This is a genomic window from Streptomyces sp. R818, assembly GCF_056172735.1.
Genome location: NZ_JAOCNE010000001.1, coordinates 115,343 through 173,013, shown reverse-complemented (window position 1 = coordinate 173,013; position 57,671 = coordinate 115,343). Strand labels below are relative to the sequence as shown.

Annotated in this window: 52 protein-coding genes (2 of these 52 running past the window's edge); 37 read left to right on the top strand and 15 right to left on the bottom strand. The window is 70.2% G+C overall.

Going from position 1 to position 57,671, the window contains the following annotated elements; translation table 11 throughout:
• Both smc and N5I75_RS00715 read left to right on the top strand, forming a co-directional pair.
• Positions 1–1,247 carry the end of a chromosome segregation protein SMC gene (smc, locus tag N5I75_RS00720; protein WP_476673177.1) on the top strand. The gene continues 2,302 nt to the left of window position 1, outside the view, so the window shows 1,247 of its 3,549 coding nt (coding positions 2,303–3,549); its start codon lies beyond the left edge, outside the window; the stop codon is at positions 1,245–1,247.
• A gap of 215 nt (positions 1,248–1,462) precedes the next feature.
• The gene (locus tag N5I75_RS00715) at positions 1,463–2,887 is read left to right on the top strand and encodes a sugar porter family MFS transporter (protein WP_476673175.1); all 1,425 of its coding nucleotides are present in this window, start codon (positions 1,463–1,465) and stop codon (positions 2,885–2,887) included.
• Positions 2,888–3,007: 120 nt separating this feature from the next.
• Here the strand turns inward: N5I75_RS00715 and N5I75_RS00710 are convergent, their stop codons facing one another.
• Both N5I75_RS00710 and N5I75_RS00705 read right to left on the bottom strand, forming a co-directional pair.
• Positions 3,008–3,979, bottom strand: coding sequence for an LLM class flavin-dependent oxidoreductase (locus N5I75_RS00710; RefSeq protein ID WP_476673174.1), 972 nt, complete (start codon positions 3,977–3,979; stop codon positions 3,008–3,010).
• Between the two features lie 56 nt (positions 3,980–4,035).
• On the bottom strand, positions 4,036–5,481 hold the full coding sequence (locus N5I75_RS00705) for a cytosine permease (protein ID WP_476673172.1): 1,446 nt from the start codon (positions 5,479–5,481) through the stop codon (positions 4,036–4,038).
• A gap of 234 nt (positions 5,482–5,715) precedes the next feature.
• On the opposite strand from N5I75_RS00705, the gene ftsY reads away from it, so the two are divergent.
• Positions 5,716–6,918: a signal recognition particle-docking protein FtsY gene (ftsY, locus tag N5I75_RS00700; RefSeq protein ID WP_476673170.1), complete on the top strand. Its 1,203-nt coding sequence runs from the start codon at positions 5,716–5,718 to the stop codon at positions 6,916–6,918.
• Positions 6,919–6,998: 80 nt separating this feature from the next.
• Here ftsY and N5I75_RS00695 read toward each other — a convergent pair whose 3' ends face one another.
• Complete coding sequence (locus tag N5I75_RS00695; RefSeq protein ID WP_476673168.1) at positions 6,999–7,667, bottom strand: bifunctional DNA primase/polymerase; 669 nt, start codon at positions 7,665–7,667, stop codon at positions 6,999–7,001.
• A gap of 480 nt (positions 7,668–8,147) precedes the next feature.
• On the opposite strand from N5I75_RS00695, the gene nsdA reads away from it, so the two are divergent.
• The 5 genes from nsdA to ffh all read left to right on the top strand — a co-directional run bounded on the left by nsdA (position 8,148) and on the right by ffh (position 16,288).
• Complete coding sequence (nsdA, locus tag N5I75_RS00690) at positions 8,148–9,629, top strand: transcriptional repressor NsdA (protein WP_476673166.1); 1,482 nt, start codon at positions 8,148–8,150, stop codon at positions 9,627–9,629.
• A gap of 275 nt (positions 9,630–9,904) precedes the next feature.
• The gene (locus N5I75_RS00685; protein ID WP_476673164.1) at positions 9,905–11,260 is read left to right on the top strand and encodes an ammonium transporter; all 1,356 of its coding nucleotides are present in this window, start codon (positions 9,905–9,907) and stop codon (positions 11,258–11,260) included.
• Positions 11,257–11,595, top strand: coding sequence for a P-II family nitrogen regulator (locus N5I75_RS00680; RefSeq protein WP_361065033.1), 339 nt, complete (start codon positions 11,257–11,259; stop codon positions 11,593–11,595). Before N5I75_RS00685 ends, N5I75_RS00680 begins: the two co-directional genes overlap by 4 nt.
• 58 nt (positions 11,596–11,653) lie before the next feature.
• Positions 11,654–14,164 carry a [protein-PII] uridylyltransferase gene (locus tag N5I75_RS00675; RefSeq protein WP_476673162.1) on the top strand — a complete coding sequence of 837 codons (2,511 nt, stop codon included), beginning with the start codon at positions 11,654–11,656 and terminating at the stop codon, positions 14,162–14,164.
• Between the two features lie 567 nt (positions 14,165–14,731).
• A complete protein-coding gene (ffh, locus tag N5I75_RS00670; protein WP_476673160.1) occupies positions 14,732–16,288 on the top strand; it encodes a signal recognition particle protein in 1,557 nt (518 codons plus the stop codon).
• A 127-nt stretch (positions 16,289–16,415) separates the two neighbouring features.
• On the opposite strand, the gene N5I75_RS00665 is transcribed toward ffh, so the two are convergent.
• The 8 genes from N5I75_RS00665 to yhfZ all read right to left on the bottom strand — a co-directional run bounded on the left by N5I75_RS00665 (position 16,416) and on the right by yhfZ (position 24,312).
• A complete protein-coding gene (locus tag N5I75_RS00665) occupies positions 16,416–17,651 on the bottom strand; it encodes a phosphopentomutase (protein ID WP_476673158.1) in 1,236 nt (411 codons plus the stop codon).
• A complete protein-coding gene (locus N5I75_RS00660; RefSeq protein ID WP_476673156.1) occupies positions 17,648–18,814 on the bottom strand; it encodes an alanine racemase in 1,167 nt (388 codons plus the stop codon). The genes N5I75_RS00665 and N5I75_RS00660 overlap by 4 nt, the downstream gene beginning before the upstream one ends.
• Before the next feature lie 6 nt (positions 18,815–18,820).
• On the bottom strand, positions 18,821–19,960 hold the full coding sequence (locus N5I75_RS00655; protein WP_476673154.1) for an aminotransferase class V-fold PLP-dependent enzyme: 1,140 nt from the start codon (positions 19,958–19,960) through the stop codon (positions 18,821–18,823).
• Between the two features lie 2 nt (positions 19,961–19,962).
• Positions 19,963–20,910 (bottom strand): phosphotriesterase family protein, encoded by a 948-nt coding sequence (locus tag N5I75_RS00650; protein WP_476673152.1) that lies wholly within the window; start codon positions 20,908–20,910, stop codon positions 19,963–19,965.
• A 224-nt stretch (positions 20,911–21,134) separates the two neighbouring features.
• Entirely contained in the window at positions 21,135–22,481 is a 1,347-nt protein-coding gene (locus N5I75_RS00645) for a YhfT family protein (RefSeq protein WP_476673150.1), read from the bottom strand.
• Between the two features lie 16 nt (positions 22,482–22,497).
• The gene (locus N5I75_RS00640; protein WP_476673148.1) at positions 22,498–22,854 is read right to left on the bottom strand and encodes a DUF2620 domain-containing protein; all 357 of its coding nucleotides are present in this window, start codon (positions 22,852–22,854) and stop codon (positions 22,498–22,500) included.
• A 44-nt stretch (positions 22,855–22,898) separates the two neighbouring features.
• Positions 22,899–23,273, bottom strand: a complete 375-nt coding sequence (locus N5I75_RS00635) for a PRD domain-containing protein (protein WP_476673146.1) — start codon at positions 23,271–23,273, stop codon at positions 22,899–22,901.
• 94 nt (positions 23,274–23,367) lie between these two features.
• Positions 23,368–24,312, bottom strand: a complete 945-nt coding sequence (gene yhfZ, locus N5I75_RS00630) for a GntR family transcriptional regulator YhfZ (protein WP_476673144.1) — start codon at positions 24,310–24,312, stop codon at positions 23,368–23,370.
• A gap of 101 nt (positions 24,313–24,413) precedes the next feature.
• Here yhfZ and ftsH point away from each other — a divergent pair, with 101 nt between their 5' ends.
• The gene (gene ftsH / locus N5I75_RS00625) at positions 24,414–26,354 is read left to right on the top strand and encodes an ATP-dependent zinc metalloprotease FtsH (protein WP_476673142.1); all 1,941 of its coding nucleotides are present in this window, start codon (positions 24,414–24,416) and stop codon (positions 26,352–26,354) included.
• Between the two features lie 14 nt (positions 26,355–26,368).
• Here ftsH and N5I75_RS00620 read toward each other — a convergent pair whose 3' ends face one another.
• A complete protein-coding gene (locus N5I75_RS00620; protein WP_476673140.1) occupies positions 26,369–27,229 on the bottom strand; it encodes an SAM-dependent methyltransferase in 861 nt (286 codons plus the stop codon).
• Between the two features lie 256 nt (positions 27,230–27,485).
• Between N5I75_RS00620 and proS the strand changes: the two genes are divergently transcribed.
• The 18 genes from proS to N5I75_RS00530 all read left to right on the top strand — a co-directional run bounded on the left by proS (position 27,486) and on the right by N5I75_RS00530 (position 42,307).
• Positions 27,486–28,901 carry a proline--tRNA ligase gene (gene proS, locus N5I75_RS00615; RefSeq protein ID WP_476673138.1) on the top strand — a complete coding sequence of 472 codons (1,416 nt, stop codon included), beginning with the start codon at positions 27,486–27,488 and terminating at the stop codon, positions 28,899–28,901.
• Between the two features lie 259 nt (positions 28,902–29,160).
• Positions 29,161–29,757 carry a hypothetical protein gene (locus N5I75_RS00610; RefSeq protein ID WP_476673136.1) on the top strand — a complete coding sequence of 199 codons (597 nt, stop codon included), beginning with the start codon at positions 29,161–29,163 and terminating at the stop codon, positions 29,755–29,757.
• 210 nt (positions 29,758–29,967) lie between these two features.
• On the top strand, positions 29,968–30,390 hold the full coding sequence (rpsP, locus tag N5I75_RS00605; protein WP_476673134.1) for a 30S ribosomal protein S16: 423 nt from the start codon (positions 29,968–29,970) through the stop codon (positions 30,388–30,390).
• A 2-nt stretch (positions 30,391–30,392) separates the two neighbouring features.
• The gene (locus N5I75_RS00600; RefSeq protein ID WP_324767399.1) at positions 30,393–30,632 is read left to right on the top strand and encodes an RNA-binding protein; all 240 of its coding nucleotides are present in this window, start codon (positions 30,393–30,395) and stop codon (positions 30,630–30,632) included.
• A 136-nt stretch (positions 30,633–30,768) separates the two neighbouring features.
• Positions 30,769–31,359 carry a ribosome maturation factor RimM gene (rimM, locus tag N5I75_RS00595; protein WP_476673131.1) on the top strand — a complete coding sequence of 197 codons (591 nt, stop codon included), beginning with the start codon at positions 30,769–30,771 and terminating at the stop codon, positions 31,357–31,359.
• Positions 31,356–32,177, top strand: coding sequence for a tRNA (guanosine(37)-N1)-methyltransferase TrmD (gene trmD / locus N5I75_RS00590; protein ID WP_476673129.1), 822 nt, complete (start codon positions 31,356–31,358; stop codon positions 32,175–32,177). Before rimM ends, trmD begins: the two co-directional genes overlap by 4 nt.
• Positions 32,178–32,309: 132 nt before the next feature.
• Positions 32,310–32,660 (top strand): 50S ribosomal protein L19, encoded by a 351-nt coding sequence (gene rplS, locus N5I75_RS00585; protein ID WP_015657568.1) that lies wholly within the window; start codon positions 32,310–32,312, stop codon positions 32,658–32,660.
• Positions 32,661–32,725: 65 nt separating this feature from the next.
• Positions 32,726–33,430, top strand: coding sequence for a signal peptidase I (gene lepB, locus N5I75_RS00580; protein WP_476673127.1), 705 nt, complete (start codon positions 32,726–32,728; stop codon positions 33,428–33,430).
• Positions 33,423–34,538 (top strand): signal peptidase I, encoded by a 1,116-nt coding sequence (lepB, locus tag N5I75_RS00575; protein WP_476673125.1) that lies wholly within the window; start codon positions 33,423–33,425, stop codon positions 34,536–34,538. Before lepB (N5I75_RS00580) ends, lepB (N5I75_RS00575) begins: the two co-directional genes overlap by 8 nt.
• Before the next feature lie 4 nt (positions 34,539–34,542).
• Complete coding sequence (gene lepB, locus N5I75_RS00570) at positions 34,543–35,403, top strand: signal peptidase I (protein ID WP_476673123.1); 861 nt, start codon at positions 34,543–34,545, stop codon at positions 35,401–35,403.
• Positions 35,404–35,495: 92 nt separating this feature from the next.
• Positions 35,496–36,236 (top strand): signal peptidase I, encoded by a 741-nt coding sequence (gene lepB / locus N5I75_RS00565; RefSeq protein ID WP_476673121.1) that lies wholly within the window; start codon positions 35,496–35,498, stop codon positions 36,234–36,236.
• Positions 36,229–36,741, top strand: coding sequence for an NUDIX hydrolase (locus N5I75_RS00560; RefSeq protein ID WP_476673119.1), 513 nt, complete (start codon positions 36,229–36,231; stop codon positions 36,739–36,741). The genes lepB (N5I75_RS00565) and N5I75_RS00560 overlap by 8 nt, the downstream gene beginning before the upstream one ends.
• Positions 36,742–36,796: 55 nt before the next feature.
• A complete protein-coding gene (locus N5I75_RS00555) occupies positions 36,797–37,105 on the top strand; it encodes a DUF2469 domain-containing protein (RefSeq protein WP_005311352.1) in 309 nt (102 codons plus the stop codon).
• A gap of 127 nt (positions 37,106–37,232) precedes the next feature.
• On the top strand, positions 37,233–37,610 hold the full coding sequence (locus tag N5I75_RS00550) for a YraN family protein (RefSeq protein ID WP_476673112.1): 378 nt from the start codon (positions 37,233–37,235) through the stop codon (positions 37,608–37,610).
• Positions 37,610–39,229: a YifB family Mg chelatase-like AAA ATPase gene (locus N5I75_RS00545; RefSeq protein WP_476673110.1), complete on the top strand. Its 1,620-nt coding sequence runs from the start codon at positions 37,610–37,612 to the stop codon at positions 39,227–39,229. The genes N5I75_RS00550 and N5I75_RS00545 overlap by 1 nt, the downstream gene beginning before the upstream one ends.
• The gene (dprA, locus tag N5I75_RS00540) at positions 39,226–40,407 is read left to right on the top strand and encodes a DNA-processing protein DprA (RefSeq protein WP_476673108.1); all 1,182 of its coding nucleotides are present in this window, start codon (positions 39,226–39,228) and stop codon (positions 40,405–40,407) included. The genes N5I75_RS00545 and dprA overlap by 4 nt, the downstream gene beginning before the upstream one ends.
• A 364-nt stretch (positions 40,408–40,771) precedes the next feature.
• Entirely contained in the window at positions 40,772–41,614 is an 843-nt protein-coding gene (gene whiG / locus N5I75_RS00535; RefSeq protein ID WP_394429933.1) for an RNA polymerase sigma factor WhiG, read from the top strand.
• A 135-nt stretch (positions 41,615–41,749) separates the two neighbouring features.
• Positions 41,750–42,307: a TetR/AcrR family transcriptional regulator gene (locus N5I75_RS00530; protein ID WP_476673106.1), complete on the top strand. Its 558-nt coding sequence runs from the start codon at positions 41,750–41,752 to the stop codon at positions 42,305–42,307.
• A gap of 115 nt (positions 42,308–42,422) precedes the next feature.
• On the opposite strand, the gene N5I75_RS00525 is transcribed toward N5I75_RS00530, so the two are convergent.
• Positions 42,423–43,112, bottom strand: coding sequence for a murein hydrolase activator EnvC family protein (locus N5I75_RS00525; RefSeq protein ID WP_476673104.1), 690 nt, complete (start codon positions 43,110–43,112; stop codon positions 42,423–42,425).
• A 286-nt stretch (positions 43,113–43,398) separates the two neighbouring features.
• On the opposite strand from N5I75_RS00525, the gene rpsB reads away from it, so the two are divergent.
• From rpsB to N5I75_RS00500, 5 genes are all read left to right on the top strand, one after another.
• Positions 43,399–44,301 (top strand): 30S ribosomal protein S2, encoded by a 903-nt coding sequence (gene rpsB / locus N5I75_RS00520; RefSeq protein ID WP_476673102.1) that lies wholly within the window; start codon positions 43,399–43,401, stop codon positions 44,299–44,301.
• Between the two features lie 178 nt (positions 44,302–44,479).
• Positions 44,480–45,316: a translation elongation factor Ts gene (gene tsf, locus N5I75_RS00515; protein WP_476673100.1), complete on the top strand. Its 837-nt coding sequence runs from the start codon at positions 44,480–44,482 to the stop codon at positions 45,314–45,316.
• A gap of 185 nt (positions 45,317–45,501) precedes the next feature.
• Positions 45,502–46,281: a UMP kinase gene (gene pyrH / locus N5I75_RS00510; RefSeq protein WP_476673098.1), complete on the top strand. Its 780-nt coding sequence runs from the start codon at positions 45,502–45,504 to the stop codon at positions 46,279–46,281.
• Between the two features lie 249 nt (positions 46,282–46,530).
• Positions 46,531–47,088, top strand: a complete 558-nt coding sequence (gene frr / locus N5I75_RS00505; protein WP_324767379.1) for a ribosome recycling factor — start codon at positions 46,531–46,533, stop codon at positions 47,086–47,088.
• 626 nt (positions 47,089–47,714) lie between these two features.
• Positions 47,715–48,749: a phosphatidate cytidylyltransferase gene (locus N5I75_RS00500; RefSeq protein ID WP_476673826.1), complete on the top strand. Its 1,035-nt coding sequence runs from the start codon at positions 47,715–47,717 to the stop codon at positions 48,747–48,749.
• Between the two features lie 279 nt (positions 48,750–49,028).
• Here N5I75_RS00500 and N5I75_RS00495 read toward each other — a convergent pair whose 3' ends face one another.
• Positions 49,029–49,772, bottom strand: a complete 744-nt coding sequence (locus N5I75_RS00495) for a helix-turn-helix domain-containing protein (RefSeq protein ID WP_476673096.1) — start codon at positions 49,770–49,772, stop codon at positions 49,029–49,031.
• 860 nt (positions 49,773–50,632) lie between these two features.
• A complete protein-coding gene (locus tag N5I75_RS00490; protein WP_476673094.1) occupies positions 50,633–51,799 on the bottom strand; it encodes a hypothetical protein in 1,167 nt (388 codons plus the stop codon).
• Positions 51,800–52,189: 390 nt separating this feature from the next.
• Between N5I75_RS00490 and rlmN the strand changes: the two genes are divergently transcribed.
• The 5 genes from rlmN to N5I75_RS00465 all read left to right on the top strand — a co-directional run.
• A complete protein-coding gene (gene rlmN / locus N5I75_RS00485; protein ID WP_476673092.1) occupies positions 52,190–53,296 on the top strand; it encodes a dual-specificity RNA methyltransferase RlmN in 1,107 nt (368 codons plus the stop codon).
• 331 nt (positions 53,297–53,627) lie between these two features.
• Positions 53,628–54,665, top strand: coding sequence for a thiamine ABC transporter substrate-binding protein (locus tag N5I75_RS00480; protein ID WP_476673824.1), 1,038 nt, complete (start codon positions 53,628–53,630; stop codon positions 54,663–54,665).
• Complete coding sequence (locus N5I75_RS00475) at positions 54,641–56,344, top strand: ABC transporter permease (RefSeq protein ID WP_476673090.1); 1,704 nt, start codon at positions 54,641–54,643, stop codon at positions 56,342–56,344. The genes N5I75_RS00480 and N5I75_RS00475 overlap by 25 nt, the downstream gene beginning before the upstream one ends.
• A gap of 1 nt (position 56,345) precedes the next feature.
• A complete protein-coding gene (locus tag N5I75_RS00470; protein ID WP_476673088.1) occupies positions 56,346–57,395 on the top strand; it encodes an ABC transporter ATP-binding protein in 1,050 nt (349 codons plus the stop codon).
• Between the two features lie 9 nt (positions 57,396–57,404).
• Positions 57,405–57,671, top strand: partial view of a maleylpyruvate isomerase N-terminal domain-containing protein gene (locus N5I75_RS00465; RefSeq protein WP_476673086.1) — the 5' portion only. It continues 546 nt past the right edge of the window; 267 of the gene's 813 nt are visible here — the first part of the coding sequence; it begins with the start codon at positions 57,405–57,407; its stop codon lies beyond the right edge, outside the window.

Sequence of the window (57,671 nt, the reverse complement as noted above, 5' to 3'; positions counted from 1 at the left end):
AACCGGACACCTCCGTGCGCGACCGGCTCTCCGCCGACGGCGCCAACGCCCGTCAGACCGAGATGGAGGCCCGCCTCCAGGTACGTACGCACGAGGAGCGGGTCAAGGGGCTCGCCGGGCGGGCCGACTCGCTCGACCGGGCCGCCCGTGCGGAACGCGAGGCACGCGCGCGTGCCGAGCAGCGCCGCGCCCGGATGAAGTACGAGGCCGCCGTCGCCGAGGCCGTGGCGTCCGGGGCCCGGCAGCTGCTCGCGCACGTCGAGGTGTCCGTCGCCCGCGCCGACGAGGAGCGCACCCTGGCCGAGCGCGCCAAGGCGGAGCGGGAGCGGGAGCTCGTCGCCGAGCGGACCCGGGGCCGCGATCTCAAGGCGGAGCTCGACAAACTCACTGATTCAGTTCACCGAGGCGAGGTACTAGGAGCGGAGAAGCGGCTGCGCATCGAGCAGCTGGAGACGAAGGCGCTGGAGGAGTTGGGTGTCGAACCGGCCGGGCTCGTCGCGGACTACGGTCCGGCGAAGCTCGTGCCGCCCTCGCTCCCCGCCGAGGGCGAGGAACTGCCGGAGGACCCGGAGCATCCGCGCAACAAGCCGCGGCCCTTCGTCCGTTCGGAGCAGGAGAAGCGGCTCAAGTCCGCCGAGCGCGCCTATCAGCAGCTCGGAAAGGTCAATCCGCTGGCCCTGGAGGAGTTCGCGGCACTTGAGGAGCGCCACCAGTTCCTCAGTGAGCAGCTGGAGGACCTGAAGAAGACCAGGGCCGACCTCCTTCAGGTGGTGAAGGAGGTCGACGAACGCGTCGAGCAGGTCTTCACCGAGGCCTACCGCGACACCGCGCGTGAGTTCGAGGGCGTCTTCAGCCGGCTGTTCCCGGGTGGTGAGGGGCGGCTGATCCTGACCGATCCCGACAACATGCTCACGACGGGCGTGGATGTCGAGGCCCGTCCGCCGGGCAAGAAGGTCAAGCGGCTGAGCCTGCTCTCGGGCGGCGAGCGGTCGCTGACCGCCGTGGCCCTGCTGGTCTCCATCTTCAAGGCGCGGCCCAGCCCGTTCTACGTGATGGACGAGGTCGAGGCCGCTCTCGACGACACCAATCTGCAGCGCCTGATCCGCATCATGCAGGAGCTGCAGGAGGCCTCCCAGCTCATCGTGATCACGCACCAGAAGCGCACGATGGAGGTGGCCGACGCGCTGTACGGGGTCTCCATGCAGGGCGACGGGGTGTCGAAGGTGATCAGCCAGCGGCTGCGCTAGCGCCCCACCTCCTCGGGCAACCTTCAAGTCTTGAACTCAACTGCCACTTCCATGCCTGATAACTCACACCAGTCTCACTATTGACTTCGAAACTTGAAGGCATAGTCTCTGCAACGTTGCTTTTACCTTCAGGTGGTGAGCCGCGTGCAGTTGTGCGCCACTGGAAGGGCTCGCCCCCACCCCCGGCAGCGAAGCCGGTGGCCCGAGGAGTACACGTGACCAGCACTGAGGCACCTTCGTCAGGAGCCAGAAACGCCCAGCCCGATCACCTCGGGCACGTCATCTTCATCACGGCCGCGGCCGCGATGGGCGGCTTCCTGTTCGGCTACGACAGCTCCGTGATCAACGGTGCGACCGTCGCCATCCAGCACAAGTTCGACGTCAGCGCCGACACCCTGGGCTGGATCATCGCGTCCGCGCTGCTCGGCTGCGCCGTCGGTGCCGCCATCGCCGGACGCATCGCCGACCGCATCGGCCGTATCCGCTGCATGCAGATCGCCGCCTTCCTGTTCGCGATCAGCGCCATCGGCTCCTCGCTGCCCTTCGCGGCCTGGGACCTGACCATGTGGCGCGTCATCGGCGGCCTCGGCATCGGCATGGCGTCGGTGATCGGCCCGGCCTACATCGCCGAGGTGGCCCCGCCCGCGTACCGCGGCCGACTGGCCTCGTTCCAGCAGGCCGCGATCGTCATCGGCATCGCCGTCTCCCAGCTCGTCAACTGGGGCATCCTGAACATGGCCGACGGCGACCAGCGCGGCAAGCTGGCCGGCCTGGAGGCCTGGCAGTGGATGCTCGGCGTCATGGTCATCCCGGCCCTGCTCTACGGTCTGCTCTCCTTCGCGATCCCCGAGTCGCCGCGCTTCCTGATCTCCGCGGGCCGGCGCGACCAGGCCAAGAAGGTGCTCGCCGAGGTGGAGGGCACCGGTATCGACACCGACGCCCGCGTCGCCGAGATCGAGCACGGCATCCGCAGCGAGCACAAGTCGTCCTTCAAGGACCTGCTCGGCGGCAAGTTCGGCTTCCTGCCGATCGTCTGGATCGGCATCTTCCTGTCGATCTTCCAGCAGCTCGTCGGCATCAACGTGATCTTCTACTACTCGAACCAGCTGTGGCAGTCCATCGGCAAGGACCCCTCCAGCTCGTTCCTGTACTCCTTCGAGACGTCGATCGTGAACATCATCGGTACGGTGATCGCGATGATCTTCGTCGACCGCATCGGCCGCAAGCCGCTCGCGATCATCGGCTCCACCGGTATGGCCGCCGCCCTGTTCACCGCGGCCTGGGCCTTCTCCTACCGCACCGGCACCGGCGACAACGTCTCGCTGCCGAACGCGCAGGGCCTGACCGCGATCATCGCCGCCAACGCCTTCGTCCTCTTCTTCGCCCTGTCCTGGGGCGTCGTGGTCTGGGTGCTGCTCGGCGAGATCTTCCCCAACCGGATCCGCGCCGCGGCGCTCGGTGTGGCGGCCTCGGCCCAGTGGCTGGCCAACTTCGCCATCACCAAGACCTTCCCGTCCATGTCGGAGTGGAGCCTGAGCGGCTCGTACATCATCTACGGCGCCTTCGCCGCGATCTCCATCCCGTTCGTCATGAAGTTCGTGAAGGAGACCAAGGGCAAGTCCCTGGAGGAGATGGGCTGACCGGCCCGCTCCCCGTCCGTGCCTGTCCTCGCGACAGGCCGCAGACCCGGGGAGGTGGGTCAAGTCCCCGCTGCCACCTCCCCGTTTCACGTCACTGCCCCGGTTCACCGGCCCGCGCGATCAGGCCTTGAGCCGGGGCAGCACGTTTTCGCAGAACAGATGCAGGCTGCGCCACCCCTCGTCGAGGGGCATGCCGCCCGACAGCGGGTGCAGTACGTAATGGTCGAGCCCCTGTGCGAGACACTCCTCCGGCGTCACGATCCGGTAGACGCCCTCGGCGCGCAGCTCCTCGACCGTCGTCGCCCCCGATTTCACGGCCGAGCGGATGTCGGTGGACTGCCACGACGCGTAGGTCCGCGCCTCGTGCAGGAAGTGCGCGCCGTGCTCGGCCCAGGTGCGGTCCGGGTCCTCCGACAGGTGCAGCAGCGAGGTGTTCTCGGCGGGCATCATGGTCCAGCCTTCGGTGCCGTATTCGGCGAGCCGCTCCTTGTAGTACGTGTCGAGGTCCGGCAGGTGCGCGCTAGGGAAGAACGGCAGGCCGAACCGGGCCGCGCGGCGCGCCGCCGCCCGCGAGGAGCCGCCGACGAGCAGGAGCGGATGCGGCTGGGTGTACGGGCGCGGGGTGACGCGGACCTGCCGCCCCCGGAAGGTGAACTCCTCGCCGCTCCACGCCTTCAGCAGGGTGTCGAGCAGCTCGTCCTGGAGTGCCCCGCGCCGCGTCCACTCCACGTCGAACTGCGCGTACTCCTGCGGCCGGTACCCGATCCCCGCCACCGTCACGAGCCGCCCGCCGCTCAGCAGGTCCAGTACGGCGATGTCCTCGGCGAGCCGCAGCGGGTCGTGCAGCGGGCCGATGATCGCGGAGACGGTGACCGCGATGCGGCGGGTGGCGCCGAGGACCGCGCCCGCGAAGGTGAACGGCGACGGCAGCCAGTTGTCGGCGGCGCCGTGGTGCTCCTCGGTCTGCACCGTGTCGACGCCCCGGCCGTCGGCGTACGCGGCCATCTCGACCGCCGCCTTGTAGCGGGCGCCCAGCGACTCGGGGGTGGCGCCGGGCTCGACGAGGTTGAACCGTACGACGGAGACGGGCATGGACAAGTCCCCCTTCACGCGAGTGCGGGCGAAGGGGGACGGTAGCTGACGGGGCGTCAGACGGCCAGGGGTGCGGGCTCCGCGCTGTCCGCCGGGGCCGTGGTCGTGTCCACGGGCTTCGGCAGCGCCAGGTACAGCAGGCCCGAGACGACGATCGTGACGATCCAGCCGAGCCCGTACTCGCCGATGAAGTTGTTCGTGGCGAGCGGCCCGGTGAACCAGTCCGACGTGGTGAAGAGCAGCCCGGCGACGAGGCCGACGGCCCAGGCGGCGACGGCCGCGGGGGAGAAGCCGCCCTTGTACCAGTAGGCGCTGGTGCGCGTGGTGTCGACGAGTGCGGCCGGGTCGTAGTGCTTGCGCTGGAACATGTCCGCGCCGAAGACGCCGACCCACGCGGAGAACGCGACCGCGAGCAGCGACAGGAACGCGATGAACGAGCCCATGAAGCTGGTGGCGACGAGCATCAGGATGCCGCCGAAGATCAGCGAGATCAGCGCGTTGACCGAGACGGCCCAGTGGCGCGGGACCTTGAAGCCGAGGGTCTGCGCGGTGAAACCGGCCGAGTACATCGACATGGCGTTGATGAGCAGCATGCCGACGAGCGCGATCAGCAGGTACGGCACCGCGATCCACATCGGCAGGATCTCGCCGAGGAAGGAGACCGGGTCGGCGGCCGAGGCGAGGTCGGGCGTGGAGACCGCCATGACCGCGCCCATCAGGACCATCGGCAGGACGACGATGCCGGCGCCCCCGATCGAGTGACCGACGATGGCCTTGGAGGAGGCGCTGCGCGGCAGGTAGCGGGTGAAGTCGGGGGAGGCCGGGATCCAGCTGACGCCGCCGGCGGCGATCAGGCCGATGCCCGCCACCATCAGGGACGTCTTGCCCGCGGGCTGGTCGAACACCTGGGACCAGTCGGTGTCGACGATCAGGTAGACCAGGACCAGCGCCGTGAACAGGCCGAAGAGGTAGGTCGCGTACTTGTTGCACTTCTGCACGGCGTTGATGCCGAGGCCCGAGATCGCGAACGTGGCGACGACGAAGCAGAGCAGCGTGACGATGACCAGGAAGTCGTTCTGCTTGATGTCGAACAGGATGTCCAGGACGGTCAGCACGGCGTACGCGCCCGTCACCGCGTTGATCGTCTCCCAGCCCCAGCGGGCGACCCAGATGAGTGAACCGGGGAGCAGGTTGCCGCGCTGGCCGAAGACCGCGCGCGACAGCGCCATACCGGGCGCGCCGCCCCGCTTGCCCGAGATGCCGATCAGGCCCACAAGCCCGTACGACACGATCGGCGCCGCGATCGCGACGACGATGGCCTGCCAGAAGTTGAGCTTGTACGCCACGACGAGGCTCGCGCCCATCGTGAGCAACAGCACGCTGATGTTGGCCGCGACCCACGTCGGGAAGAGCTCGCGGGTCTTGGCGGTGCGCTCGGCATCGGGGACGGGCTCGATGCCGCGCGTCTCCAGGGCGCCTTCGGATTCGGCGGTCTTGCTCATGCGGTGGGGTTCCGTGCCTCTGTGGGGTGGGGCGGAGGGAGAGTGCGCGAGGGGCGCGCGGAGGGCGAGTCCGCAACGGCTCGCGAAGTGAAGCTCGCGAGGGACTCTACGCGCGTTGATGCGACCTCTTCCATCGTAGTTTAGTCCGAGTAATACCTTGCGGAGTCCTTTGTCCCTTGGAGGATGCGACGAGAACGGCTCCGCAAGGGCCCCATGGCTGATACTGGACGGGTTATGGACATCGTCATCCTTGCTGTAGTCATCGCCGTGGTCGTGATCGGCGCGCTCGGCGGGCTCGTGGTCGGCAGCCGCAAGAAGAAGCAGCTGCCTCCGCCGCCGCCCTCGGCGCCCGACATCACCACCGCCCCGCCCACCGAGCCGCACGTCGGCGACGAGGCCGAGACGCCGCGCGACGAAGCGCGGCGCACGATCGAGGAGGTCGACCTCCCGGTCGCCGAACCGGTCACCGAGGAGGTCGTCGAGGCTCCGGCCGCTCCGGCGGTCGAGGTACCGGAGCCCACCGCGGGCCGCCTGGTCCGCCTTCGCACCCGGCTCTCCCGCTCGCAGAACGCGCTCGGCAAGGGACTGCTCACCCTGCTGTCCCGCGAGCACCTCGACGAGGACACCTGGGAGGAGATCGAGGACACGCTGCTCACCGCCGATGTCGGCGTGCAGCCCACGCAGGAGCTGGTCGACCGGCTGCGCGAGCGCGTGAAGGTGCTCGGCACCCGCACCCCCGAGGAGCTGCGGGCGCTGCTGCGCGAGGAGCTCCTCACGCTGCTCGTCCCCGAGTTCGACCGCACGGTCAAGACCGACTCGAACCTGGACACTCCGGGCATCGTCATGGTCGTCGGCGTCAACGGCACGGGCAAGACGACCACCACCGGCAAGCTCGCGCGCGTGCTCGTCGCCGACGGCAAGAACGTGATGCTCGGCGCGGCCGACACGTTCCGCGCCGCCGCCGCCGACCAGCTGCAGACGTGGGGCGAGCGGGTCGGCGCGAAGACGGTGCGCGGGCCCGAGGGCGGCGACCCGGCGTCCATCGCGTTCGACGCCGTCAAGGAGGGCATCGCCGCGGGCGCCGACGTCGTGCTCATCGACACCGCGGGCCGTCTGCACACCAAGACCGGCCTGATGGACGAGCTCGGCAAGGTCAAGCGCGTCGTCGAGAAGCACGCCCCGCTCGACGAGGTGCTGCTCGTGCTCGACGCCACGACCGGGCAGAACGGGCTCGTGCAGGCGCGCGTCTTCGCCGAGGTCGTCGACATCACCGGCATCGTGCTGACCAAGCTGGACGGTACGGCCAAGGGCGGCATCGTCGTCGCGGTCCAGCGGGAGCTGGGCGTGCCGGTCAAGCTGATCGGTCTGGGCGAGGGCCCCGACGACCTGGCGCCGTTCGAGCCCGAGGCGTTCGTGGACGCGCTGATCGGGGAGTAGCCCGGACGGAGCCCAAAGGGGGCCGGGAAGGTGCGAGCACCTTCCCGGCCCCCTTTCTCACGCCCAAGCGGCGGTGTCGGTTACGCGCAGCGCGAGCGGTGCGCCACGTACGCCAGCGTCCCGAGGAGCAGCCGCGCCTGCGGCGGCTGGGTCGCCGTGTCCAGGGACGGGGCGCGCAGCCAGGTCGCCGGGCCGAGCCCCGCGCGGTCGGAGGGCGGGGCGGTGATGAACGCGCCGGGGCCGAGCGCGTGCAGGTCGAGCGCCGCGTCGTCCCAGCCCGTGCGGTAGAGCAGTGACGGGAGCTGGGCGGCCGCGCCGGGCGCCACGAAGAAGTGCGCGCGGCCCTCCGGGGTGGCGATCACCGGGCCGAGCGGAAGGCCCATCCGCTCCAGACGGATCAGGGCGCGGCGGCCCGCCGGCTCGGGTACGTCGATGATGTCGAACGCGCGGCCGATCGGGAGCAGCACCGAGGCGCCGGGGAACCGGCTCCAGGCATCGGTCACCTGGTCGAGGGTGGCGCCGGCCGGGACCACCGCCGTGGGGTCGAGCGGATGCGCGCCGGGCGCCGGGCAGTCCGCCTTGCCGCAGGAGCAGTGGGGCCCTGCCGCCCGCGCCCCCGGCACCACGTCCCAGCCCCAGAGCCCGGTGAACTCCGCCACCGCGGTGCAGGCCGATGCGCGGCCGGACGTACGGCCGCGACGACGTGACCCGGAGCGCATCTCGCGAATGCCGCCGATCGTGAAGCCCATGCCCCCTCCAACGGGTACTGCGCGCCGGTGGTTACGTGACGGAATCGGATCGTTACCCAGTGTGCGCGAGCCGCCTGGTCGGGGCGGCGGTGAGTCGCATCCGGGGTGGTGCGCCCGGCGTCGTGCGCCCTCGCGCACTCCGTTTCGCCGACTTCCGGCTGTCCTATGTCAAGTGAATCGCGTGTGGCGCGCCTTGAGTTCATTCGAAGGGGTGGCGAATGGTGGCGTTTCCACGTTCACCCTCGCCGGAGGGGTGATCGTAGGATTACTTTCAGTACACGGATCCTCGGGGTACATGCACCCGTGGGTATGCCGCAGGCAAGTCGCTTTCCTGTTCGACGAGTGACAACTGACGGACAGGAGCCCCGAGTTGGCGGCATTCTGATAGGGCTTGCGGGTAGGGCTTCGCAGAGGAAGCGGCCGACAGGACGTGGCGTTGAGTTGAGTGCTTTAGACGGTTCAAGGGATGGGGGCGTTCCAGTGGGCGGCAGCGGCGGAAGCGTGACGAACGCTGAGAAGCGCCCGAACGAACTGCTCGGCTCGTGGTTCGTGCGCAGCGGCTGGTCGAAGGGCGAGCTGGCGCGCCAAGTGAACCGGCGAGCCCGGCAGTTGGGCGCCAACCACATCTCCACCGACACCTCGCGTGTGCGGCGTTGGCTCGACGGGGAGAACCCGCGCGAGCCGATCCCACGCATCCTCAGCGAGTTGTTCTCGGAGCGGTTCGGCTGCGTGGTCGCCGTCGAGGACCTCGGACTGCGCGCCGCGCACCAGGCGCCCTCGGTCTCCGGCGTCGACCTGCCGTGGACCGGGCCGCAGACGGTCGCGCTCATCGGCGAGTTCTCGCGCAGCGACCTGATGCTGGCGCGCCGGGGCTTCCTCGGCAGCTCCCTCGCGCTCGCCGCGGGCCCCTCGCTCATCGAGCCGATGCAGCGCTGGCTCGTGCCGGGCCCCAGCGGCGCCTCGTCCGCTCCCGACCCCGACACGGCCGCGCAGCGCCGGGGGAACCGTCTCTCCAGGCCCGAACTGGACCTGCTGGAGTCCACCACCGTCATGTTCCGCCAGTGGGACGCCCAGTGCGGCGGCGGCCTGCGCCGCAAGGCGGTCGTCGGACAGCTGCACGAGGTGACCGACCTCCTCCAGGAACCGCAGCCCGAGGCCACCACCAAACGCCTGTTCAAGGTCGCGGCCGAACTCGCCGAGCTGGCCGGATGGATGAGTTACGACGTCGGCCTGCAGCCCACCGCGCAGAAGTACTTCGTGCTCGCCCTGCACGCCGCCAAGGAAGCGGGCGACAAGCCGCTCGGCTCGTACGTCCTGTCCAGCATGAGCCGCCAGATGATCCACCTGGGCCGCCCCGAGGACGCCCTGGAACTCGTCCACCTCGCCCAGTACGGCAGTCGGGACTGCGCCAGTCCGCGCACCCAGGCCATGCTGTATGCGATGGAGGCCCGCGCGTACGCGAACATGGGCCAGCCCGGCAAGTGCAAGCGGGCCGTGCGGATGGCCGAGGACACCTTCGCCGACGCCGACGAGTGGGACGACCCGGACCCCGACTGGATCCGCTTCTTCTCCGAGGCCGAACTCCACGGCGAGAACAGCCACTCCTTCCGCGACCTCGCCTATGTGGCCGGGCGCAGCCCCACCTACGCGTCGATGGCCGAGCCGGTGATGCAGCAGGCCGTCGACCTGTTCGGCAAGGACTTCGAGCACCAGCGTTCGTACGCGCTGAACCTGATCGGCATGGCCACGGTGCACCTGCTCCAGAAGGAGCCCGAGCAGGCCACGGTCATGGCGGAGCAGGCCCTCGGGATCGCCAAGAAGGTCCGCTCCGAGCGCGTCAACACCCGTATCCGCAAGACCGTGGACACCGCGGTCCGCGATTTCGGGGACGTCGCCGAAGTCATCCAGCTGACCGAACAACTGGCCGTCCAACTGCCCGAGACCGCCGAAGCCGCGGTCTGACACCCCACAAACGCCGGCCGCGGCCGACCGTCCCCGTTACAGCCCGACTCGGCTCCCCCATGCCAGGTCACCGGAGACGGAAAGCCGCGGCCGGTCCGCTGTGCCGCCACTTCATGCAGGCGTAACACCCACGACCTCTTCGTCACTGCGCCGAAACATCGAGGGGCCCCCGCCGAAACCGCGCTGGGCCAGAGTCTGGCGCATAACCGGCCCACCCTTCATGGCCGCCGCCAGGCTTCGCCGCACGGGGCCGTACCGACGACGAGGAGACGCCGATGGCACCTGCCGCCATCACGCTCGCCGCAGAAGCGCCGAAACTCTCTGCCGCGAACACAGGCTTCATGCTGATCTGTTCCGCCCTGGTGATGCTCATGACGCCGGGTCTCGCCTTCTTCTACGGAGGCATGGTCCGCGTCAAGAGCACCTTGAACATGCTGATGATGAGCTTCATCAGCCTCGGGATCGTCACGATCCTGTGGGTGCTGTACGGCTTCTCGATCGCGTTCGGCACCGACAAGGGGTCGCTGCTCGGCTGGGACAGCGACTTCGTCGGCCTCAGCGGGATCGGCCTGACCCAGCTCTGGGACGGCTACACGGTCCCCGTCTACGTCTTCGCCGTCTTCCAGCTGATGTTCGCCATCATCACGCCCGCCCTGATCAGCGGCGCCCTCGCCGACCGCGTCAAGTTCACGGCCTGGGCCCTGTTCATCACGCTGTGGGCCACGATCGTGTACTTCCCCGTCGCCCACTGGGTGTGGGGCACCGGCGGCTGGGCCTTCGACCTCGGCGTCATCGACTTCGCGGGCGGCACGGCCGTGCACATCAACGCCGGCGCCGCGGCCCTCGGCGTCATCCTCGTCATCGGCAAGCGCGTCGGCTTCAAGAAGGACCCGATGCGGCCCCACTCGCTGCCCTGGACGATGCTCGGCGCCGGTCTCCTCTGGTTCGGCTGGTTCGGGTTCAACGCCGGATCGTGGCTCGGCAACGACGACGGCGTCGGCGCGCTGATGTTCGTCAACACGCAGGTCGCCACCGCCGCCGCCATGCTCGCCTGGCTCATCTACGAGAAGCTCCGCCACGGCGCCTTCACCTCCCTCGGTGCCGCCTCCGGCGCCGTCGCCGGACTCGTCGCCATCACCCCCTCCGGTGGTGCGATCTCGCCGCTCGGCGCGATCGCCGTCGGCGCCATCGCCGGTGTGCTGTGCGCCATGGCCGTCGGCCTCAAGTACAAGTTCGGCTACGACGACTCCCTCGACGTCGTCGGCGTCCACCTGGTCGGCGGTATCGCCGGCTCCCTGCTCATCGGCTTCTTCGCCACGGGCGGCGGCCAGTCCGACGCCCAGGGCCTCTTCTACGGCGGCGGCCTCACCCAGTTCTGGAAGCAGTGCGCCGGTGTCGGCGGCGTCCTCGCCTACTCGCTCGTCGTCTCCGCCCTCCTCGCCCTCCTCATCGACAAGACCCTCGGCATGCGGGTCGCCGAGGACGACGAGGTCGCCGGGATCGACCAGGTCGAGCACGCCGAGACCGCCTACGACTTCACCGGCGCGGGCGGCGGCTCCCTGGCCCGCACCGCCGTGCCCGCCACGCCCGCCGCGCAGACAGCCCAGAACACGAAGAAGGTGGACGCATGAAGCTCATCACCGCGGTCGTCAAGCCGCACCGGCTCGACGAGATCAAGGAGGCCCTCCAGGCCTTCGGCGTCCAGGGCCTGACCGTCACGGAGGCCAGCGGCTACGGCCGCCAGCGCGGCCACACCGAGGTCTACCGCGGCGCCGAGTACACCGTCGACCTCGTACCCAAGATCCGTATCGAGGTCCTGGTCGAGGACGACGACGCGGAGCAGCTCCTCGAAGTCGTCGTGAAGGCCGCGCGCACCGGCAAGATCGGCGACGGCAAGGTCTGGGCGGTCCCCGTCGAGACGGCGATCCGCGTCCGGACCGGCGAGCGCGGGCCGGACGCGCTGTAATCGGCGCGACCAGCGATTCGACCAGCGATCCGACGCTGAGCAGGACGGGAGCCGCCGCGTGGCGAGTGGGAACGATGTACGGACCGAAGCAGCGGACGACCGGCCCAGCGGCTACGCGGCGGCCCGGCTGCGCCTCCTCCAGGACGGGGCGCGGTCCGGGCCGCCGCGCCGTACCGCCCTCGCCGAGCTGACCGACGACTGGCTGACCGGACTCTTCGGCGCCGGGACGCCGGGCGGCGGCGTCTCGCTCATCGCCGTCGGCGGCTACGGGCGCGGCGAGCTCTCCCCGCGCAGCGACCTCGACCTGCTGCTCCTGCACGACGGCTCGGCCGACCCGGGCGCGGTCGCCGCGCTCGCCGACCGCATCTGGTACCCGGTGTGGGACCTCGGCCTCGCCCTCGACCACTCCGTGCGCACACCCGTCGAGGCGCGCAAGACCGCGGGCGACGACCTCAAGGTGCAACTCGGCCTCCTCGACGCCCGCCACCTCGCCGGCGATCTCGGCCTCACCGCCGGACTGCGCACCGCCGTCCTCGCCGACTGGCGCAACCAGGCACCCAAGCGCCTTCCCGAACTGCGCGAACTGTGCGAGGAGCGCGCCGCACGCCAGGGCGAGCTGCAGTACCTTCTCGAACCCGATCTGAAGGAGGCGCGCGGCGGCCTGCGCGACGCCACCGCGCTGCGGGCCGTCGCCGCGTCCTGGCTGGCCGACGCGCCGCGCGAGGGCCTCGCCGACGCGCGCCGCCGCCTGCTCGACGTGCGCGACGCCCTGCACCTGTCCACCGGCCGGGCCACCGACCGCCTCGCCCTCCAGGAACAGGACCAGGTCGCCGCCGAACTCGGACTGCTCGACGCCGACGTGCTCCTCCGACAGGTGTACGAGGCCGCGCGCACCGTGTCCTACGCCAGCGACGTGACCTGGCGCGAGGTCGGCCGGGTCCTCAAGTCCCGCTCCGTGCGGCCCCGGCTGCGGGCCATGCTGGGCGGCGGCAAGTCCGCGCCCCCGGAGCGCTCGCCGCTCGCCGAGGGCGTCGTCGAGATGGACGGCGAGGCCGTGCTCGCGCGCGCCGCCCGGCCCGAACGCGACCCCGTGCTCCCGCTCCGCGCCGCCGCCGCGGCGGCCCAGGCCGGGCTCCCGCTGTCGCTGCACGCGGTCCGGCGGATGGCCGCCGCGACCCGGCCGCTCCCCAGCCCGTGGCCCGCCGAGGCCCGCGAACAGCTCGTCACACTCCTCGGCGCGGGCCGCACGACCGTCGACGTGTGGGAGGCGCTGGAGGCCGAGGGGCTGATCACACGGCTGCTGCCCGACTGGGAGCGGGTCCGCTGCCGGCCGCAGCGCAACGCCGTGCACACCTGGACCGTCGACCGGCACCTCGTCGAGACCGCCGTCCGCGCCTCCGAGCTGACCCGCCGCGTGGGCCGGCCCGACCTGCTGCTCGTCGCCGCGCTGCTGCACGACATCGGCAAGGGCTGGCCCGGCGACCACTCCGTCGCGGGCGAGGTCATCGCGCGGGACGTGGCGGCGCGGATCGGCTTCGACCGGGCCGATGTCGCCGTCCTCGCCACCCTCGTCCGCCACCACCTGCTGCTCATCGAGACCGCCACCCGGCGCGACCTTGAGGACCCGGCGACCGTACGGGCCGTCGCCGACGCGGTCGGCTCGCAGGGCACGCTGGAGCTGCTGCACGCGCTCACGGAGGCCGACGCGCTGGCCACCGGCCCCGCCGCGTGGTCGTCGTGGCGCGGCTCCCTCGTGACCGACCTGGTCAAACGGGTCTCCGCGGTGTTGGCCGGGGCCGCTCCCGAGGACCCGGACGCCTCCGACAGCGCCGAGCCCACGGCCGAGCAGGAGCGGCTCGCCGTGGAGGCGTTCCGCACGAAGGGCCCGGTCCTTTCGCTGCGTACGCAGCCGGAGGCGGCGCCCGAGGCCGCGCCTAAGGCGGAGGCGGCCCAGTCGGTGGAGCCGGAACCGCTGGGCGTGGAGCTGCTGATCGCCGTGCCGGACCAGCCGGGTGTGCTCCCCGCCGTGTCGGGCGTCCTGGCGATGCACCGGCTCACGGTGCGCACGGCGGAGCTGCGCTCGCTGTCGCTGCCGGGCGAATGGGGCCAAGGGGCGCCGCCCTCGGTCCTGCTCCTCAACTGGCGGGTCGCCGCCGAGTACGGTTCCCTCCCGCAGGCCGCCCGGCTCCGCGCCGATCTCGTCCGCGCTCTCGACGGCTCGCTCGACATCGCGGCGCGGCTCGCCGAACGGGACGCGGCCTATCCGCGACGCCGCGGCACGGTGGCGCCACCGCCCCGGGTCACCGTCGCGTCGGCGGACTCCCGCCTTGCGACGGTCATCGAGGTACGGGCCCAGGACGCCCCGGGCCTGCTGCACCGCATCGGGCGCGCGTTCGAAACGTCCGGCGTACGGGTGCGCTCCGCGCATGTCTCGACCCTGGGCGCGAACGCGGTCGACGCCTTTTACGTCACCGGGCTGCAAGGCGCGCCCCTGCCTTCGGAGGAGGCGGTATCGGTGGCACGCACGGTCGAGAAGGCGCTGCAGACGGGAGCGGGGTCCGGCGGCTGAGCTGCGGTGTTGCGGTTCGGGGGGCGGGCTTTGGCTTTGTCGGTAATGCGCCGCTGCCGCCAGGTTGCGGGGCGGGGCTTGGCCTTGTCGGCGGCGTGCGCCTTTGAGTAGGCCCTCCGGCCGGGCGGGGCGGTCGGCCGAGGTGCCAAGTCCGTCCGCGCGTCCTTGGCGAGGGACCACGGCCGGGCATGGCGTCTGGCAGCCGCAGCCGCAGCCGCAGCCGCGACCGCAACCGGCAGCGGCACCGGCACCGGCAGTGGCGTCGGCACCGGCAGCGGCAGTGGCGTCGGCACCGGCAGCGGCAGCGGCAGCGGCAGTGGCGTCGGCACCGGCACCGGCACCGGCACCGGCCAAGGCCGTGCGGCCCGCCGCCGGTGCCACCCCGCCCGAGGGCAGACCCCGCCCCGGCGAGCGCCGCTCGCAGACGCGCCGCAGGGCGCGGAGCGTACCCGTACCACCTGTCCGCTTGCGGTGTCCCCGACGGGGCGCTGACCCAATCCGTCGCGGCAGATACCCTGGAAGGCCACCTGTCCGTAGAGCCACCCGACCCGAGGATTCGCGACCGCCGTGTTCGACACTCTTTCCGATCGCCTCGCAGCGACATTCAAGAATCTCCGCGGCAAGGGTCGCCTCAGCGAGGCGGACATCGACGCCACGGCGCGCGAGATCCGGATCGCCCTCCTTGAGGCCGATGTGGCGCTGCCCGTCGTCCGCGCCTTCATCAAGCAGGTCAAGGAGCGGGCGGCCGGTGCCGAGGTCTCCCAGGCGCTGAACCCCGCCCAGCAGGTCATCAAGATCGTCAACGAGGAGCTCATCGGCATCCTCGGCGGCGAGACCCGCCGGCTGCGCTTCGCCAAGACCGGCCCGACCGTGATCATGCTCGCGGGTCTGCAGGGTGCCGGTAAGACGACGCTCGCGGGCAAGCTCGGCCACTGGCTCAAGACCCAGGGCCACTCGCCGCTGCTCGTCGCCTGCGACCTCCAGCGCCCGAACGCCGTGAACCAGCTCAGCGTCGTCGCCGAGCGCGCCGGCGTCGGCATCTACGCCCCGGAGCCGGGCAACGGCGTGGGCGACCCCGTCAAGGTCGCCAAGGACTCCATCGAGTACGCGAAGTCCAAGGTCTACGACGTCGTCATCGTCGACACCGCGGGCCGCCTCGGTATCGACCAGGAGCTGATGCAGCAGGCCGCGGACATCCGCGACGCGGTCTCGCCGGACGAGGTCCTGTTCGTCGTCGACGCGATGATCGGTCAGGACGCGGTCAACACCGCCGAGGCCTTCCGCGACGGCGTGGGCTTCGATGGTGTCGTCCTCTCGAAGCTCGACGGCGACGCGCGCGGTGGTGCGGCCCTCTCGATCGCGCACGTCACCGGCCGCCAGATCATGTTCGCCTCCAACGGCGAGAAGCTGGACGACTTCGACGCGTTCCACCCGGACCGCATGGCGTCCCGCATCCTCGGCATGGGCGACATGCTCACGCTGATCGAGAAGGCCGAGCAGACCTTCTCGCAGCAAGAGGCCGAGAAGATGGCCTCGAAGCTGGCCTCCAAGAAGGGCCAGGACTTCACGCTCGACGACTTCCTGGCGCAGATGGAGCAGGTCAGGAAGATGGGCTCCATCTCCAAGCTGCTCGGCATGCTGCCGGGCATGGCGCAGATGAAGGAGCAGGTCAACAACCTCGACGAGCGCGACGTCGACCGTACCGCCGCCATCATCAAGTCGATGACCCCGGCCGAGCGCGCCGACGCCTCGATCATCAACGGCTCGCGCCGCGCCCGTATCGCCAAGGGTTCCGGTGTCGAGGTCAGCGCGGTCAAGAACCTCGTCGAGCGGTTCTTCGAGGCCCGCAAGATGATGTCCCGCATGGCCCAGGGCGGCGGCATGCCGGGGATGCCCGGTCTGCCCGGCATGGGCGGCGGCGGTGCCCGGCAGAAGAAGCAGGCGAAGAAGGCCAAGGGCAAGCAGCGCTCCGGCAACCCGATGAAGCGCAAGCAGCAGGAGCAGGAGGAGGCCGCCCGGCGTGCCGCCGCCGCCGAGGCGGGCGGCGCGCTCGGTCTGCCCGGCGCCGGTCAGGACGCCAAGGACTTCGAACTGCCCGACGAGTTCAAGAAGTTCATGGGCTGACACCATGATCCGGTGACCTTTCCGTACGCGGAGGGGAGAGGGGCGCTCGCTGCTGCGGGCGCCCCTCACCCCTGTACGGAGGTCCCTTGTACGGCCATCCGCTGAGCGGCGATCCGTACGGAGGTGATCAGGCGGCCCGCGTCGAGGCCACCCGTATCTCCGTGCCGTTGGCCAGCCCCGCCGGATCGAGGCCCAGCGCCGCCGCCGCGGTGGCGCCCACGTCGGCCAGACTCGTCGCGTCCGGCATCAGCTCGGCACCGTGCGCCTCGGGGTGGTGGATCAGCACCGGGACGTACTCGCGCGTGTGGAAGGCGTGCCCGATCGTCGGGTCGTTGCCGTGGTCCCCGGTGACGATCAGTCGGTCGCCGGGCTCGGAGAGCAGGGAGAGCAGCGCGGCGAGGCCCGCGTCGACCTGCTCCAGAATGCGCCCGTAGCGCTCGGTGTCCTGCTGGTGGCCCGCGAGGTCGGACTCCTGCACGTTCGCCACGACCAGCGCGTCCCCCTCGGCCCGTACCGCTTCGAGCGTGTGCGCGAGGACCTCGGCCGTGTCCACGGCGGGCCGCCGCACGGCCGCCTCGCAGGCCAGGATGTCCGCCGCCTTGCCGACGAGCGTCACCGGCACACCTGCCCGCGCCGCCAGGTCCGGGAGCTGACGCGTGTGGTCGAGGCCGGCGCCGAGGTGCTGCACCTGGAGCCCGCCGTTGCGGTAGAAGCCGGACGCCGGGGTGTCCAGGCCGACCGTGCCGCCGTCGCCCGCGCGCACGTACGCGTCCAGCGACTCCTCCGCATGGCCGCCGACCGCGATGACGCGGGCGACCGGGGCGACCGACCGCACTGTACGGGCGATGGCGAGGATCCCGGCGAAGTCGACGTCGTCGAGGCGGCCCGACGCGTTCCAGTTGATGCCCGGGTCCGCCTCCAGGTTGTCGTGCACGAGAACCGTGCCGTCCACGATCAACAGCGGCTCGCCGTCGAGCGGCTCGACCTTGTGGCCCGCGCCCGTGAGCGCCCGGGTGACGTCTTCGAGGTGCTCGGCGAGCCGCGCCACCGTCACCCGGCTGAAGTCCGCGCCCATCATCGTCTGGTGTCCGGCGAACGTGTCCGCCCCCGGGTAGCCGAGCGCGGCCCTCCCTACGGCCACCGGCAGATGTGTGCGCCGGGCCAGGTCGGGGTGCCGGTGGACCAGGCCGAGGCCGAGCGCGCCGAGCACGGGCAGCCGCAGCGGCCTGCCGAACGCCTCCCGGCACCGGTCGAGGACGTGCCCGCAGGTGTCCGCGGCCAGGTCGCCGGGGCGCAGCGTCCCCGCGTCCGCCATCGCGCCGACGCCGAACCCGTCCACCACCACGATCACGGTCTTGCTCATGAGACGGCCTTCCCTTGCGCGTCGTACAGTCCGGCCAGACGCGGCTCGCCGGACGAAAGTCCGGCCACGACCGCGACCGTCGAGCGCGTCACGAAGATCTGCGTGCGGAACGCGAGCAGCGCGGTGTCGCCCGCCCGCACGTCCGCACCGGTCTCCGGAGCGTCGAGCAGCCGGTAGTAGTCGATGTTCTGCGGCGGCGCGTCCTGCACCGCAAGTCGCAGGCCCGTGCGGGGGAGCAGCGCCGACCTGATGTGGGAACGCGCGTAGAAGCCGCCGCCGAAGACCGCGGGCCGGCCGTCGGCGAGGGTGTGCGCGACCTCGGTGACGTACACGTACGCGGGCGTCTCCGGCTGGCCGGGGTCGCGCGCGTGCAGCGGGGTGGTGCCGGTGAGGGAGTGGCCGGGTTCGCCGTGCGTGGCGCCGAGTTCGGCCAGCAGCGGGAGCGTGGCCACGGAGGTGGCGCTGGGCGCGCTGAGCTTGAGCTCCTCATGTCCGCGCGCCGCCACTATCTGCCGCGCCTTGAGCGCGATCTCGAAGTTCGGCGTCGGCGCGGGCAGGCCTGTGACCGGATCGCACAGCACGCACGGGAACGCCGTGACGCCCGCGATCCGCACCCCGGGCAGCCGCTCCACCTCCACCGCGAACTCCTCGATGCCGGTGAGCGGGACCCCGCCCTCCTGCCCGGGGTAGACGGCGCCCTCCGCGCCTTCGAGACGGACCAGCACGTCCTGGACGAAGCCGAGGCGCAGCGCGGCCTCGGACACCGCCCGCGCGTTCGCCGCGTCGTACACGGTCACCGTCTCCGGGCGCCACGCCAGCATCTCGGGCAGCGCCCGGTGCGGGATCTGGACCAGATGCCCGAGGTTGCCGGCCCGCGCGCCGGCCGCGTGCAGAGTGCGGGCCTCTGGCGGGTCGATGGCCGCGTACTTGGGGATGTGCCTGGCGATCGCCTTGATCAGCTCGGGGTTGCGGCCGAGCTGCTTCACGACGAACCAGAGGTCCAGGCCGAGCCGCTCGGCCTCAGCGGCGAGCAGTGCCGCGTTCCCCTCGATCGCGTCGAGGTCCATCACGTAGGTGTCCGGCGGGATCGCGCCGCGCCGGTGGAGATCGGTCGCCGCGTCGATCAGCGCGGGGTTGCGGGCGAGCAGGCTGTCGAGGAACACGGTCGGTCAGTCCTTGCTGAGTTCGAGGAGGGAGCGGCGCAGGACGGAGACGACCAGATCGGCACCTGCCCGCATCGGGTTGATCCGGACCGTCCAGTCGGCGAGCTCCGGGGCGTCGTCGAGGGAGGAGCTGGACATGCGGTAGAAGAGCGGCGCAATCTCGTACCGCGAGTTGGAGCCCACCGGATAGGGCGCCGCCCCGAACTTCTCCGCGACCGCGGGCAGCTCACGCGCGACGGGCCGGTCGAGGCGCACCAGCAGGCAGCGGTCCTGCGCGTTGGCGATCCGCACGTCGGTGACGCCCGGCACCTCGCCCGCCGCGAGACGCTCGGCGACCTCCGCGCCGACCCTCGACTGCAGCGCCCACATCACCGGTACGTGCGTGAGCGCGCGCAGCGCGTCGAGCGCCTGGTGACCCTGGACCTGGCCGCCGCCCGAGTAGTTGTCCGCGCGGACGTGCTCGACGAGGTCACGGGCGCCCACCACGGCGCCCACGCCTTCCGGGCCGTGCAGCTTGAAGAGGGAGAAACAGGACGCGTCGGCGCCCAGCTCGACGCCCGCCTCGGGGACCCGGAACACCGCGTAGTTGTCGTCGACGACGGTGCGCACCCCGGCCTCGCGGCAGGCGGCCAGGACCTCCCCCGGGTCGTAGGAGTCACCGAGCCGCTGGCGCGTGTGCTGCACGTACGCCCAGCGGAACCGGCCGGAGCCCAGAGCGGCGCGCAGCGCGTCGAGGTCGTTGAAGTCGACTTCGTGCGTCCGGACGCCGAGGCCCCGCAGGGTGACCTCGGTGGTGCGGTAGACGGGCGCGCGATGGATGAGCAGCGGATCGCCCGCGCTCACCGCCGCGCTCGCCGCCGCGTTCAGCGCCGCGCGGATGGCGCCGGTGCCAGCGCCCTGCACCAGGGCGGCGTCCTCGGCGCCGAAGTAGTCGGCGAGGACGGCCTCCACCTGGGCGGTCGTCCTGGGCCGTCCGAGGCCGGGCACCACCCCGGCGTCCGCGGAGAACAACTCGGCGCCCCGGAAGTGCGCGGCCGTGCATTCGAGGAGCCGGAACTGCCGTGCAGCGGCTTCCTCGACGGGGACGGTGGCGAGCGGATAGGTCGTGGGAAGGGACGGCACCGAGGGAGGGTTCGGTCGGGGCATGGTCAGATCTCCTCCGTGCTCGCGCCGGTCAGGAAGCGCAGCGGGTTGCGCCGGGTCATCAGGTCGATCAGGTCGTCGTCCACTCCGGCGGCCCGCAGCTTCGGCAGGAACGAGCGGAACAGATGCCCGTACCCCTGTCCGCCCTCCGACTCCAGGTACGCGTGGCGGGAGATGTCGCAGCTGAGCAGGGCCCGGTCGGCGTACCCGGCCTCGATGAGGCCGAGCACCAGACGCAGCCGGGTGTCGTCGCTCTGGTAGCTCTCCTTGCCGACGGTGTCGAAAGCGACGTACGCGCCGCTCGCCGCCAGCTCCTTGTGCACGCCCGGGTCGTCCAGGAGGTCCTGGTGGCCGACGGAGACGCGGTGTGCGGGCAGGCCCTCGGCGGTGAGCAGCTCCAGCTGGGCGAGACCGCCGCGCCCGAGCTGGGCATGTGTGGCGACGGAGAGACCAGTGGTGACAGCGGCTCTGGCGGCGGCGCGCAGCGAACGGGTCTCGGGTTCGCTCGGTACGTCACCGTGGCTGCCGACCTCGCCGAGGACACCGGGCCGGATGCCGCTCGGGCCGAAGCCGCCCTCGATCTCGCGCACGAGGCTCTCCGTGAGCTGCTCCACGCTCGCCGACGCCAACTCCGGAGTGTGGAACGGCTCGTAGTACCAGCCGGTCGCCGCGACGACCGCGACCCCTGTCCTTCGCGCGAGCGCGGCGAGCGCGCTCGGGTCGCGCCCCATGCCGCGGCAGGTCAGCTCTATGACGAGGGAGAGGGCGAACTCGTCGCGCAGCGCCACCAGTTCGGCGGCGACGGCCGGACCGTGCCGCTCGGCGTGGAGCACGGCGCCGCCGTCGCCCTCGCGGTCCAGGTTCAGGACGAGGTGCTCGTGGGCGAGAGCGGGGCCGCGGACAGCTTCGTGGGAAAGGGGTCCCGTGACGGTGTGGAGGGTGGCGGTGGGCATGGTGGGTGTTCCTTTCCGGCGAACTGACCCCGGCGGCCCGGGTGGTGCGATCGGCCCTGGTCGTCGGCCGCTCACCCCTTTCAACGGTCCGCGTTCCGCAAAAGTTACACGTAGAGTGACGAAATCTGGGGTGAGTTTTACGGAACGTAGCGCTCCGGGTGGTGGCGGCCCCGTTCTGAGGGAACCGCCCCCTCAACGACGGGACCGAACCGTTGGCGAACCCCTCACGACTTGACCGGAGTGAACAGGTCGAGCCAGTACAGGACGTTGAGCAGGATGCCGCCGACGATCACGGCCGCGGGCGCCGCCGCCATCCGGACGACGGGCCGGCCCATCGCCTCGTTGAGCAGGTAGAGGCCGCCCACGACGAGGATGCCGAGTCCGGCGCCCATCGCGTTCGCCGCCATCAGCGAGCCGAACAGGATCGCCAGTTGCAGCGTGTCGGTGATCGCGCTGCGCAGATGCTCCGACGAGTCGCGCACGCTCGGCAGCTTGCCGAGGAACTTGCCGATGTAGGAGAGGGCGAGAACCTCTGCGGCGAAGACGAGAGCACCGACGACGGCCGCGAGGAACGGGTTCGGCAGCAGGTAGCCGATGGGGTAGACGAGCGTGAAGCCCGCGATGCCGTACGCGCCGGAGGCCAGGGCCGTCGTCGCGATCAGCGGGATGAAGCCGAAGACCCGGTAGAAGTCGACCTGGGCCGCCTCCCCGTACTGCCCCTTGGCGATCAGGAAGCTGGTCGCCTCGCCGCCGCCGAATATGTGCATCTGGGCCAGGACGCAGACGCCCGCGCCGAGCACCATGAACAGCGGCAGGTACTTGCGAAGGCGCGCCGCGCTCGCGCTGAACAGGGACGCCATGGGGTCGTCACCGAGGGCGACCTCCTCCACGGCGTTCGCCCGGTCCGCCTTGCGCTGCCTGAGGTCCTTGGCGATCGCGAGGCCGATCAGCATCAGGACGCCGACGGCCATGGCGATGGCGCCCGCGAAGACGTTCGGCCACAGCTTCATCGTCATGACGACCAGGGCGAGTTCGAGGACGCCCGCGACACCGCCCCACTTGCGCCCGAACTGCTTGGTGATGGCGAGCACCGGGAACAGCGTGAACAGGAACAGGATCGGCGTCGACATCTGCTGCATCGCGGTCAGGAAGTCGACCGGCAGATCGTGCGCCACGTTGTTGGCGCCGTTCAGGCCGAAGACGACGACCGCGCCCCAGGCCGCGCCCAGGATCGGCGCGAGCCACTTCTTGGGGGAGAGGATGCCCAGGATGTCGGTGGGCAGGAACACCAGCCACGGGTTGAGGACGCCCGTGGACAGGGCCATGGGCGCGCCGAGGCCGAAGATGAACCCGGCCGACAGGCCGAAGGAGACCGCCGTGGTGGCGCTGCGGGTGGACCGCCCCTGGATGAAGTCGAGCATGAAGGGGCGCACGCCGTCGTTGAAGACGGCGAGTGCCATGTGCGAGATGAACGCGGTCAGCGCGCACAGGGCGATCACGGTGAGCTGCTGCGCGAGGCTGAAGTCGAGGTCTGCACCGGCGGCGATGACGGTGCCCGTGGCTGTGTTCATGGTGTGTCCTACGCGGCTACGAGCGAGCCGCGATCGCCCGCGCGAGCAGCGGGGCGATCCGGTCGATCTGGTCCATGGAGAAGCCGAACACCTTCTTGCCGTCCGCGAGGAGGGCGCCGACCTCCTCCTCGGTCGGTACGCCACGCCCGAAGGTGTGGCAGGCGGGCTGTCCCATCAGGCCGACGAGCACGCCGAGGGAGGCTCCGGCGCCGGTGTGGCAGGTGCCCAGGAAGTAGTCGGCCTGGCCGGCGCGCAGCTTCATCGCCGCGTCCATGTCGCTGGAGACGACGACCTCGACGCCGTCGAGACCCAGCCCCTTGACCGTGTCGGCCACTTCGACCTTGCCGACGCCGCCGGTGAGGATCTTCGTCATGTCTGGTTCCTTCTTTCTGGGGCCCGGACGGCCCGGGGTCGGGCTCAGCGGGCGGGCTGCTGCGCCAGGACGGCGAGGTGCATGGCCAGGAAGTTGATCTCGGACTCGGGCAGGGTCCGGCCGAACGCGGCACGCGCGCGTGCCGCGAGGAGCCGGGCGCGCGTCACGGCGTCGGGATGGTCGGCGAGTTCGGCGGCGACCTGGTCGTCCGTGAGGAACTGCTCGATCGGGGCGCCGTCCACGAGCCGGGTGAGCGCCATCATCAGATGGCTGGTCAGCATCCCGGCGCTCTCCTCGGTGACGGTGTTCCCCTCGTTCTCGAGGGCCGCGAGCTCGGTGGTCACGAACGCGGCGACCTCGGGCCCGACCTGGCCGCCCTCCTGGAACAGCCGGATGCGGAGCGCTAGTTGGTCATCCATGGGACCTCCCAATCGAGACAGTAACCGGGATTTTGGATTTTGAGCCGAGGGGAAGGCCCGGGGGGCCTTGTTCCGAACGGTTCGCGTAGGGGCGTCAGTACGAGGGGATGCGCTCGCCCCGCACGACTTCGGACTGCAGTTGTGCCACCTGGGAGAGGTCCAGGGCGTCGCGGACCGCGGACAGTGCCTTCGCGCGCTCGGTCCTGCCGATGATCGCCGCACTGGAGTTGCGCAGCGCCAGGTCGCGCGTGACCTCGTCGCCGAGCGGCAGCACGTCCACCTCCATGCCGAGCCGGCCCTGCACCTCGTCGAGGTTCCAGACGGTGGCGTCGGCCTGCTTCTGCGCGAACAGGTCGCGCAGCTGCATGTAGGACGACTCGACCCACTGGACGTCGTCGCGTCCGGCGAAGGCGCGCTCGGCCAGCACGCGCTGGTCCTCCGAGGCGTGGTCGACCGCGACCCGCAGGCCGGGGTCGTCCAGGGAGACTCCGTCGCGCACCAGGAAGCCGTGTGCGCCCACGTACGTGGCGGGACCCAGGTCGGCGACGAGCGCCAGCTGGTCCTTGTGCTGCTCGACCAGCCCGTCGGCCGCGAAGCGCGACAGGACCACCAGGTCGACCTTGCCTTCGAGGAGGGACGCCGTACGGTCGCCCGCGCCACGCATGAACGTGATCGCGAAGGGCGTGCCGGCCGCTTCGAACGCGGCACGCAGCCCTGTGGCCAGGCCCTCGTATCGGCGCGAGTAGGGGAGCGGCATAGCGGCCAGCAAGGTGCCGAGGCCGGAGAGGCGCCACAGTATGGCGCGGTCCGAGCGGACCAGGAAGGTGCCCAGATGGCCCCGGGCGGCGGTCGCGATGGCCCCTGCCTCCTCCAGGAGGCGCAATGCCGCCTGTACGGTCCCGTTCCCGCACCCCAGCTCCTGGGCGAAGTCCTTCACGCGCGGCAGCCGCGTGTCCACCTCGTGGCCCATGAGGAGGACCGCGAGCTGGCGCGCCGCCAGGCCGTTGCGCGTAAGGAAGCGCTCGTCGAAACCGTTCACAAACCAGACAGTAACCAGGATTCTGGATACTGGCAAGGGGTCCGGATCTGTGCGGTCATAGGCGCAGGATCCAAGGACGCAGCGGGCGGAGGAGAAGAGGCGTGGCGAACCCCGTACCCCCGCGCGACCGGACCGATCAGCCCTGGCGCTCCGAAGGCGCGCCACCGCCACCGCCCCCGCAGTCGCCCAAGCGCAAGATGCCCGGCGGCTGGGGCGGACTCATCCTGACGGCCCTGGTCGTCTACCTCATCGCCAACCTGGTGCTGTCGTTCTTCAACCAGGGGGACGAGCCGACCATCTCCTACACGGAGTTCAGCAGGCAGGTCGCGAACGACAATGTCACCAAGATCTACGCCAAGGGTGACGCGATCCAGGGCCAGCTCAAGAAGGAGCAGCCCACCCCCGACGACAGCGACGGCGGCAAGAAGAATTACACGAAGTTCACGACGCAACGGCCCTCCTTCGCCGACGACGACCTCTGGGCCAACCTGGAGAAGCACGACGTCGTCGTGACCGCCGAACCCGTCGTCCAGGAGCGCAGCTTCCTGTCCAACCTGCTCATCTCGCTCGCCCCGATGCTGCTCCTGGTCTTCCTGTGGATCTTCATCGCGCGGCGCATGAGCCAGGGCATGGGCGGCGCGGGCGGCATGCTCGGCCGCAAACAGCCGCCCAAGCCGGTCGAACTGGAGGCCGGGAAGAAGCGCACCACCTTCGAGGACGTCGCCGGCATCGACGAGGTCGAGGGCGAGCTCAACGACGTCGTCGACTTCCTCAAGAACCCCGAGGCCTACCGCAGGATGGGCGCCAAGATGCCGCGCGGTGTGCTTCTCGCCGGCCCGCCCGGCACCGGGAAAACGCTGCTCGCGCGCGCGGTGGCGGGTGAGGCGGAGGTGCCGTTCTTCTCGGCGTCCGCCTCGGAGTTCATCGAGATGATCGTCGGCGTCGGCGCCTCACGCGTGCGTGAACTCTTCGCCGAGGCCCGCAAGGTCGCCCCGTCGATCATCTTCATCGACGAGATCGACACCATCGGCCGCGCGCGTGGGGGCGGCAGCGGCATGGGCGGCCACGACGAGCGCGAGCAGACTCTGAACCAGATCCTCACCGAGATGGACGGCTTCACCGGCTCGGAGGGCGTCATCGTCATCGCCGCCACCAACCGCGCCGACGTCCTCGACCCCGCCCTCACCCGGCCGGGACGCTTCGACCGCGTCGTCACCGTCTCGCCGCCCGACCGGGGCGGCCGCGAGGCCATCCTCAAGATCCACTCCCGCGAGATCCCGCTCGCCCCCGACGTGGACCTCGCCCAGGTCGCCCGCACGACGCCGGGCATGACCGGCGCGGAACTCGCCAACCTCACCAACGAGGCCGCCCTCCTCGCCGTCAAGCGCAAGCAGGACCAGGTCACCCAGACCGACCTCTCCGAAGCGCTGGAGAAGGTGCAGCTCGGCGCGGAACGGCCGCTGGTGATGCCGGACGAGGAGCGCCGCCGCACCGCCTACCACGAGAGCGGCCACGCCCTCCTGGGCATGCTCCAGCCCGGCGCAGACCCGGTTCGCAAGATCACGATCGTGCCGCGCGGCAGAGCGCTCGGCGTCACGCTGTCCACCCCGGACGCCGACAAGTACGCGTACACGGAGGAGTATCTCCGCGGGCGCATCATCGGCGCCCTCGGCGGCATGGCGGCCGAACACGTCGTCTACGGCGTCGTCACCACCGGAGCGGAGAACGACCTCGAACAGGTCACCAACATCGCCCGCGGCATGGTCGGCCGCTGGGGCATGAGCGAGAAGGTCGGCCGGCTGTCCGCCCTGCCGAACGACGCCCAGCAGACCTACGGCCTGGCCGCCGCCCCCGACACGCTCGACACGATCGACCGCGAGATGCGCCGCATCGTCGACGAGTGCTACCAGGAGGCGTGCGACACCTTGCGCGAGAACCGAGCCAGGCTGGACGCCCTGGCCGGCGCCCTCCTGGAGAACGAGACCCTCGAAGAGGCGGACGCCTACCGGGTCGCCGGCATCGCCCGCCTCGGCAAGGACTGATGACGCCCTACGACTCAGGGCGTACGCGCGATCAGGTAACGGAAGACATTGGGCATCCACACGGTGCCGTCCTTGCGCACATACGGCTGCAGCGCCTCCGTCACCTCCTTGTCCACTTGCGCCAGATCCGTCGCACTCACCGCCGCGTCGAACAACCCCGTGGACAGCAGGCCGCGCACCGCGCTCTCCGCGTCGGCGTACCCGAACGGGCACGCCACGCGACCCGAACCGTCGGGCCGCAGTCCGGCGCGTTGAGCGACGTCCTCCAGGTCGTCCCGCAGCGCGGGCCGCCAACTGCCCGTGCCGCACGGGTCGGAGAGCTTCGTGGCCACCCGCAGCACCGCCGACGAGGCGCAGCGCTCCGGCGGGCCCCAGCCGACGAGCACCACGGCGGCACGCCGCTCCGCCAGCGGCGCGACGCGCTCCAGGAGCGCCGACAGACCCGCCGAGTCCCCGGCCGTGCAGCCGATCGGCTGGAAGGCGGTGACGAGGTTGTACGGAGGGTCGCCGGGCTCGGCGACGCTCATGCCGTCCTCGCCGCCGTCCGTGAGCCGCAGGGCGCGAGGCGCGGACCCTTCCCCGGCGGCGGGCAGCAGCCGGTCGCGGGCGAGCGCGAGCCGTTCGGGTTCGGCGGGTTCGACGCCTGTCACGGCGGCGCCGCGCGAGGCGGCCATGAGCAGGGCGAGGCCGGTACCGCAGTCGAGTCCCAGGAGCCGGGTGCCCGAGCCGACCTCGAGCCGCTCGTACACCGCTTCGTAGACGGGGACCAGCATGCGCTCCTGGATCTCCGACCAGTCACGCGCGCGTGCGCACAGGTCCACGCGCGGCGCGGGGTCCGCGTGGGAAAGGTGTCGCCGCACGAGCGTAGGTGTCATCGAAAGTGCCCCAATCCAACGAGAGATGCCGAGAGTTGTCGCTGTGGTGTGTGAACCGATTTCGCGCGCTGCTCGCTCTCCCCCCGTAAGCCAGAGAACTCCGCATCGTCCGTCACGTCTAGGGGGTGTCGGGCAGGCGTGCCGACAATGCACGCGTGCTCCGTCGTGCGCCCCCCGGTCGCGGCCGGGGGCCGGGCGCGGCAACCGGGCGAAAAGGATTCGAGTACGCCAGGACCCGCGCCGTAGCATGCGCGCCATGGCCAAAGCACCTGTTCTCACGCCCCGGGCGGAAGACTTTCCGCGCTGGTACCAGGACCTCGTCTCCAAGGCCGAACTGGCCGAGAACGGACCGGCGCGCGGCACGATGGTCATCCGACCGTACGGCTACGGCCTGTGGGAGCGGATGCAGCAGGACATGGACGCCCGTATCAAGGAAACAGGCACGCAGAACGCCTATTTCCCGCTCCTGATCCCGCAGTCCTATCTCGCCAGGGAGGCCGACCACGTCGAGGGGTTCGCGCCCGAACTGGCCGTGGTCACGCACGGCGGCGGCAAGGAGCTGGAGGAGCCCGCCGTCGTCCGCCCCACCTCGGAAATGATCGTCAACGACTATTTCGCCAAGTGGATCCAGAGCTACCGGGACCTCCCCCTTCTCATCAACCAATGGGCCAACGTGGTGCGCTGGGAAATGCGCCCCCGGCTGTTCCTGCGGACGACGGAATTCCTCTGGCAGGAAGGCCACACGGCGCACGCGACATACGAGGGGGCGCGTGACTTCGCGGCACGCATCCACCGGCACGTTTACGCCGACTTCATGGAAAACGTGCTAGCGATGGATGTCGTGCTCGGCCGCAAGACGGCCAAGGAACGCTTCGCGGGCGCGATCAACACGCTCACGCTCGAAGGAATGATGGGCGACGGCAAGGCCCTCCAGATGGGCACCAGCCATGAACTCGGCCAGAACTTCGCCAAGGCGTTCCACACCCAGTACCTGTCCAGGGAGGGCAAGCAGGAACTTGTCTGGCAGACCTCCTGGGGCTCGACCACCCGCATGATCGGCGCGCTGGTGATGATGCACGGCGACGACGACGGACTGCGCGTGCCGCCCCGGCTCGCGCCCTTCCAGGTCGTGGTCCTCGCCATCAAGGGCGACGACGCGGTGATCGCCAAGGTCCGCGAGATCGGCGACGCCCTCAAGGCGGCCGGCGTCCGGGTGCGGATCGACGACCGCACGGACATCCCCTTCGGCCGCCGCGCGGTCGACTGGGAGCTGAAAGGCGTCCCCGTACGGATCGAGATCGGACCCCGCGACCTGGAGAACGGCACCGCGATGCTCGCCCGCCGCATCCCGGGCGGCAAGGAGGCCGTGCCCGTCGACGTCCTGGCCGGGCTGCTCCCCGCCGTCCTCGAGGAGGACCAGGCGCTGCTCCTGGCCCAGTCGCGCCGACGCCGCGAGGACCGTACGAGCGAGGCCGCGACCTTCGACGAAGCGGTCGAGGCGGCCCTCGCGGGCGGCTGGGCCCGCATCCCGTGGGCGACGCTCGGCGAGGAGGGCGAGGCGGCCCTCGCCGAGCACGGCGTCTCCGTACGCTGTCTGCTCGCCGCGGACGGGTCGGTGCCGGACGCGGACGACGCACCCGGTAACGTCGCGATCGTGGCGCGCGCCTACTGAGCCACCTTCAGTCGCGCGGAAGAGGCCGAAACGTCTCTTGCGCACCGGACCGATACGTACGCCCCGGCGCGAACAGGCCACCTACGCGCCGGAGCGTACGCGTTGCTACGCACCACCTTGGTGCGAGCTGTGCGGCTTCTCCGCAGATCAGCGCACCCGCCCTCGTCCGGATGCATGAGCGACGACTGACTGGTACGTGCAAAATATTTGGGATGCCCCGGAATAGGAACACAGAGGTACCCCGGCTCGTTGTCACGACGTGAGCACGACACCACCTGTTCTCGCCGCAGAGCTGGCAGGGGCGTGGGCCGACATTCAGCGGCACCACCCCGAACTGCCGGATCTTGCCGCGCCCGAATCCCTGATCGGGGAGTCGTCGTCCGCCTGCGGGCACGAGCTCTCCTTCGAGCGACTCCTCCATGAGGCAGTCCACGGCATCGCCGCCGCGCGCGGAATCCGCGACACCTCGCGCGCCGGCCGGTATCACAACCGCAGATTCCTGGCCATCGCCGAGGAGTTGGGCCTCGACCATCCTGAGGAGCCGCATCCCAGCAGCGGCTTCTCCCTGGTCACGCTCAACCCCGACGCCAAGCAGCGCTACCGGCAGACGATCGAGCGGCTGCACCGCGCCCTCAAGGCGCACACCGTCGCGACCGCCGCCGACACCAAGCGCAGCTTCCGCGGCCCGGCCGCCCGGCACGGATCCTCCGGAGGCGGCGTCCGCGTCAAGGCGGTCTGCGACTGCGGCCGCAATGTCCGCGTCGTACCGTCGGTGCTCGCCCAGGCGCCGATCATGTGCGGCGGCTGCGGCAAGCCGTTCCGCATCCCGGAGGTCGTCGGAGCCGCCGTGGGGTGACGGCGAGGCGACTGGTGAGGGCGGCCGTGAGCACCCGGGGGAGGGTTCGGCCGCCCCGGCGAGGTGTGGCACAATGGCTAGCTGTACTCGACAGTCGCACAGGACCCCTCTCTCCTCCGGCTGACGCGTCCATCGGGCACTCGGGTACCGCAACCCCACGCGGCAATCTCGCCGTGCCCACCCACGTCAAGACCAGGAGACACCACTTCCGTGGCAGTCAAGATCAAGCTGAAGCGTCTGGGCAAGATCCGTTCGCCTCACTACCGCATCGTCGTCGCCGACTCCCGTACCCGCCGTGACGGCCGGGCCATCGAGGAGATCGGTCTGTACCACCCGGTGCAGAACCCGTCGCGCATCGAGGTCGACTCGGACCGCGCGCAGTACTGGCTGAGCGTCGGCGCGCAGCCGACCGAGCCCGTCATGGCCATCCTGAAGCTCACCGGCGACTGGCAGAAGCACAAGGGTCTGCCCGCCCCGGAGCCGCTGAAGGTCGCCGAGCCGAAGCAGGCCCGCCCCTCCTTCGAGGCGCTCGCCACGGCCGACGAGCCCAAGGGTGAGGCCATCACCCAGAAGAAGAAGGCTGAGAAGAAGGACGAGGCCGCTGACGCCTCGTCCGAGTCGACCGAGGCCTGAGCATGCTCGAGGAGGCTCTTGAGCACCTCGTGAAGGGCATTGTCGACAACCCCGACGATGTGCAGGTCGCCTCGCGCAACCTGCGTCGTGGGCGCGTGCTCGAGGTCCGGGTCCACCCGGACGACCTCGGGAAGGTGATCGGCCGCAACGGCCGCACCGCGCGTGCTCTGCGTACTGTCGTGGGCGCCATCGGCGGCCGCGGTGTCCGCGTCGACCTCGTCGACGTCGACCAGGCTCGCTGACGAAGTTGAACACCGGCTCGGGCCGGGGAGGGCTTTCGAGCCGTCCCCGGCCCGTAGTCGTTGACGGCCTCGGCCGTCCCGCCGGTCCTTCGGCCGGCCCCGTCGTACGACAGGCATGACAGGAGAGTCACCGACCGTGCAGTTGGTAGTCGGGCGCATCGGCCGCGCCCACGGCATCAAGGGTGAGGTCACCATCGAGGTGCGCACCGACGAGCCCGAGCTGCGGCTCGGCCCCGGCGCGGTGCTCGCCACCGACCCCGCCGCCACCGGACCGCTCACCATCGAGTCCGGCCGCGTCCACAGCGGCCGGCTGCTGCTGCGCTTCGCGGGCGTGCGCGACCGGACCGGTGCGGAGGCGCTGCGCAACACCCTCCTGATCGCCGAGGTCGACCCGGAGGAGCTGCCGGAGGACCCGGACGAGTTCTACGACCACCAGCTCATGGACCTCGACGTCGTCACGGCCGACGGCACCGAGGTGGGCCGCATCACCGAGATCTCGCACCTGCCCTCGCAGGACCTGTTCATCGTGGAGCGGCCCGACGGCACCGAGGTCATGATCCCGTTCGTCGAGGAGATCGTCACCGAGATCGACCTCGAGGAGCAGAAGGCGGTCATCACGCCGCCGCCCGGCCTCATCGACGACCGCGCGGAGATCGTCTCCAGCCGCGACGCCGATGACGCCGACGCCGACGACGACGCCGAGCGTGCCGGGGACGAGTCCGCATGAGGCTCGACGTCGTCACGATCTTCCCCGAGTACCTCGACCCGCTGAACGTCTCGCTCGTCGGCAAGGCACGCGCGCGTGGGCAGCTCGACGTCCACCTGCACGACCTGCGGGGGTGGACCCACGACCGGCACAACACGGTCGACGACACCCCCTACGGCGGCGGCCCCGGCATGGTCATGAAGACCGAGCCCTGGGGCGAGGCGCTCGACGACGTCCTGGCGGACGGGTACGAGAACGGGGCGCGAGGGCCCGTCCTGGTCGTCCCCACGCCCAGTGGACGCCCCTTCACCCAGGAACTCGCCGTCGAGCTCTCCGAGCGCCCCTGGCTGGTCTTCACGCCCGCGCGCTACGAGGGCATCGACCGCCGCGTCATCGACGAGTACGCGACCCGTATGCCGGTCTACGAGATCTCCATCGGCGACTACGTCCTCGCGGGCGGAGAGGCCGCCGTGCTGGTGATCACGGAGGCGGTCGCCCGTCTGCTGCCCGGCGTGCTCGGCAACGCCGCCTCGCACCAGGACGACTCCTTCGCGCCCGGCGCCATGGCCAACCTCCTCGAAGGACCCGTCTACACCAAGCCGCCCCAGTGGCGCGGCCGGGACATTCCCGACGTGCTGCTCAGCGGCCACCACGGCAAGATCGCGCGCTGGCGCCGCGACGAGGCGCTGCGCCGCACCGTGCGCAACAGGCCCGACCTCGTGGAGCGCACCGACCCGAAGGCCTTCGACAAGAAGGACCGGGAGATGCTCTCGATCCTGGGGTGGCGGCCGGGCCCCGACGGACGATTTGGGCCAACGCCCGAGGCCGTGGAAGAATAGGCCGCTGCTGTACGTCCAGCCGGCGCCCCTGCCACAGGGGGAACGACGTCAGGCCCGACGCGATCAGCTACCGAAACTCATCGCATACCTCCCACCGATGACCTGTGGCATCGGTGAAGAAAGCAGACGATCATGTCTCACCTGCTCGACTCCGTCGACGCCGCGTCGCTCCGCAGCGACCTCCCGGCCTTCCGCCCGGGTGACACCGTCAACGTCCACGTCCGCGTCATCGAGGGCAACCGCTCCCGTGTGCAGCAGTTCAAGGGCGTAGTCATCCGCCGCCAGGGCGCCGGTGTCCGCGAGACCTTCACGGTCCGCAAGGTCTCCTTCTCCGTCGGCGTCGAGCGCACCTTCCCGGTGCACACGCCGATCGTCGAGAAGATCGAGCTCGTTACCAAGGGTGACGTCCGCCGCGCCAAGCTGTACTACCTGCGCGAGCTGCGCGGCAAGGCCGCCAAGATCAAGGAGAAGCGCGAGAACTGATCTCGCGCCGCGAGAGCACCTCTCGCGGACGGCGTCACAGCGCGGCCGGATACCATCCGGTCTCGATGGACACCGAAGCACAGCCTGTGGAGCGCGACCGCTCCTCCCAGCCCTCGAAGGACACCTCGGCGGGCGAGGAGGACCGGTCGCGCTCCTCTTTGCTGTCCGGACTCACCGCCTGGCTGCCCGGCGGACGCGTCACCTTGACGCTCCTCGCGTGCGTCGCCCTGCTGCTCGCTTTCGGTGTCTTCGTGATGCAGCCCTTCCAGATCCCCAGCAGCTCCATGGAGAGCACGTTGAGGGTCGGGGACCGCGTTCTCGTAAACAAGTTGGCGTACCGTTTCGGTGCCGAGCCCGGCCGCGGGGACGTGGTCGTGTTCGACGGCAGCGGGTACTTCGGGAACGCCGACTACGTCAAACGCGTCGTCGGTACGGGGGGCGACCATGTGGTCTGCTGCGACAGCAAGGGGAGGATCGAGGTGAACGGCCAGTCCGTGGACGAGCGCTCCCTGCTGCACGCGGGAGACGCCGCTTCGGAGGTGCCGTTCGACATCGAGGTGCCCGAGGGCACCCTCTTCCTGCTCGGCGACCATCGCGGCGACTCCCGGGACTCGCGTGACTACCTCGGCGCCCCGGGCGGCGGGTTCGTCCCCGTCGGCCAGGTGATCGGCAAGGCCCAGTGGATCGCCTGGCCGTTCGGACACTGGCGCTCCTTGTCGCGTACGGACGTCTACGCGCGCGTGCCCGCACCCGGCGGTGCCCATGGGTAGGCGCGGCAAGGTCCGTGACGGCCACGACCCGGACGAGCAACTCCCCACCGGGAGCCGGCCCACCAGCGGTCAGCCGCCGCGCGGCCGGGCCGAGCGGCGCAAGCTCGCCCGCAAGGTGAAGCGGCGCAGAAGGCGCTCGGCGATCAAGGAGATACCGCTCCTCATAGGCGTGGCCCTGCTCATCGCCCTCGTCCTGAAGACGTTCCTCGTCCAGGCCTTCGTCATCCCGTCGGGCTCCATGGAGCAGACGATCAAGATCGGTGACCGGGTCGTCGTGGACAAGCTCACGCCCTGGTTCGGCGCGGAGGTGCACCGTGGTGACGTCGTCGTCTTCCGGGACCCGGGGAAGTGGCTGGAGCAGGAGACCGGTCCGACGGAGGACACCCCCGTCGGGATCAAGCAGATCAAGACCGGCCTGACCTGGATCGGGCTGCTGCCCTCCGACGACGAGCGCGACCTCATCAAGCGGGTCGTCGGCGTCGGCGGCGACACCGTGAAGTGCTGCGACGAGCAAGGCAGGGTCACGGTCAACGGCGTTCCGCTGAACGAGTCCGCGTACATTCACCCGGGCAACGCTCCCTCCAAGTTCACCTTCTCGGTGAAGGTGCCCGAGGGGCGGTTGTTCATGATGGGCGACCACCGCGCGAACTCCGCGGACTCGCGCTTCCACCTGACGGACAAGTTCAACGGCACCGTCTCCGAGGATTCCGTGGTGGGCCGCGCCCGCTGGATCGTGTGGCCCGTGGGGCACTGGTCGGGGCTCGATGAACCGGACACGTTCGCGGCGGTGGCCGACGCGCATGGCGACGGGTCGGCGGCGGCCGCCGGTACGTCACATAGGCTGGACGTCGCGAACAGCTCCGCACCGAGTTCGAGGACATCGAATTCGGACGGATTGATCCCCCTCCCGACCCCTGCGGAACTCCCGCTCGTTATGGGAATGGTGGGCCTGCATCGCGTAGGGATCAGGCAGCGGCACGGAGTGAGGAGTGGATGTGGGGGACTTGGCGGTCGGCGCACGGTCAGGGCATGGACCCGAGGAGCAGCCCGGGCGATCCGACGACGCGGCGAGTCCGGCCGTGACGGACCGCCTTCCCGAGGACGGTGACGCCATGGAGCCGACACCCGCCGAGGGCTCGGGATCCGGCAGCGACGAGGTCGCGAGCAAGGAGAAGAAGCCCCGCTCCTTCTGGAAGGAGCTGCCGCTCCTCGTCGTCATCGCGCTGGTTCTCGCCCTGGTGATCAAGACGTTCCTGGTGCAGGCGTTCTCGATCCCCTCGGCCTCGATGGAGAACACGCTGCAGATCGGCGACCGGGTGCTCGTCGACAAACTGACCCCGTGGTTCGGCTCGGAGCCGGAGCGCGGCGAGGTCATCGTCTTCCACGACCCGGCCAAGTGGCTCGAGGGTGAGCCGACGGCGGAGCCGAACGCGATCCAGCAGGTCCTCAGCTGGGTCGGCCTGATGCCGTCCGCGGACGAGAAGGACCTCATCAAGCGCGTCGTGGGCGTCGGCGGCGACACCGTCGAGTGCAACGGCACGGGCCCGCTCAAGGTGAACGGCAAGGCGCTCAGTGAGCCGTACGTGTACGCGGGCAACACCCCGTGCAGCGCGGACAACGCGGGCGGAACGTTCAAGGTGAAGGTTCCGGAAGGCAAAGTTTGGGTCATGGGCGACCACCGCCAGGACTCGATGGACTCCCGGTACCACCAGAGCGACAAGAACCAGGGCTTCGTGCCGGTGGACAACGTCGTGGGCCGGGCCATCGTCGTCGCCTGGCCGCCCACGCACTGGTCGACGCTGCCGGTGCCGGACACCTTCGACCAGCCGGGGATCAACGCGGCGGCGAGTGCGGCCCCGGGCGCACTCGGCCTCGCGGGCGCGGTGCCGCTGGTCCTGTTGCGCCGACGCAAGATCAACAAGCGTCTCGCCGAGGGGAACACCAGGGTTTCTGGGACCGGTACCGCCGGGTAGGGTGCCGTCCCAGATCGCCGATCTTCCGAGGTCCGTGCCGCTCAGGGGCCGGACCGGGCAGGTCGAATTCTCCGACGCGGGGAGCAACTGGGATGAGCGGGACACGTCGTACGAGCGAGGGCCACGGCCGGGCCGACAGCGTGCTGTCGGGCATAGCCGTGGCCCTCGGCTGTGTGCTGTTCCTCGGCGGATTCGTCTGGGGCGCCGTGGTCTACCAGCCCTACACGGTGCCCACCGACTCGATGTCGCCGACGATCGGCGCGGGCGACCGGGTCCTCGCGGAGCGCGTCGACGGCAGCGAGATCAAGCGCGGTGACGTCGTCGTCTTCCAGGACAAGAGCTGGGGCGACATGCCGCTGGTCAAGCGCGTCGTCGGCATCGGCGGCGACCGGGTCGCCTGCTGCACGGACGGCAAGCTCACCGTCAATGGCGAGAAGATCGAAGAACCGTATCTGCAGGGCGGTCAGAGCGCCTCGATCACCGGCATCAAGTCCACGACCGTTCCTGAGGGGCGCCTGTTCTTCCTCGGCGACGAGCGCAGCGGCTCCCTGGACTCCACCGTCCACCTCGACGACATCCAGCACGGGTCGGTGGCCCGCGACGCCGTGAAGGGCCGCGTCGACGCGGTGGCGTGGCCCATGGACGGCATGCTGCCCACGCCCACCGGCTTCGAGGAGCTGCCCGGCGGCATCTCGCAGCCGGGGCCGCTCAAGCTGATGCTGACCGCGGTGGTCGTGGGCGCCTTCCTCGTTCTGGTGGGTGCGGCCTACGGCCCGATCGCGCAGCGTGCGCGACGCTCGCGCGCCAGGTCCGCGGAGCCGGCCCGTGCCTGAGCTGGGGAGCGAACTGCGCAAGGTCGCGCGCGTCGTCCTGCTCGACCGGGACGACCGTGTCCTGCTGCTGCACGGACACGAGCCCGGCGACCGGAGCGACGACTGGTGGTTCACGCCGGGAGGCGGCGTGGAGGGCGACGAGACGCGTGAACAGGCGGCGCTGCGGGAACTGGCGGAGGAGACCGGCATCACCGACGTGGAGCTCGGGCCCGTGCTGTGGCAGCGGACCTGCTCGTTCCCGTTCGACGGGCGCCGCTGGGACCAGGACGAGTGGTACTTCCTGGCGCGCACGACCACCACGGCGGACGTGCTGCCCGAGCTGCACGGGACAGGCCTGACCGACCTGGAACGACGCAGCGTCGCCGGAGCGCGTTGGTGGACGTACCGGGAGTTGGCCGACGCGCATGAGACGGTGTATCCGACCAGACTCGCCGAGCTGCTGAACCGATTGCTCGACGACGGTCCCCCTGGCCGGCCGCTGGTCCTGGACACGGAAATCGTCTAGAGGCTGCAGAGGCTGGCGCACAATGGGGGGACGCACGGCTGAAGGGGAACATGCCATGAGCGCCGAGGACCTCGAGAAGTACGAGACCGAGATGGAGCTGAAGCTCTACCGGGAGTACCGCGACGTCGTCGGGCTGTTCAAATACGTGATCGAGACCGAGCGGCGTTTCTACCTCACCAACGACTACGAGATGCAGGTGCACTCGGTCCAGGGCGAGGTGTTCTTCGAGGTGTCGATGGCGGACGCGTGGGTCTGGGACATGTACCGGCCGGCGCGGTTCGTGAAGCAGGTGCGTGTGCTCACGTTCAAGGACGTGAACATTGAGGAGCTTAACAAGAGCGATCTGGAGCTTCCGGGCAGCTGAGACCGGCGATACCCGCGAATCAGTCGCTCGGGCGGGTGGCGGGGTTTTCCACAACCCGTGAGTAGTTCACCTAGATCCACTTCCTTGCGGCCCGTGCGTCAGCGTGGGTCTCGGAGGTGGTGCCGACGTGAACGCACGGGGCGCGATGGGAAGGTACGGCGAGGACCTGGCCGCGAGGCGGCTGACCGACGCCGGGATGACAGTGCTCGCACGGAACTGGCGGGCGGGACGGACGGGCGAGCTCGACATCGTCGCCCGGGACGGCGACGCGATCGTCGTCTGCGAGGTCAAGACCCGCAAGGGACGCGGCGCGGCGGGTGACGCCTTCGAGCACCCCATGGCCGCGATCACCCCGATCAAGGCCCGGCGTCTGCGCGACCTCGCGGAGCGCTGGGTGCAGGAGCACGGGGGAGCGCCACCCGGAGGCGTCCGGATCGATGTGGTCGGGGTGGTGCTCCAGGAGCGCGGGGCCCCTCGCGTCGAGCACGTGCGCGGGGTGACCTGATGGGGTTCGCGCGTACGTGTTCCGTGGCCCTGGTCGGTGTCGAGGGCGTCGTCGTCGAGGTGCAGGCCGACCTGGAGCCGGGCATCGCCGCTTTCACGCTCGTGGGCCTGCCTGACAAGAGCCTCATCGAGAGCCGGGACCGGGTGCGGGCCGCGGTCGTCAACTCCGGGGCGGACTGGCCGCAGAAGAAGCTGACGGTCGGGCTCAGCCCCGCCTCCGTGCCGAAGGGCGGCTCGGGTTTCGATCTAGCCGTCGCGTGCGCCGTGCTCGGCGCCGCCGAGCGGATCGATCCGCGGGTCCTCTCCGACATCGTGATGATCGGAGAGCTGGGGCTCGACGGGCGGGTGCGACCGGTGCGCGGCGTCCTGCCGGCCGTCCTCGCCGCGGCCGACGCCGGGTACGAGCAGGTGGTCGTCCCCGAATGCACGGCGGGCGAGGCGGCGCTGGTGCCGGGCGTCTCCGTGCTCGGGGTCCGCAGCCTGCGCCAGCTCATCGCCGTGCTCACCGACGAGCCCGTGCCGGACGAGGAGCCGGAGGAGCGTGGCCGCCCCGACCCGATGCTCTCGGGCCTCAGCATGCCGGGAGGCGGCGCGGGCACCGGGCTCGGCGGACCGCCGGCGGACGGGCACGGGCTCGACCTGGCCGATGTCGTGGGCCAGATCTCGGCACGGACCGCGATCGAGGTCGCCGCCGCGGGCGGGCACCACCTGATGCTGTCGGGCCCGCCCGGCGCCGGGAAGACGATGCTCGCCGAGCGGCTTCCCGCCGTCCTTCCGCCGCTCACCCGTGGGGAGTCCCTGGAGGTCACGGCGATCCACTCGGTGGCGGGGATGCTGCCGCCGGGCAAGTCGATGATCGACACCGCGCCGTACTGCGCACCGCACCACTCGGCGACCATGCAGTCCCTCGTGGGCGGCGGGCCCGGGGTGGCGCGTCCTGGAGCGGTGTCCCTGTCCCACAGAGGGGTCTTGTTCCTGGACGAGGCGCCCGAGTTCAGCGGCCGGGCGCTCGACGCTCTGCGCCAGCCGCTCGAAGCCGGGCATGTGGTCATCGCCCGCAGCGCCGGGGTGGTGCGGCTGCCCGCGCGCTTCCTGATGGTGCTCGCCGCGAATCCCTGTCCTTGCGGGCAGTACCGCGCCCTCGGCGGTGAGTGCGACTGCCCGCCCGCCACCGTGCGGCGCTACCAGGCACGGCTCTCCGGGCCGCTCCTCGACCGGGTCGACCTGCGGGTCGAGGTCGACGCCGTCACCCGCAACGAACTCGCCGGGTACGGGCCGCGCGGGGAGAGCACCCAGGTCGTCGCCGACCGGGTGAGGGAGGCCCGGGAGCGGGCGGTGGCACGGCTCACGGACACGCCGTGGCGGACCAACAGCGAGGTGCCGGGGCACGCCCTGCGCACGAGGTGGCCCACCGCACCCGGCGCCCTGGACGAGGCCGAACTGGACCTGGAGCGCGGCTTCCTCACCGCCCGCGGCCTCGACCGGGTCCTGCGGGTCGCCTGGACCGTGGCCGACCTCGCGGGGCGGGAGCGGCCCTTCGCCCAGGACGTGGCGCTCGCGCTGCAGCTGCGGACCGGGATCTCGCGCGGGGTCCCCATGACGATCGGCACGGCCTCGTGACGGCCCCGAGCGCCCCCGAGGCGGTGCGGCTCGCGCGGGCGCGGCTGACCCGGATCGTGGAGCCCGGCTGGGAGGTGGCGGGCCGCTGGCTCAGGGAGTTCGGGCCGGTGGAGACGGTACGGCGGATCGACGAGGCCGAGGAGGGAGCGGACGCCCCGCCGTCGCTGCCCGGGGTACGGGCCGAGCGCTGGGCGGGGCTGGTGGCGCGGGCCCGCGCGGCGCCGCCCCCGGAGCGCGACCTGGCGCGCGCGGCGGGGCGCGGGGCGCGCTTCGTGTGCCCCGGCGACGCGGAGTGGCCCGGGCGGCTGGACGACCTGGGGGACGAGAGGCCCGTCGGGCTCTGGGTGCGCGGCGGGCCCAGCCTGCGGCTATGGGCGCTGCGGTCGGTGGCCGTGGTGGGCGCACGGGCCTGCACGGACTACGGCGTACGGATGGGCGCGAGCCTCGGGGCGGGGCTGGCCGAGCGCGGCTGGGTCGTCGTCTCCGGCGGCGCGTACGGGGTCGACGCGGCGGCGCACCGGGGGGCGCTCGGCGCCTCGGGGGCCACCGTCGCCGTCCTGGCCTGCGGGGTCGACCGTGTCTATCCGCGCGGGCACACCCAGTTGATCGACAGGATCGCGGAACAAGGGCTCGTCGTCGCCGAGTTGCCACCCGGAGATCATCCGACGCCGAGCCGCTTCATCCTGCGCAACCGCGTCATCGCCGCGTTGACCCGGGGCACGGTCGTCGTGGAGGCGGCCTACCGCAGCGGAGCGCTGGGCACGGCCCGCTGGGCGCTGCGCCTCGGACGGCATGCGATGGGGGTGCCGGGCCCGGTGACGAGCGGTGTCTCCTCCGGGGTGCACGAGCTGCTGCGCAAGGAAGGCGTCCTTGTCACCGATGCCGCGGAAGTGATCGAGCTGATCGGTGACATGGGGGAGCTGGCGCCCGAGCGGCGCGGGCCCGTGCTGCCGCGCGACCTGCTGCCGCCGGCCACGGCGCGGGTGCTCGCCGCACTGCCCGCGCGCGGGACGCACACCGTGGCGGACATCAGCAGGGAAGCGGAAGCCAGTGCGGACGACGCGATCGGGAGGTTGTACGAACTGCGCTCTTTGGGGTTCGTCGAACGACAGGGCGACGGCTGGCAGTTGACACGCCAGGCGAACCGCCCGGTGTTTCCGGACGGAGGTGCGCCCTGACGCTCTCCTGACGCAGCGTATTGAGCCGTCCGGATGACACCCCGACGACCTTGACAGTACCGGCAGTTGGCGACACGCCCCGGTCACGGACAGCAACCGAAGGGTCCGCGCAAGTCCCCCAACGGAACGTATCTGCGCGCGTACGAACCCACACCCTTCGCACACTGCGACACTCCAGTCACGCTACGCTCACCAGGATTCGGGTTCGTCCCCCCAATGCGGAATCAGGCAGGCGGTTCGGCAGCAGTCACCATCAGACGGGCATCACTCCATCTTCAGCAGCGAAGCGACCTCAGCGACAGCAGCGATCCCAGCGACCCTCGCCGACTCCGTCGGCAGGCAGCAGAACGGCACAAGGCGGCGCATGCCACAGCACATCTCCGGATCCGACCGGGCGGCGGCGGTACCCCCCGCCGCCCGCGGCTCCAGCGTGCGGCCTCCGGCTCCCTCCTCCCTCGAGGAGCTGTGGAGGTCGTACAAGGCGACCGGTGACGAGCGGCTGCGCGAGCAGCTGATCCTGCACTACTCGCCGCTGGTGAAGTACGTCGCGGGCCGGGTCAGTGTGGGGCTTCCGCCCAACGTCGAACAGGCCGACTTCGTCTCGTCCGGGGTCTTCGGGCTGATCGACGCGATCGAGAAGTTCGACATCGACCGCGAGATCAAGTTCGAGACGTACGCCATCACCCGGATCCGCGGCGCGATGATCGACGAGCTGCGGGCCCTGGACTGGATCCCGCGGTCCGTGCGGCAGAAGGCGCGCAATGTGGAGCGGGCCTACGCGACGCTCGAGGCCAAGCTGCGGCGCAGCCCCTCGGAGAGCGAGGTCGCCGCCGAGATGGGGGTCGCGCTGGAGGAACTGCACGCCGTTTTCAGCCAGTTGTCGCTGGCGAACGTGGTGGCCCTCGAGGAGTTGCTGCACGTCGGGGGCGAGGGCGGGGACCGGCTCAGCCTCATGGACACCCTCGAGGACCGGGCGGCGGACAATCCGGTGGAGGTCGCCGAGGACCGGGAGCTTCGCAGGTTCCTGGCGCGGGCGATCAATACGCTGCCCGAGCGGGAGAAGACCGTGGTCACGCTCTACTACTACGAGGGCCTCACGCTGGCGGAGATCGGCAATGTGCTCGGGGTGACGGAGAGCCGGGTCAGCCAGATCCACACGAAGTCGGTGCTGCAGCTGCGGGCGAAGCTGGCCGCGTTCGGGCGCTGAGCCGCCGTCGCATCCTGGAGGCGAATCGTCCCTGCCGGATTCGTGTCCGTTCGGGGCGCCGGGTGGCCCGTGCGACTCCCGTCCCGGGCGGCGCGTCCGTAAAGTGGAGCTGTGCCAAGGATTCGAGCGGCCTCTGTGGCCGAGCACCGGTCGATGCAGCGCGGCGCCCTCCTGGACGCGGCGCGTTCCCTGCTGTCCGAAGGGGGGACGGAAGCGCTGACGTTCCCCGCGCTCGCGGAGCGGACGGGGCTCGCGCGGTCCTCCGTGTACGAGTACTTCAAGTCCCGCGCGGCGGTCGTCGAGGAGCTGTGCGAGGTCGACTTCCCGGTGTGGGCCGCCGAGGTCGAGGACGCGATGGCGCGGGCCGCGACGCCCGAGGGCAAGGTCGAGGCCTACGTCCGCGAGCAGCTGACCCTGGTCGGCGACCGGCGGCACCGGGCCGTGGTGGCCATCTCGGCGAGTGAGCTGGACGCGGGGGCCCGGGAGAAGATCCGCGCCGCGCACGGCGGCCTCGTCGCCATGATCGTCGAGGCGCTCGCGGACATGGGGCACGACCAGCCCCGGCTCGCCGCGATGCTGCTCCAGGGCGTCGTGGACGCGGCGGTCCGCCGCATCGAACTCGGTGCGGCGGAGGAACCGGACGTGATCGTGGACGCGGCCGTGCGGATGGCGCTGCGGGGTGTTCAGGGCTAGTCGGCGCTGGGCCGTGCTCGGCGGCCGGTGTTCGGCGGGGCCGGGGTTGCGCCCCGGCGGCCGGAGCCGGCTCAGCCGGGCTCAGCCGGGCCGCGCGTGCGTCGTCCGCGCCGGCTCAGCCGGGCCGCGCGTGCGTCGTGTGCGCCTGCCCAGCCGAGCCATGGATCTGCCCGGATTCACCCCGCCCGGTGACGTCCGTCGTGAAGTCCGTCGTGAAGTTCGCCGCCGGGAACCCCCAGACCGGCAGCAGCCTCACCCTCTCCCCGCCCAACCCCGACGACGGGTCCAGTAGGGACAAGGGGTTCAGGTACGTCGTGCCCCTTCTCAGGCCCCAGTGCAGGCACGACGGGGACGAGGCAGGGCAGTGGCCCGTCGGGAGTTGCAGCGTGGCGATCACTGCGCCCGGGGCGACGCGGGCGCCCTCTTTCAGCAGGGCTGTCACCGGTTCGTAGGTGGTGCGCAGCGGGGGGTCGCCCGTGCGGGCCAGGTCCACCGACACCACGCCACGGCCCGCGACCTCGCCCGCGAACGAGACGCGGCCCGCCGCCACCGCCCGCACCGGCGCGTCGATCGGGGCCGCCAGGTCGACGCCGCGGTGGCCCGGGCCGTAGGGCGTCGCCGGTGGGGACCAGGCTCGTACGACCGGGGGAGGGGGACCGTCCCCCACCGGCCAGACGGACCGCGGCGATGACCCGCCCGCGCGGCCGGCCGCGTACGCGACGGAAGCGCCGGAAGCGAAGGGCCACGGAAGCAGCAGAGACAGCAGCAGAGACAGCAACGCGGACAGCAGCAGCGGGAGCGTCACGCTGTGTAGTTTCCTCATGGTCGGCACCCTTCCGGAACAGCGCGTTCTCGGGGGATCATGGCCGGGAAACGTGGACTACCGGTCGGTTGTGGACAGCGGCGTCACCCCCCACCTCGCGGGTCCCGTACACTTCATGTGGCGATCCGGGCCACCGGATCGACTTCGCACGCCCCGACACCGGCCCGCAAAGGCTTCGTGTCAAGCGTCCTTCGGTCCCGTACTCACGTACGCGGCAGGCGCGAGCGGGGCGTCAGGAAACAACCGAGAAAACACAAGGAGTACGGCCATGGCCGTCGTCACGATGCGGGAGCTGCTGGAGAGCGGCGTCCACTTCGGTCACCAGACCCGTCGTTGGAACCCGAAGATGAAGCGCTTCATCTTCACGGAGCGCAACGGCATCTACATCATCGACCTGCTCCAGTCGCTGTCGTACATCGACCGCGCCTACGAGTTCGTCAAGGAGACCGTCGCCCACGGCGGCACGGTCATGTTCGTCGGCACGAAGAAGCAGGCGCAGGAGGCCATCGCCGAGCAGGCGACCCGCGTCGGCATGCCCTACGTGAACCAGCGCTGGCTGGGCGGCATGCTCACCAACTTCTCGACCGTCTACAAGCGTCTGCAGCGCCTCAAGGAGCTCGAGCAGATCGACTTCGAGGACGTCGCCGCGTCGGGTCTCACCAAGAAGGAGCTTCTCGTGCTCTCGCGCGAGAAGGCCAAGCTGGAGAAGACCCTCGGTGGTATCCGCGAGATGTCCAAGGTCCCCAGCGCCGTCTGGATCGTGGACACCAAGAAGGAGCACATCGCTGTCGGCGAGGCCCGGAAGCTCAACATCCCGGTCGTCGCGATCCTCGACACGAACTGTGACCCCGACGAGGTCGACTACAAGATCCCGGGCAACGACGACGCGATCCGCTCCGTCACCCTGCTCACCCGCGTGATCGCCGACGCCGTCGCCGAGGGCCTCATCGCCCGCTCCGGCGCCGCGACCGGCGACCAGAAGCCGGGCGAGAAGGCCGCCGCCGAGCCGCTCGCCGAGTGGGAGCGCGACCTGCTCGAGGGCGAGAAGAAGGCCGACGAGAAGACCGGCGACAACGCGGAGGCCCCGGCCGCCGAGGCGCCCGCCGCTGAGGCCCCCGCTGCCGAGGCGCCCGCCGCCGAGGCTCCGGCCGCCGAGGCCGAGCAGGCCTGACCCGTACGGGTACCGGTGTCCTCACCGGTTTCATGAGGTGACGGCGGGGGCCAGCCACGAGCGGCCCCCGCCGTCCCCCGTGACCTCTTCAGGCGTCTGAGACGTCTCAGATTCTTCAGACCTCTCAGACCTCTCAGACCGCTCAGACTTCGCAGACTTCGTAGAGAGAACCAGGATCATGGCGAACTACACCGCCGCTGACGTCAAGAAGCTCCGCGAGCTCACCGGCGCCGGCATGATGGACTGCAAGAAGGCGCTCGACGAGGCCGAGGGCAACGTCGACAAGGCCGTCGAGGCCCTGCGCATCAAGGGCCAGAAGGGCGTCGCCAAGCGCGAGGGCCGTTCGGCCGAGAACGGCGCGGTCGTCTCCCTCATCGCCGACGACAACACCTCCGGTGTCATCGTCGAGCTGAAGTGCGAGACGGACTTCGTCGCCAAGGGCGAGAAGTTCCAGTCGGTCGCGAACGAGCTGGCCGCGCACATCGCCAAGACGAACCCCGCCGACATCGAGGCGCTGCTCGCGTCCGAGATCGAGGCCGGCAAGACCGTCCAGGCGTACGTCGACGAGGCCAACGCCACCCTGGGCGAGAAGATCGTCCTGGACCGCTTCGCGCAGTTCACCGGTGGCTACGTGACCGCGTACATGCACCGCACCATGCCGGACCTGCCCCCGCAGATCGGTGTCCTCGTCGAGCTCGACAAGGAGAACGCCGAGATCGCCAAGGGTGTCGCGCAGCACATCGCCGCCTTCGCGCCGAAGTACCTCTCCCGTGAGGACGTCCCGGCCGAGGTCGTCGAGTCCGAGCGTCGCGTCGCCGAGGAGACCACCCGCGCCGAGGGCAAGCCCGAGGCCGCGCTCCCCAAGATCGTCGAGGGGCGCGTCAACGGCTTCTTCAAGGAGGCGACGCTGCTCGGTCAGCCGTACGCCCTCGACAACAAGAAGTCCGTCGAGAAGGTCCTCCAGGAGGCCGGTGTCACCCTGAAGCGCTTCTCGCGCATCAAGGTCGGCATCTGAGTCCGTACGCGACAGCCGCGAGACCCCGGTAGCCACGCATAGCCGCTAGGGTCGACAGCAGTCGCCCGGGCACGCGCCGGGTGACCGCAGATGTGACGAGGAGGCCATTGCCGCGCATGGGATGCGAACACCCCATCGGCAGTGGCCTTCTTTGTATGTGTGCCAAGTAAAGAGGCGAGAATCCCATGACCACCACTCAGGCCGACAACGCCGACAACGGTGACAAGAGCGACGACGGCAAAGGCGCGGGCCGCTTTCTGCTGAAGCTTTCCGGCGAGGCGTTCGCCGGTGGCGGGGGTCTGGGCGTCGACCCCGACGTGGTGCACGCCATCGCCCGCGAGATCGCGGCCGTGGTCCGCGGCGGGGCGCAGATCGCCGTCGTCATCGGCGGCGGCAACTTCTTCCGCGGCGCCGAGCTGCAGCAGCGCGGCATGGACCGGGCACGCTCCGACTACATGGGCATGCTCGGCACCGTCATGAACTGCCTGGCCCTCCAAGACTTCCTGGAGAAGGAGGGCATCGACAGCCGGGTGCAGACCGCCATCACGATGGGCCAGGTCGCCGAGCCCTACATCCCGCTGCGCGCCGTGCGCCACCTGGAGAAGGGCCGCGTCGTCATCTTCGGCGCCGGTATGGGCATGCCGTACTTCTCCACCGACACCACCGCCGCGCAGCGCGCCCTGGAGATCGACGCCGAGGCGCTGCTCATGGGCAAGAACGGCGTGGACGGCGTCTACGACTCGGACCCGAAGACCAACCCCGAGGCCGTCAAGTTCGACGCCCTCAGCTACGGCGAGGTCATCACCCGGGACCTCAAGGTCGCCGACATGACCGCGATCACCCTGTGCCGCGACAACGCGCTGCCCATCCTCGTCTTCGAACTGCTGACGTCGGGCAATATCGCCCGGGCCGTCAAGGGTGAGAAGATCGGGACGCTCGTGGGCGACCAGGGCACCCGCGCCTGACCCTCACGTCCGCGCCCCCGCACCCCGTGCGAGCGTCCCCGTAGGCCCCGTGGAGGGCTGTCGTGGGAGGGCTCGCGGGAGCCAAGGGGGATGGACAATGTCCTGCCGGTCGGACACCGTGCAAGGACACGAGGACTGACGAGGACTGAAGGACAGAAGGACGCGCGGGAAACCGCGCGCCAAAGACACGCGACGCAGCCGGCCGCCCCGTGCACGCCGGGCCTCACTCAAGACACGCAGGAGCAAGTGGTGATCGAAGAGACCCTCCTCGAGGCCGAGGAAAAGATGGAGAAGGCCGTCGTGGTCGCCAAGGAGGACTTCGCCGCGATCCGCACCGGTCGTGCGCACCCGGCGATGTTCAACAAGATCGTGGCCGACTACTACGGCGCGCTGACGCCGATCAACCAGCTGGCCTCGTTCTCGGTGCCCGAGCCGCGGATGGCCGTGGTGACCCCGTTCGACAAGAGCGCGCTGCGCAACATCGAGCAGGCGATCCGCGACTCCGACCTCGGCGTCAACCCGAGCAACGACGGCAATATCATTCGTGTGACGTTCCCCGAGCTCACAGAGGAGCGCCGCCGCGACTACATCAAGGTCGCCAAGGGCAAGGCGGAGGACAGCAAGGTCTCCATCCGCTCGGTCCGTCGCAAGGCCAAGGAAGCCATCGACAAGGCGATCAAGGACGGCGACATCGGCGAGGACGAGGGCCGCCGCGGCGAGAAGGAACTCGACGACACCACCGCCAAGTACGTGGCCCAGGTGGACGAGCTGCTCAAGCACAAGGAAGCCGAGCTGCTCGAAGTCTGAGCGAGCGCGGAACATCGAGGTTCGAGGAATCCGTGAACGACTCTTCCTGGGGGGCGCCGTCCGGGCCCGGGTACGCGGGGCCGTCCGGCCAGGGGCCCGCCCATGGCCAGCGGCCCGGTGCCGGACAAAGCCCTGCCCATGGCCAGGCGCCGACGGCACATGGCCAGGGGCCCGCAGACGGGCAGGGGCCCGCACACGGCCAGGGGCCGGCGCACGGCCAAGGAACCGCCTACGGGCAGGCGCCGTCGCCGTACGAGCCTTCGTACGGCCAAGTGCCTTCGCACGGTCAGGCGCCTTCGCACGGTCAGGGGGCCGCGTACGGCCAAGGGCCCTCGCACGGTCAGGGGGCCGGGTACGGCCAAGTGCCCTCGCACGGCCAAGCGCCTTCGCACGGCCAGGGGGCCGCGTACGGTCACGGGCCCTCGCAGGGCCAGGGTGCCGCGTACGGGCAAGGGCCCTCGCAGGGCCAGGGTGCCGCGTATGGGCAAGGGCCCTCGCAGGGCCAGGGTGCCGCGTATGGGCAAGGCCGCTCGTACGACCAGGGGCACCCGTACGACCAGGGGCGTCCCCCGGCGGGTCCCGCGTACGAAGGGCACGCGGTTGAGGAGACTCGGCCCATGCCCATCGTGCCCGATATGCCCGACGTGCCCGCCGGTGGCGGGGACGGGGAGCAGGACGCCGACCGGGGGGCCGCCCGGCTGAGCGGTCCCTTGTTCCGCGACGACCCGGCCGCGCCGTCGTCGCAGGAGCCGCTGTCTCCGGCAGCGCCGCAGCCGGCCCCCGCGCATCAGCAGCCTCAGCAGCAACCGCAGTCGTCGTCGCGGCGTGCGGAGCCGCCGAAGGCGAAGAAGAGCGCGGGCCGGGACCTCGGCGCGGCCATAGGGGTCGGTGTCGGACTCGGCGTCGTGATCATCGCGTCGCTCTTCATCGTCAAGGCCGTCTTCGTCGGCGTGATAGCGGTCGCCGTCGTCGTCGGACTCTGGGAACTGACCTCGCGGCTCCAGGAGCGCAAGAGCATCAAGGCGCCGCTGGTGCCGCTCGCCATCGGCGGCGCGGCGATGGTCGTCGCCGGATACGTCCGCGGCGCCGAGGGTGCCTGGGTGGCGATGGCGCTGACCGCGCTCGCCGTTCTGGTGTGGCGGATGACGGAGCCGCCCGAGGGCTATCTGAAGGACGTGACGGCGGGCGTCTTCGCCGCGTTCTACGTCCCCTTCCTCGCGACCTTCGTGGCGATGATGCTCACCGCGGACGACGGGGCGTGGCGCGTCCTGACGTTCCTGATCCTCACGGTCGTCAGCGACACCGGCGCATACGCGATCGGCTGGCGGTTCGGCAAGAACAAGCTGGCGCCGCGCATCAGCCCCGGCAAGACCCGCGAGGGCCTGGTCGGCGCGGTGACGTTCGCCATGGTGGCCGGCGTGCTCTGCATGGAGTTCCTGATCGACGGCGGCGCCTGGTGGCAGGGGCTCGTCCTCGGCGTCTGCGTCGCCGCCAGCGCGACCCTCGGCGACCTCGGCGAGTCCATGATCAAGCGCGACCTCGGCATCAAGGACATGGGCACGCTGCTCCCCGGCCACGGCGGCATCATGGACCGCCTCGACTCCCTGCTGCCGACGGCACCGGTGGTCTGGCTGCTCCTGGTGCTGTTCGTCGGCTCCTGACCTGGCTGTTTCCCCGGCTCTCCGCCGGTTTTCGAAGGGCCCCGGCCGCATGGCGGGGGCCCTTCGTCGTACCGTCCCGGCGGAATTCGAGGGTGCTCCGCGACGCGTGCGACACTGGATGAGCCATGCCTAAGCCCGGAGAACTGGCGGTAGCCGGGCAGCAGAAGGGCCCCCGACCTGCGCGTATAGCGTGGATCAGGGGCCTGTTTTGGTTTACGAGGCCGTCTTCGGGCCGTCGTGGGCGTGACCTCCGTCGGAACGGTGAACAACAGGTCGGCATCAGCCAGTGCTCGTCGCCGTGAGCGGTGTGGCCGTTTCGAAGATGTGGTCCAGGGCGGTGAGGTAGCCCATGGTCAGTGGGGCCGGGCCGACGCGGCGTAGGTGGAGGACAGGGGACAGCGAGGGCGCGAGGCCGTCGACAGGGGTGGTGACCAACAGTTCGTCGTCGGCGCGGTACAGATCAGCTCGGAGCGCGCGATGGGTCACCAGCCTGAGTCCGGGCACCTCTGCCAATGAGGGGAAGACGTCCATCAGGCCGATGCGTTGGTCGCCACTGGCGTCTGGTGTGGCGATGCGTACCCTGACGCCGACGTCGAGCTTGGCGACGATCAGGGTGTGCAGGTCGAAGACGGCGTCGGTAAGGAAGATCAGGTTGGAGACGGCCAAGTCGATGACGCTGGTGGCTTGGTCGAGGGTTCCGCGCCACAGGCCGTAGGGCACGGCGCCGCGACTCGGATAGCAGGCCATCAGTTCGTCGCGGGGGCTCACACTGGAACGATGCCGCTCGTCGAGCATGGGCCACAAGTAGTAAGGGTCGACTCGGAGCTCTTTGGCTACCGCATGCGCGTTACGTGCGTGCGGGATGCGGTCGGTGGTGATCCACCGCTCGACGCTCTTCGGGTCGATTCCCAAGCGCTCAGCCAGTCCTTCTGTGGTCATGTTGGCCGCGACCATGGACGCCCGAAGACGCTCGTTCGCGGGGTCGCGGTCTTCTGCCAGGATTGAGGCGGATCGATTCGACATGGCTTTGACTCCCTCGAATCGTTCAGGCCGCGTCCGTCCAACCGGGCGCGGCCTTTAGTGACTTGCTAGGTGCTGGCTGGGCCGGTGGCGCTCCATCTGGCGACTGTTGCCCGTGAGATGCTGGTGAGCTCGGCGATCCGCCGGTAAGGCACTCCGGCGTCCACTGCCTGAGCCACCAGAGGGCGCAGGACGGCGTCCACGCGCTCCATCTCGGCCACCAGACGAAGGCGCTGCTCTCCGGGCGCCAGCAACTCCCTCACCGCCTTGGCACGCGCATCCTCGGGGGTGCTCGGAGGGCCAGCTGGCGAGGGCTTAGCTCCCGTCCGAGGCTGTCTCTGGACTCCCTTGTGCTGCTGACGGTTTCGCCGATTGGGCATACGTCAAGCGTGCCGGTCTGTCTCATGTGAGACAAGGCGCCTGAGTCGAGACGCATATGCCAGTTCGTGACGGCGTCAAACAGCCAGCTCACAGCGCTCTGCACCGCGCTGAACCCGAGAGCATGAGGGTATGCGGTGAAACTTTCCCTACTTCATCAAGGCCCGCGCACGGCGCGGGCGCGGGCCGCCTCGCAGCCCCGGCCCGCCTCTTGGCTTCGCCACGGCTGGCCGGGCCGGGCGGCCCGCTCGCGTGCTAAGCGGGCGAAGGTGAGAAACCCGCTGTGGCTGGGGCGGTCGGCTCCACGGCTTTAGGCAGCCACTTTGGGGCGAGCCTCGAAGATCTTGGCCCCAACGTCGTGCTTCAACGGGCAGCTCCACAGACTGCCCGACTCGCCGGAAGCTTACGGGGCCAAGATCACTCGCCCCAAAGCAGCTCCAGCCCAAAGCCGCTCCGCCGACCTCGGCTCAGCTTGCATGGTGAAGTCACAGGCTTGACATGAGCTGCGCCTGCACATCCTCACGCCATTTCTGCGACTGCCGCAACCACGAATCTTCCCGCGGTGCTGTCTCTGCTAGAAAGTGCTTCATGAAGCTGCACCATTTGCCCCGTCGCTGAAGCCCTTCCTCGGCCAGCAGCAACATAGCGGTCCTGGGAAATTTCTTCCGCTTGATCGCTAGACGATCCCAACAGTACATAGATAGTGAATGAACTGAGTCCAAGGCGGTTTGTGCTTCCAGGCGGCTTGGGGTATATCCACCATGCACCACCCTGTGTCGCATCCGGTAGCACTTGTGGAACCATTCGGCGACCGGAGTGGAGCCATCAAGACTCCAATTTCCTCCGAGCAGATCCGCAAACTGCGACTTAACGCGCTTCGCTAGCCTCCCTTCAGCGAAAGTGTCCGCTACTTCAGTTGCGTCCTTGCCCGACTCCCACAGCAGAGTAGCCAACAGTGAGTCGAGTAGCACCTCACTAGCGGTGTTGCCCAACGTCACGGAAGCGCCATATTGGCCTTCGATTTTCAGGGCTCTCCAAGCTTCGATGAATCGCTCCCGCAGGACGAAAAGTGGGTTTCCTACGTGTTGCAGGGCTTCGAAGTACTCAAGGCGGTCGAAATTGTCCCTAGTTACCTCGGGTCCTGGCGTAGCACCCGGAATGTTGACATGATCTAGGACGAGGACGCCAATTGGCCCCCACGGGGAATTATCAAGCGATAATCCTTCTCTCTCGTGCGTAATGATAGCGGAATCGGCACTCTGGTACGGGATCGAGATATCGAGCAGCTCATAGGAGGGGAGGGTGCATGGAGCTTCGAATGCGACTCTATAGGCCCGGATCATTTCCCGCAGGGCGTAAATGCACCTATTTAGTGCATCGTATTCAATAGGGATATCCTGAGGTGAGGGCCAGTCGCCGCGCCCCCTTCTGTCTATGTCCCCCAAAGTGGTTGCAACAACTGTGGTGTACTCGTCACGAAGGACTGGAAAGGCGTCTTCCGTATCGACTTCTTCTGATTGTCCCAGCCGGTTGAATGACTTCGCGGCAGATGAAACAGAACCGTGACGCCTCGATATGTCAGACGACTGCAAGAATCGCAGGTGTACAAAGAGGTGGCCCATCGTATTGGGGTCATACGGTCCGGGAATCACGGGCCCTTCCCTGTAGACGTATCTATCGGGGACAGGCAACTTGTCCGGAAGGGTGATAAAGAAGCGTACGAGTGATCGATTTTCATCTTGCATCTAGGGGCTCCCACTGACACGCGTCGGTTCCCTGCGATATTGACATGCCGATGCCTTCGAACGCATCCATTTTTTCGAATTACGAGAACTGGTTGCTCTGCTGACGGCCCCTAGTGCGCCGACTTCTATGAATGGCCGTGATGCGGCTGATAGGGATAGATGAGCGCGCTTGCTCTGTTCGGGCCGTCTCCGGGCCGTCCGAAGCCGACCAACGTTGACAGGCAGCATCCGCAGGTGACCACCCCCACCCCGCTCTGGCCTGGGCTGCCGTAGATGATCTGCGACACTGGTAGAGCCATGCCTAAGCCCGGAGAACTCACTTTCGTCGCCCCCCGCGGAGCCAAGAAGCCGCCGCGGCACCTTGCCGACCTTTCGCCCGCCGAGCGGAAGGAGGCTGTCGCCGCGGTCGGTGAGAAGCCGTTCCGCGCCAAGCAGCTGTCGCAGCACTACTTCGCGCGGTACGCGCACGACCCCGCGGAGTGGACCGACATCCCCGCCGGTTCGCGCGAGAAGCTGCGGGAGGCGCTGCTGCCCGAGCTGATGACCGTCGTGCGGCACCTCTCGACCGACCAGGACACCACCCGCAAGACGCTGTGGCGGCTGTTCGACGGGACGCTCGTCGAGTCCGTGCTCATGCGTTACCCGGACCGGGTCACCATGTGCATCTCGTCGCAGGCCGGCTGCGGGATGAACTGCCCGTTCTGCGCCACCGGGCAGGCCGGGCTCGACCGGAACCTGTCGACCGGTGAGATCGTGCACCAGATCGTGGACGGGATGCGGGCGCTGCGCGACGGGGAGATCCCCGGTGGGCCGGCCCGGCTCAGCAACATCGTCTTCATGGGGATGGGCGAGCCGCTCGCCAACTACAAGCGGGTCGTCGGCGCCATCCGCGCCCTGACCGACCCCGAGCCGGACGGTCTGGGGCTCTCCCAGCGCGGCATCACGGTGTCGACGGTCGGGCTCGTCCCGGCGATCCACCGGTTCTCCGACGAGGGGTTCAAGTGCCGCCTCGCCATCTCGCTGCACGCGCCCGACGACGAGCTGCGCGACACCCTCGTACCGGTCAACACCCGGTGGAAGGTGCGCGAGGTCCTCGACGCCGGGTGGGAGTACGCCGCGAAGTCCGGGCGCCGGCTGTCGATCGAGTACGCCCTCATCCGCGACATCAACGACCAGGCGTGGCGTGGTGACCGGCTCGGCCGGCTGCTGCGGGGCAAGCCCGTGCACGTCAATCTCATTCCGCTCAACCCGACGCCCGGGTCGAAGTGGACCGCGTCGCGGCCCGAGGACGAGAAGGCGTTCGTCGACGCGATCGCGGCGCACGGCGTGCCCGTCACCATCCGGGACACCCGTGGCCAGGAGATCGACGGGGCCTGCGGTCAGCTCGCCGCGACCGAGCGGTAGCCTGAAGCCCGGCACCACTCACTACATCTGCATATTCCGACAGGGGAGCGCCACAGCGCTGAGAGTGCGGCACCGGTTCCACACCGCAGGCCGCAGACCCTCTGAACCTCGCCCGGGTCATTCCGGGTAGGAAGTTCGGTCATCACTCATGCTGTTGCGCCCTGCCCGGAGACCTGCGAAGGCTCCGGGCAGGGCCGCGTCTTCTCCTGGTCATTCCAGGAGGAAATCGATGAGCGTCATCAACAACGTCGTCAATAACGTCGTCAATAACGTCGTCAATAACGTCATCAGCAACAAGAAGGCGGGCGTGGCTCTGGCCGTCGGCCTCGGTATGGTCGCGCTCGCCGCCTGCGGGTCGTCCGGTGACGGCGGGTCCGGTGATTCCAGGACCGTCACCCTCGTCAGCCATGACTCGTGGGCCGTCTCCAAGAACGTACTGAAGGACTTCGAGAAGAAGTCCGGGTACACGGTGCGGGTCCTGAAGGACGGGGACGCCGGGCAGGCCGTCAACAAGGCGATCCTGTCCAAGGGCAATCCGCAGGGCGACGTCTTCTTCGGCGTCGACAACACCCTGCTCTCCCGCGCGATCGACAACAAGATCTTCACGCCGTACAAGGCCAAGGGGATCGAGCGGGTGGAGAGCGAGTACCGGCTCGACGTCCTCGTCGGCAAGCACCAGGTCACGCCCGTCGACACCGGCGACATCTGCGTCAACTACGACAAGAAGTACTTCGAGCAGCACAAGCTGGCGCCGCCGTCCTCCTTCGCCGATCTCGCCGAGCCCGCGTACAAGGACCTGCTCGTCACCGAGAACGCGGCCACCTCCTCGCCCGGTCTCGGCTTCCTGCTCGGGACCGCCGCGGAGTACGGCGACGACGGCTGGCAGGGCTACTGGAAGAAGCTCGTGGCCAACGGGGTGAAGGTCGTCGACGGCTGGGACCAGGCGTACAACGAGGAGTTCAGCGGCAGCGCGGGCGGCAAGAAGGCCGGCGGCGACCGGCCGCTCGTCGTCTCGTACGCGTCCTCGCCGCCCGCCGAGGCCATCTACGCGGACCCGCAGCCGAAGACCTCGCCGGTCGGCGTCGCCGGCAAGACGTGCTTCCAGCAGATCGAGTTCGCCGGACTCCTCGACGGGGCGAAGAACGAGAAGGGCGGTCAGGCACTGCTGGACTTCCTCATCTCGAAGGAGTTCCAGCAGGACATGCCGCTCAACATGTTCGTCGACCCGGTGACCGAGGACGCCACGCCGCCCGCCGAGTACACCAAGTACGCCGTCCGGGTCGACGACCCCGAGTACATGAGCCCCCGCAGGATCGCCGCCAACCGTGACAACTGGGTCAAGTCGTGGACCTCGCTCGTAAGGAAGTAGCCGCCACGAGGAAGGTCCGGACGGCGCGTACGCGTTCCTCCGGGAACGCCGTGCGGCTCGGCCTCATGGTCGTGCCCGTCGTCTTCTTCGCCGTCTTCTTCGCGTATCCGGTCGTCGCCATCGTCCGGCGCGGGCTGCTCGTCGGCGGCGTCTGGCAGTTCGGCCGGATCGGCGACGTGCTGGGGGAGTCGGACATCCGGCACGTCCTGTGGTTCACGGTGTGGCAGGCGCTGGCGTCGACCGCTCTGACGCTGTTGATCGCGCTGCCCGGCGCGTATGTGTTCGCGCGGCTCGACTTCCCCGGCAAGCAACTGCTGCGGGCCGTCGTGACGGTGCCGTTCGTGCTGCCCACCGTCGTCGTGGGCACGGCGTTCCTGGCGCTCGTCGGGCGGGGCGGGCTCCTCGACGAGCTGTGGGGCGTGCGGCTCGACACCACCGTGTGGGCGATCCTCGTCGCGCATGTCTTCTTCAATTACGCGGTGGTCGTGCGGACCGTCGGCGGGCTCTGGGGCCAGCTCGATCCGCGGCAGGAGGAGGCCGCGCGGATGCTCGGCGCCTCGCGGTTCGCGGCGTGGCGGCGGGTGACGCTGCCCGCGCTCGGACCGGCCGTGGCGGCGGCGGGCCTGATGGTCTTCCTGTTCACGTTCACGTCGTTCGGGGTCGTGCAGATCCTCGGCGGGCCCGGCTACTCGACCCTCGAAGTGGAGATTTACCGGCAGACCGCGCAGATCTTCGACCTGTCGACCGCCGCCGTCCTCACGATCGTGCAGTTCGTCGCGGTCGGGCTCATCCTCGGCGTGCACGCCTGGAGTGTGCGCCGGCGCGAGAGCGCGCTCCGGCTCGTCGACGCGGCGCACACGGCGCGCAAGCCGCGCGGCGCGGGACAGTGGGCGCTGCTCGCCGGGGTCCTCGCGACCGTCGCCGTGCTCATCCTGCTGCCGCTCGGCGTGCTCGTCCAGCGCTCGCTCGACGCGCCGGGCGGGTACGGCTTCGCCTACTACCGGGCGCTCACCGACTCCGACGGCGGGACCTTCCTCGTACCGCCGATCAACGCGATCTGGAACTCCCTGGAGTACGCGCTCGCCGCAACCGGCATCGCGCTCGTCATCGGCGGGCTCGCCGCCGCCGCGCTGACCCGGCGCGCGGGGCGTCTCGTGCGCGGGTTCGACGCGCTGCTCATGCTGCCGCTCGGCGTGTCCGCGGTGACGGTCGGGTTCGGGTTCCTCGTCACGCTCGACAAGCCGCCGCTCGACCTGCGCGCCTCCTGGATCCTGGTGCCGCTCGCCCAGGCGCTCGTCGGCGTGCCCTTCGTCGTACGGACGATGCTGCCGGTGCTGAGGGCCGTCGACGGGCGGCTGCGGGAGGCCGCGGCCGTGCTCGGCGCCTCCCCGCTGCGGGCCTGGCGGGAGGTGGACCTGCCGATGGTGCGGCGGGCGCTGCTCGTCGCGGCGGGGTTCGCGTTCGCCGTGTCCCTCGGCGAGTTCGGGGCGACGGTGTTCATCGCGCGGCCCGACAACCCGACGCTGCCGGTCGCCGTGGCGCGGCTGCTCGGCCGCGCCGGTGACCTCAACTACGGGCAGGCGATGGCCCTCTCGACGGTCCTGATGATCGTCTGCGCCGTCTCCCTGCTGCTGCTCGAACGCATGCGGCCCGCGCGGGCCACGACCGGGGAGTTCTGACATGGCGGCCATGCTCGCGCTGGACGACGCGACCGTACGGTTCGGGGGACGCGCCGCGCTCGACCGCGTGGACCTGGAGGTCGCCGAGCACGAGATCGTCTGCGTCCTCGGGCCGAGCGGCAGCGGGAAGTCCACGCTGCTCCGGGTCGTCGCCGGGCTGCAGCACCTGGACTCCGGGCGGGTCCTCCTCGCCGGGCGCGACCAGGGGGGCGTGCCCGCGCACAAGCGGGGCGTGGGCCTGATGTTCCAGGACCACCAGCTGTTCCCGCAGCGGGACGTGGGCGGCAATGTGGCGTTCGGGCTGCGGATGCACGGGGCCAGGAAGGACGAACAGCGCGCCCGTGTAGCGGAGTTGCTCGACCTCGTCGGGCTGCCGGGCGCCGCCGGGCGGGCCGTCTCCGCGCTCTCCGGCGGTGAACAGCAGCGGGTCGCGCTCGCCCGCGCGCTCGCGCCGCGGCCCCGCCTCCTCATGCTCGACGAGCCGCTCGGCCAGCTCGACCGGTCGCTGCGCGAGCGCCTGGTCGTCGAACTGCGCGAACTGTTCGGCGAGTTGGGCACCACCGTCCTCGCCGTCACGCACGACCAGGGCGAGGCGTTCGCGCTCGCGGACCGGGTGGTCGTCATGCGGGACGGGCGCATCGCCCAGTCCGGCACACCGCTCGACGTGTGGAGGCATCCGGCCGACGAGTTCGTGGCCCGTTTCCTCGGCTTCGACAACGTCGTCGAGGCGACCGTCTCGGTCTCGGGCGACGCCGCGGACACCCCGTGGGGCAAGGTGCCGGTCCCGGCCGGGGCGCCGCAAGGCCCCGGCAAGATCCTCGTACGGCCCGCGGGCGTACGGCTCGTCGACGCCGCCGATGCCCAGCTGACCTGCACGGTCGCCGCCCGCACCTTCCGCGGGACGCACGTGGCCCTGCGGCTTCAGCCCGAGGACGCGCCCCGCCTCGAAGCGGCCTGCGCGCTGCGCGAGGCGCCCGAGCAGGGTGCCGAGGTCGGCGTGGCCTTCGACGCCGCCGAAATTGTGGTGCTGGGCGGGGGACCGGCTACGTAGGGTCGGCGCATGACGACACCCCCGCAGGCTCCTGCCAGCCGGCTCTCCCACGACCGCTTCTGTACCGAAATCATCGCGCAGAGCGACCTGTTGAGGGCGCATCTGGACGGGGCCGACCTCGCGGCGACCGTGCCGACCTGCCCCGACTGGACCCTGCGCGAACTCGTCGAGCACGTGGGCCGCGCCCACCGCTGGGCCGAGGCGATGGTGCGCACCCGCGCCACCGAGGAGCTGGACGAGGACGGCCTGCCGGACCTCGCCCCGGCGGACGACGAC

What these genes read in the sequence shown, in the direction of transcription:
- N5I75_RS00710 (WP_476673174.1), bottom strand. Translation starts at nt 3,979, where the DNA reads ATGCCCGTCTCCGTCGTACGGTTCAACCTCGTCGAGCCCGGCGCCACC.
- N5I75_RS00705 (WP_476673172.1), bottom strand. Translation starts at nt 5,481, where the DNA reads ATGAGCAAGACCGCCGAATCCGAAGGCGCCCTGGAGACGCGCGGCATC.
- ftsY (WP_476673170.1), top strand. Translation starts at nt 5,716, where the DNA reads ATGGACATCGTCATCCTTGCTGTAGTCATCGCCGTGGTCGTGATCGGC.
- N5I75_RS00695 (WP_476673168.1), bottom strand. Translation starts at nt 7,667, where the DNA reads ATGGGCTTCACGATCGGCGGCATTCGCGAGATGCGCTCCGGGTCACGT.
- N5I75_RS00685 (WP_476673164.1), top strand. Translation starts at nt 9,905, where the DNA reads ATGGCACCTGCCGCCATCACGCTCGCCGCAGAAGCGCCGAAACTCTCT.
- N5I75_RS00680 (WP_361065033.1), top strand. Translation starts at nt 11,257, where the DNA reads ATGAAGCTCATCACCGCGGTCGTCAAGCCGCACCGGCTCGACGAGATC.
- N5I75_RS00665 (WP_476673158.1), bottom strand. Translation starts at nt 17,651, where the DNA reads ATGAGCAAGACCGTGATCGTGGTGGTGGACGGGTTCGGCGTCGGCGCG.
- N5I75_RS00655 (WP_476673154.1), bottom strand. Translation starts at nt 19,960, where the DNA reads ATGCCCCGACCGAACCCTCCCTCGGTGCCGTCCCTTCCCACGACCTAT.
- N5I75_RS00650 (WP_476673152.1), bottom strand. Translation starts at nt 20,910, where the DNA reads ATGCCCACCGCCACCCTCCACACCGTCACGGGACCCCTTTCCCACGAA.
- N5I75_RS00645 (WP_476673150.1), bottom strand. Translation starts at nt 22,481, where the DNA reads ATGAACACAGCCACGGGCACCGTCATCGCCGCCGGTGCAGACCTCGAC.
- N5I75_RS00640 (WP_476673148.1), bottom strand. Translation starts at nt 22,854, where the DNA reads ATGACGAAGATCCTCACCGGCGGCGTCGGCAAGGTCGAAGTGGCCGAC.
- N5I75_RS00635 (WP_476673146.1), bottom strand. Translation starts at nt 23,273, where the DNA reads ATGGATGACCAACTAGCGCTCCGCATCCGGCTGTTCCAGGAGGGCGGC.
- N5I75_RS00620 (WP_476673140.1), bottom strand. Translation starts at nt 27,229, where the DNA reads ATGACACCTACGCTCGTGCGGCGACACCTTTCCCACGCGGACCCCGCG.
- proS (WP_476673138.1), top strand. Translation starts at nt 27,486, where the DNA reads ATGGCCAAAGCACCTGTTCTCACGCCCCGGGCGGAAGACTTTCCGCGC.
- N5I75_RS00600 (WP_324767399.1), top strand. Translation starts at nt 30,393, where the DNA reads ATGCTCGAGGAGGCTCTTGAGCACCTCGTGAAGGGCATTGTCGACAAC.
- trmD (WP_476673129.1), top strand. Translation starts at nt 31,356, where the DNA reads ATGAGGCTCGACGTCGTCACGATCTTCCCCGAGTACCTCGACCCGCTG.
- rplS (WP_015657568.1), top strand. Translation starts at nt 32,310, where the DNA reads ATGTCTCACCTGCTCGACTCCGTCGACGCCGCGTCGCTCCGCAGCGAC.
- lepB (WP_476673127.1), top strand. Translation starts at nt 32,726, where the DNA reads ATGGACACCGAAGCACAGCCTGTGGAGCGCGACCGCTCCTCCCAGCCC.
- lepB (WP_476673125.1), top strand. Translation starts at nt 33,423, where the DNA reads ATGGGTAGGCGCGGCAAGGTCCGTGACGGCCACGACCCGGACGAGCAA.
- lepB (WP_476673123.1), top strand. Translation starts at nt 34,543, where the DNA reads ATGGAGCCGACACCCGCCGAGGGCTCGGGATCCGGCAGCGACGAGGTC.
- lepB (WP_476673121.1), top strand. Translation starts at nt 35,496, where the DNA reads ATGAGCGGGACACGTCGTACGAGCGAGGGCCACGGCCGGGCCGACAGC.
- N5I75_RS00555 (WP_005311352.1), top strand. Translation starts at nt 36,797, where the DNA reads ATGAGCGCCGAGGACCTCGAGAAGTACGAGACCGAGATGGAGCTGAAG.
- N5I75_RS00545 (WP_476673110.1), top strand. Translation starts at nt 37,610, where the DNA reads ATGGGGTTCGCGCGTACGTGTTCCGTGGCCCTGGTCGGTGTCGAGGGC.
- whiG (WP_394429933.1), top strand. Translation starts at nt 40,772, where the DNA reads ATGCCACAGCACATCTCCGGATCCGACCGGGCGGCGGCGGTACCCCCC.
- rpsB (WP_476673102.1), top strand. Translation starts at nt 43,399, where the DNA reads ATGGCCGTCGTCACGATGCGGGAGCTGCTGGAGAGCGGCGTCCACTTC.
- tsf (WP_476673100.1), top strand. Translation starts at nt 44,480, where the DNA reads ATGGCGAACTACACCGCCGCTGACGTCAAGAAGCTCCGCGAGCTCACC.
- pyrH (WP_476673098.1), top strand. Translation starts at nt 45,502, where the DNA reads ATGACCACCACTCAGGCCGACAACGCCGACAACGGTGACAAGAGCGAC.
- N5I75_RS00495 (WP_476673096.1), bottom strand. Translation starts at nt 49,772, where the DNA reads ATGTCGAATCGATCCGCCTCAATCCTGGCAGAAGACCGCGACCCCGCG.
- rlmN (WP_476673092.1), top strand. Translation starts at nt 52,190, where the DNA reads ATGCCTAAGCCCGGAGAACTCACTTTCGTCGCCCCCCGCGGAGCCAAG.
- N5I75_RS00480 (WP_476673824.1), top strand. Translation starts at nt 53,628, where the DNA reads ATGGTCGCGCTCGCCGCCTGCGGGTCGTCCGGTGACGGCGGGTCCGGT.
- N5I75_RS00470 (WP_476673088.1), top strand. Translation starts at nt 56,346, where the DNA reads ATGGCGGCCATGCTCGCGCTGGACGACGCGACCGTACGGTTCGGGGGA.